A 56,164-nucleotide genomic window follows, 5' to 3' on the forward strand; every position below is an offset into this window, starting at 1 on the left:
GCGGGGCACGCCGCGCGTTGCCGGACGGCTGATGCGGCGCGTGCGCGACTTCGCCCATGTCGCCGGCAGCCAGGTGATCGATCATGCCCTGGCCGACGATGCCCTGACCCGGCTCGAGGTCGATTCGCTGGGGCTCGACGCGCAGGATCGGCGCTATCTGCGGATGATCGCGGGGATCTACAAAGGCGGGCCGGTGGGGGTCGAGACCCTGGCCGCGGGCCTGTCCGAACCGCGCGACACGATCGAGGAAGTGATCGAGCCCTACCTGATCCAGCTGGGCCTCGTCGCGCGCACGGCGCGCGGTCGCTGCCTCAACGATCTGGGCTGGAAGCACCTGGGAATCACCCCGCCGAACGGAAGCCAGACGGGGCTTTTCGATTCTCCCGGTGACGATCAGCCGTAACCATTCGCGCGCGATTTCTTCGGGTTCTGCCGGTGAACAGTTCCGTTTCGGGACAGTCACATAACTATAGCCGCGAATAAGCGGGCATTCTCACTTCGGGACAGGCGAATCACAGTTAACGCCGTTGTCGCATTAATCACTCTCTGCGTTTTTGGTGGCACAGGGTGTGCTGGCTTGGGTGCTTACCAAGGCCGGCGCACGGGGAAACGAAGAGAGCACGCTTATGTCGGTTCGTATGGCCATCGCGAAATTGTCCGCCGCAGTCGCGGGCGGTGCGCTGATCGGAGGCGGGGCGGTTCACGTCGCTGAGCCGCCGGCCAAAAACCCGCAGTACGTCAAGCACGTCAAGCAGCCGAAGGCGCGCCGCGTCGTGCAGCGTCGGCAGCCGCCGGCGCGCCGCGTCGTGCAGCCGCCGCGTACGGCTCGGGTCGAGCCGCCGGCACGCCGCCAGATCGAGCCCCCCGTGGCCATGCCCTATGTTGCGCCGGCACCCCAGGTGGTGGTGACCACGTCGGGCGGCGGTGCGCCGACGATCATCGGCGGCTCGGGCGGCGGCGGCTTCGGCGGCGGTTTCTTCGGCGGCTTCTTCGGCGGCAGCGGCGGCGGTTCGGGTGGCAGCATCGTCATCACCTCGACCAGCACCGGTGGTTCGACCTCGACGTCGAGCGGCGGTTCGGGCGGCAGCTCGACCTCGACCAGCGGCGGTTCGACCTCGACTTCGACCGGCGGCGTGACCAGCACCACGGGCGGCGTCACCAGCACGACCGGCGGCATCACCTCGACGACCACCAGCTCGTCGGGCGGTTCGAGCAGCTCGTCCTCGTCGTCGAGCTCGTCGTCCTCGTCTTCGTCGAGCTCCTCGTCGTCGAGCGGTAGCAGCGGCGGCAAGCCCGATCATCCGCATCACGGTTCGAGCGGCAGCTCGGGCTCGAGCGGTTCGTCGAGCTCTTCGAGCAGCAGCAGCGGCTCTTCGGGTTCGAGCGGTAGCTCGGGTTCGTCGGGTTCCAGCTCGTCGTCCTCGTCGAGCAGCTCTTCGTCGAGCTCGTCGTCGTCGGGCAGCAGCGGCGGTTGCGGCAAGCACTGCGGCGCGACCTCGGGTGGATCGTCGTCGAGCTCGTCCTCGTCGAGCAGCTCCTCGAGCTCCTCGTCGTCGACCGGTTCGACCGGCGGCTCGAGCAGCACCTCGTCGTCCTCGTCGAGCAGCAGCTCTTCGTCGAGCTCCTCTTCGTCGTCGACCGGCAGCACCAGCGGCGGTCACGAAGTGCCGGCTCCGCCGATGCTGATCCTGTTCGGTGCGGCTGCGGCGACCGTGTTCGCACGTCGCAAGCTGGCCAAGCGCGACGACGACGCCGGAACGGGGGCCTGAACGGGCGCCAGTGTTTCATAATCGTACAGAATGAAAGGGGCGGCCGCATCGGCCGCCCTTTTTGTTTGAGATTTCCGCGTGTTCGATCAGGCTTTTATCACGAAACCACCAAAACGGATTCATCCGAGGGGTGCCTAGCGCGGGACGAAGCATACACTTTTCCACAGACCGTCCACAATCGGGCGAGTCGAGGATGGGAAAGGTGATGAGCCAGGGTTTCATCCCTCAGGTTCGAGCGTCTGCCCTGCAGACCTTCATGAACGTGGCGCGCTTCGTACGCCTGGATCCGTACAGCCTGCTGCGCGAGAACAGGATCCGGCCCGAGGATCTCGAAGATCCCGAGACGATGATCGCCGCCAGCGCCCTGGTGAAGCTCTACGAGGACAGCGCCGCGCAGTCGGGCCGGGAGGACTTCGGCCTGCTGATCGCCGGCAGCCGCAGCGTCGGTACGCTCGGGCCGATCAGCCTGCTGCTTCGCTATCAGCCGACCGTGCGATCGATCATCGAGAAGGTGATCGGCAACATGAAGCTGCTCAACGACATCGTCTCCGCCGGGGTCGAGGACGACGGTCATCACGCGATGATCCGCATTGAGCATCTGCCCGGCTTCGCGCAGCGGCAGATCGTCGAATCGACCGTCGCCATCGCGGCAAGGTCCTATCGCGAGCTGATGGCCGGCGCCTGGCAGCCCGAGAGCATCCACTTTCGCCATTCTGCGCCGGCCATGCTCAACACCCATCGTCGCGTGTTCGGCTGCCCCGTGGTGTTCGACAGCGAATTCGACGGCATCGCCTGCAGTTCGGCCTCGCTCGACCTCGCCAATCCCTGGAGCGATCCGGCGATGGCCGCGCACGCCCAGCGCTTCATCGACATGCTGTCGCACCAAAGGCCGACGAGTTCGGTGACCGAACAGGCGCGCCAGGCGATCTTCCTGCTGATCAGCAGCGGCAATGCCACCAAGGAGAAGGTCGCCGAGAATCTGGCGATCCATCCGCGTGCCTTGCAGCGGATGCTGAGCCGCGAGAGCACCAATTTCGGCGAATTGCTCAACGAGGCGCGGCGCGAACTGGCGATGCGCTATCTCAACGGTTCGAAGCAGACCGTGACCGACATCGCGCTCTTGCTCGGCTATTCGACGGTCAGCTCGTTCACCCGCTGGTTCACCGAGGAATTCGGCAAGTCGCCGGCGGCCTGGCGCAAGGCCTCGCCCGAGGAAAACGTCGTCAAGGTAACCGCCAAGGCGGCCTAGGCGGCTTCGTCGCGCAGTGGCGTACGCGCCCACAGCGCCTGTTGCGCGGCGAGCATTTCTTCGCGCGATTGCTCGACCGTCATGTCCTGCACCACGCCGACGATCGCAGCGACCTTGCCCGAAATGCCGAACTCGGCTTCGGCGATCGTGCGCAGCCGCCGTTGCACGCCGGCCGGACCGACTATCGTGAAGGTGTGGTCGATCGGCTCACCGGACCCGATGCAGGTCTCGAACAGGGCCAGAGCCGCGGCGCGCTCGGTGGGCGAGATCGTCTGGATCGCATCGCCCCAGTCGCCGCGATCCTCGGGGCGCAGACGCAGGATCTCGCGCGCCGCTGCGGTATAGGCGAAGAGCTGGGTGCCGGTGTCGAAGCGCCAGCCACCGATCCTGGCGATCCGCGATGCGTGCCGCTCGATATAGCCGAGCTGCCGGTCGGTCGTGCCTTGCGCGGCGCGATCGGTGACGTCGCGGCTGATGACCAAGCGATAGTGACGATCGCCGATGTCGAGGCTGATGCCGCGCAAGGTCAGTTCGAGGATCGACCCGTCGCGGAAATGGTGCTGGAGCACTTCGTCGTCGGCCGGCAGGCGATCGTCGCGGAGCATCCGCAGGCCGGTCAGCAGGGGGGCTACGCCCGGGTGCAGGTCGCGCAGGGTCAGCCCGTCGAAGGCTTCGCGCGACAGGCCATAGCGCGCGATCGCGGCATCGTTGCTGTCGGCGAAGCGCAGCTCCTCGCCCTCGCAGATCCAGCAGGGATTGGCGTGATGGCGGAAGAAGGTCTCGATGATGCTCGTCACTGCGGCGTTTCCCCGGCAGGCTCGGCCCAGCGGCCGCTCGCGGACATCTGCGCCAGTTCATCGAAGTGCGCGCTCGATACGGCCTTGCTGAACAGGTGGCCCTGGCCGTAGCGCACGCCGAAGCGGCGCAGCATGGCGACGTGCTCGGCGCTCTCGATCCCTTCGGCGATGACCTGCAGGCCCATGCGCGTCCCGAGCGTGGACATGGCGACGACGATCGAGTCGTCGGACTCGTTGCCCAGCCCGCCGACGAACGAGCGATCGATCTTGAGCGCCGAGATCGGCAGCTGCTTGACGTTGGTCAGCGAGGCATAGCCCGTGCCGAAATCGTCGAGCGAGACGCGCACGCCGGCATCGGCCAGCTCGACGAGCGCCTGGCGCACGTGATCGCGGCCCGAGCCGAGCGCGACGGTCTCGGTCACCTCGACCTCGATCATCGACGGCGCGATGCCGCGCAGAGCGAGGCGGGCGAGCAGCCGGTCGGCGAAGTCGCCCGTGGCGAAATCGAACGAGGTGGTGTTGATCGCGACATGGCCGACGTCGATGCCGCGGGCCAGCGCGTCGGACAGGTCGGACAGGACCCCTTCGATCATGCAATCGGTGATCGCCACGGCCAACTCGCGGTCGTCGAAGGCGGCGGCGATCGCAGCGGGGAGTTCGACGTTGCCGTCGCGCGTGACGACGCGCAGCAGCGCCTCGTAGCCGATCAGCCGCCCGGTCTCGAGTTCGACCTTGGGCTGGTAGAACGGCAGGATCCGGCCTTCGGCGAGCGCGGTCTCGGCCCGCTCGAGCATCTGGCGCTCGCGATCGTAGGCGCCTGCCAGCGTCGTGCTGAAGGCGCGCGCGCAACCGCGTCCGGCGGCCTTGGCATTGCTCAGCGCGAGGTCGGCCTTGCGGTGGAGCGTGGCGAAGTCGTCGTCCTGGGCCGCGGCATAGCCGATGCTGATGCGGCAGTTGAGGTTCCGGCCTTCGTGGAAGAACGGCAGGTTCACCGCGTGCAACAGGGTGCCGGCGATCTCGGCGGCGTGGTCGATCGAGGCGCATTGGCGCAGCATCACCGCGAATTCGTCGCCGCCGACGCGCGCGGCCAGGGCGTCTTCACCGAGCGTCTCGCGCAGGCGATTGGCCAGTTCGGTCAGCACGAGATCGCCGGCGGTGTGGCCGAAGCCGTCGTTGATCGTCTTGAGATTGTCGACGTCGATCAGCAACAGTGCCGGATCGTGGTCGTAACCGAGCGGGGCGGTCATACGGCGTTCGAACGCGCGGATCAGGTTCGCGCGGTTGGGCAGGCCGGTCAGGCTGTCGTGGTTGGCGGCATGCTCGAGCTTGCGCGAGAGCCGGCGCTCGCGCTCGATCCGCGCTTCCTGGACGGCAATGGCGCGACGCAGTTCGAGCTGCGTCTCCACCTGCTTGCCAAGCACCGCCAGCGCGCGCGCTTGGACCGGGTCGAGCCCGTCGGGCCGGGCCGTATCGTCGAACACGCAGAGCGCGCCGATTGGCACGCCTTCGCGCGAGTGGAGCGGGATTCCCGCGTAGAAGCGCAGATTGGCTTCGCCGCGGACCAGTTCGTTGGCGTGGAAGATCGGATGGCGGGCCGCGTCGGCGACGATGAAGACGCCCGAGCCCTCGATCACATGCGCGCAGATCGCCTGTTCGATCGGTGTCTCGCGAAAGCCGACGCCATGCGCGGCCTTGAACCACTGGCGGTCGTCGCAGACCAGCGAGATCGCGCCCATGCCGGTCTCGCAGATTTGCGTCGCCAGTTCGACGATCGAATCGAACGCGGGTTCTGCGGGCGTGTCGAGGATCGCGTATTCGGCGAGTGCGCGCATGCGCTCGGCCGCTTCATCGGGCCTGGCGCGGCGTCGGGTGACGGAGGCACCGGCCGCGAAGAACTGGGAGAATGGCATTTCGAACATGCCCGCGGGGCCCCAGGACAGGCGCTCGCCGTTGCGACGATGGCGCGAAAACGTGGAGCCGACCCGCCGCATGAGGGATGGGTTTGGCCGATCGGCTCGGGGCTCACCTTATGGAACCCCGGTTCCGCGCGCTCGCCAATCGCCGACAGGGCCTTAGCAGTTGGGGACTCGTCAGGCTTCGGGCGCAGTCTGCCATTCGACCCCGGCGTCGGCCGTGCCGATCACGTCGGCGAGCTCCCAGACGTTGCGGTAGCCGTAGCCGTGGAGATTGACGAAGGTCGGGATGTTGAGCGCCAGCGGCGCGCTCTTGAGCGGCACCGGAGCGCGGTGATCGCGGAAGTTGTTGTTGCAGTAGATGTAGACCGGCCGGTCGCCGTCGGGCCCGAGCGCGGCGCGCAGGCTCTCGGCGGTGAAGTCGGTGAAGGGCAGGTTGATTGCGCCCTTGATGTGGCCGCGCGCGAAGGCTGCGGGGGTGCGCGCGTCGAGCAGCACAGCGCCCTCGGCGCGGGCGCGGCGGGCGAATTCGGGCCAGGCCAGACGATGCGCCTCGCGCACCGGGCCCAGCTCGGCGACGAGCCGGGCGAAGCCGGCATAGTCGACCTGGATTGGTCGGAGCCTGCTCGGCGAGGGCTGGCCTAGCCAGAAGGGTGGGCGCCAGAAGGGCGAGCGCCAGAACCGGAAGCATGCGCTGCATAAAGAAAGTCTCCCGCTCCCTGGGTGGGAACGGGAGACTGATCTTGTCGGCTTTACCCGAAGCTGAACGCTTACGAAGCGAGCTTGCGCAGCACGTAGTGCAGGATGCCGCCGTTGTTGAAGTATTCGATCTCGTTCGCCGTATCGATGCGGCAGAGCGCGGTGAAGGTGAAGGTCGAGCCGTCCTTGCGGGTGACTTCGACGGTCACGTCCTGGCGCGGCTGCAGGCTGGCGACGCCCTTGATCGTGAACTGATCGTCGCCGGTCAGGCCCAGCGAGGCGCGGGTGTCGCCGTCCTTGAACTGCAGCGGCAGCACGCCCATTCCGACGAGGTTCGAGCGGTGGATGCGCTCGAAGCTCTCAACGATGACGACGCGGACGCCGAGCAGGTTGGTGCCCTTGGCCGCCCAGTCGCGCGACGAGCCCGTGCCGTATTCCTTGCCGGCGATGACGATCATCGGCACGCCGTCGGCCTTGTTCTTCATCGCGACGTCGTAGACCGCGCCGACTTCCTCGCCGTAGCGGCTGAAGCCGCCCTCGACGCCGGGGACCATCTCGTTCTTGATGCGGATGTTGGCGAAGGTGCCGCGCATCATGACTTCATGGTGGCCGCGGCGCGCGCCGTAGCTATTGAAGTCGGCCTTGGCGACCTGGTGCTCCTGCAGCCACTGGCCGGCGGGGCTGTCGGCCTTGATGTTGCCGGCGGGGCTGATGTGGTCGGTGGTGATCGAGTCGCCCAGGATGAGGAGCGGCTTGGCCTCGATGATGTCCTGCACCGGGGCCGGGGTCATCGACATGCCCTCGAAGTAGGGCGGGTTGGCGACATAGGTGCTGCCCGCGCGCCACTGGTAGGTTTCCGAACCCGTGACGTTGATTGCCTGCCAGTGCTTGTCGCCCTTGTAGACGTCGGCGTAGCGCGCCTGGAACATCTGGCGGTCGACGGCATTGGCCATCGTCGTCGCGACTTCGGCATTGGTCGGCCAGATGTCTTTGAGGAACACGTCCTGGCCGTTCTTGCCCGTGCCGATCGGCGTGGTGGTGAAGTCGTCGATGACCGTGCCCTTGAGCGCATAGGCGACGACCAGCGGCGGCGAGGCCAGGAAGTTCGCGCGCACGTCGGGGCTGACACGGCCCTCGAAGTTGCGGTTGCCCGAGATCACCGAGGCAGCGACGATGTTGTTCTCGTTGATCGCCTTCGAGATCGGCTCGGCCAGCGGGCCCGAGTTGCCGATGCAGGTGGTGCAGCCATAGCCGACCAGGTTGAAGCCGACGTTGTCGAGGTGCGTCTGCAGACCGGCCTTCTCGAGGTAGTCGGTGACGACCTGCGAGCCCGGTGCGAGCGAGGTCTTGACCCAGGGCTTGGGCTTGAGGCCGAGCTCGTCGGCCTTCTTGGCGACGAGGCCGGCGGCGACGAGCACGCCCGGGTTCGAGGTGTTGGTGCACGAGGTGATTGCGGCGATCACGACGTCGCCGTCGCCGATGTCGTGGTCCTTGCCGGCCACCGGAACGCGCGACTGCTGCTTCTTGTAGACCTCGCCGAGGTCATGGTTGAACACGTCGTCGACGTGGGTCAGCACGACCTTGTCCTGCGGGCGCTTGGGGCCGGCGAGCGAGGGCACGACGGTGCCGAGGTCGAGCTCGAGGCTCGACGAGAAGATCGGCTCGACCGACGGGTCGATCCAGAAGCCCTGCTCCTTGGCATAGGCTTCGACGAGCGCGATCTGGCCTTCCTCGCGGCCGGTGAGGCGCAGGTAGTCGAGCGTCTTGTCGTCGATGCCGAAGAAGCCGCAGGTCGCGCCGTATTCGGGCGCCATGTTGGCCAGGGTCGCGCGGTCGGCGAGGCTCAGCGAGGCGAGGCCCGGGCCGAAGTATTCGACGAAGCGGCCGACGACGCCGTGGGCGCGCAGCATCTGCGTGGCGGTGAGGACGAGGTCGGTGGCGGTGACGCCTTCCTTGAGCTCGCCGGTCAGCTTGAAGCCGACGACCTCGGGGATCAGCATCGACACGGGCTGGCCGAGCATCGCGGCCTCGGCCTCGATGCCGCCGACGCCCCAGCCGAGCACGCCCAGACCGTTGATCATCGTGGTGTGGCTGTCGGTGCCGACGCAGGTGTCGGGATAGGCCACGGTGACACCGTTCTGGTCGGTCGAGGTCCAGACGGCCTGGGCGATGTTCTCGAGGTTGACCTGGTGGCAGATGCCGGTGCCCGGGGGCACGGCGTAGAAGTTGTTGAGCGACTTCGAGCCCCACTTGAGGAAGTCATAGCGCTCGAAATTGCGCTGGTACTCGATCTCGACGTTCTGCTCGAAGGCCTTGGGGTGGCCGAACTCGTCGACCATGACCGAGTGGTCGATCACGAGGTTCACGGGAACCAGCGGGTTGATCTTGCTGGTGTCGCCGCCGAGCGTGGCGATGGCGTCGCGCATCGCCGCGAGGTCGACCACGCAGGGCACGCCGGTGAAGTCCTGCAGCAGCACGCGCGCCGGGCGGTACTGGATCTCGTTCTGCGATTCGGCGGGGTTCTTCTGCCAGTCGACCAGCGCCTGGATGTCGCCGGTGGCGACGGTGAAGCCGCCGTCCTCGAAGCGGAGCAGGTTCTCGAGCAGGACCTTCATCGAGAAGGGCAGGCGGGTGATGTCGCCCAGCTTTTCGCTCGCCTTCTTGAGCGAGTAGTAGGCGATCTCCTTGCCGCCGACGTTCATGGTGCTGCGGGTGCCGAGCGTGTCCTGTCCGACCTGGGTCATGCGCCTATGTTTCCCTCGATGGTTTTTGTCTGTCCGGCCGTCGTCCGCGGCAGCATGCTGCAACGCGGAAAATGACGGATTCGTCGCGCCGCCGATGCGCGTTCCGGGCCGCTAGGTCAAGGGGCGCGGGGGATTTCGGAGCGGGCCTCGGCGTGTCCCAGGCCGCAGGATGCTGGCCACAATTGCAAAGCAATCGTCGCGATCGGGCAAACCTACGCGCGAAATCTCTGCTTTGAGGGCGAAGTGCGGGGTTCTCTCATCCCCCTTCCCCGTATCAATCCATAAAAACTTCTCCATCCCCCTACTCGAACGGGGAGAGCCTCAGGCTCTCCCCGCTCTTTCGTGGCTGCGGCCCGCGTTTCGGGAGCGGCCAGGCTGCGACCTTGGTGGGTTAAATCGGCTTAACCGTCGAATTTGCCCCGGCAGTAACTGGGGTGGGCGCACCAGAGTGGCATGCGCCAGATCGCCTCCCTCCTGCTTCCGCTCATTGCCCTTCTGCCGCAGCCACTGGCCGCGCAGGTGCTGCCCTATGACCTAAACTTCGCCGAAAGCGAGCTTGCCGCGACGGTGCCCGTCGCCGAGCCCGGCAGCGAGCGTGCGGTCGAAATGGCCAAGGCGCCTGTCGCCAAGGGCGAGGCCGTCTACGGTCCGTTCCGCGTGCTCGACGCCAAGCGCGTCGCGCTGGTCGGCATCACCGACAGCGATTCGGTCACGCATTTCGAGACGCTGCTGCGCGACAATCCCGGCATCGCCACGATCGAGATGATCGATTGCCCGGGGACCGAGGACGACCGCGCCAACCTGCGCCTCGGCCGCCTGATCCGCGCCAAGGGCATCGCCACCCACGTTCCGGCCAACGGCTTCGTCGCCTCGGGCGCGGTCGAGCTCTATCTCGCCGGCCAGCGCCGTTCGGCCGAGAACGGCGCCGAATTCGCGGTCCACTCGTGGGAAGACGACGCCGGGCACGAGCCCAGCGACTTCGCCGCCGACGCGCCGCAGAACCGCGCCTACCTCGACTATTACCAGGCCATGGGCATGAGCGACGGCGAGGCCCGCTCGTTCTATGCCATGACCAATTCGGTGCCCTTCTCGAGCGCCAAGTGGCTCTCGGCCAGCGAGATGGACCGCTGGGCCCGCTTCGACGTGCCGGCCGCCGTGCCTGCGGCCGCGCCGGTCCAGACGGTTGCGCCGCAGTATGCTCGCACCGCCCGTCCGGCCGCGCTGGGCTTCCGCTCGCAGACCTATGGTCCCTTCCGCGTCGTCGATGAGACGCGCGCCTCGATGGTCGGCGTGACCAATGCTGCGACCCCGGCCGCCTTCAACGCGATGCTGCGCGATCACCCGGGCATCGCCACGATCGACCTGGTCGAGTGCCCCGGCACCGACGACGATCGCGCCAACCTGCGTCTCGGTCAGATGATCCGCGCCAAGGGCATCGCCACCCACGTTCCCGCCAATGGCTGGGTTGCTTCGGGCGCGGTCGAGCTGTTCCTCGCGGGTGTCCGCAAGTCGGCCGAGCCGAGCGCGCGCTTCGCGGTTCATTCGTGGGAAGACGATACCGGTCGCGGTCCGCAGGACTATTCGATGAACGCGCCGAAGAACCGCGCCTACCTCGACTACTATCGCACCATGGGCATGAGCGACGGCGAGGCCCGCGCCTTCTACGCCATGACCAATTCGGTGCCCTTCTCGCGGGCCCGCTGGCTGAGCGCCGCCGAGCTGGCGCGCTGGACGCGGATCGAACGTGCCAGCCCTGCGCCGCGCGGCCGATTCGCGCAGGTCGCCCTGGGTGATCGCGTCGCCTTCTGAAGGCCGCGAGTCGATACGAATCTGCCGGTCGAACGGTCGGCGCGAGGATCTGATTTCGTCCCCGCGGGGACCGTGTTTTGTGCACTTACGACCAACGTCGCATGGAATCTGCTGATTGGTATCTGGCCTTCGAAGGCAGAGTCTCCGATTGTCAATCCGGTGTCGTTGAAAGCGAAGGGCGTTCGGATCGGGTCGGATAGTCAGACATGGTTAACGGCGAATCGCTGTCGCCGAATCAAATCCTGTGCGGAGTTCTCGGAATGGGCGTTGCAGACTACAAGGTTGCAAAACAGGGAGCAGAAAAGCAGGGCTTCGCTACCGAATTTCATCAGATGTCGCAGGATCTCCGCAATCCGCTGAATTCGATCAGCGGTTTCGCCGAACTTCTTCTTCTCGACGAAGGCCTAAGCCCCGCCAGTGCCGAATATGTCCGCGCTATTCTTTCGGGCAGCCAGGCGCTCACCGACGCCGTCCTAACCTATCTCGACCGCGAGGAAGCGCGCGAGCCGACGCTCGCCATCGCGCCGGCCTGCACGGCGTTCGGCGAGACCAAGGCGGCTTCGCGCCGCGCCATGTTCAAGCGCGCACGCCACTGGAGCGTGCCGCACAAGCTTCGCAGCGTGGAGCGTTGAGAGACCCGGAATGAGTGCCATGGAAGGATCACGTCCGGAATCGGTTGTCGGCCCCATGGGGCTGCCGCTTACGCTTGCCTCGCTTCCGCCCCGCAACACCAAGCGCTGGATCGCGCACCGCAAGGCCGAGCTCGTGGCCGCGGTCGATGGCGGGCTGCTGACGATCGAGGAAGTCTGCGAGCGTTACGGCATCGAACTCGAGGAATTTGTCTCGTGGCAGCGCGGGGTCGAACGGCTCGGCATGCGCGGGCTCTGGGTCACGCGCTCGCAGAAGCATCGCGAGATGTTCGAGCGGCGTCAGCGCTACTGAATAGAAGCGATTCGATTTGGGACGGTGCAAGATTTCGCGCCGCTATCCGCTTGATGCCCCTCGCGACTAGGCATAGTCTCCCCCGAAACAAGTTGGGGTGATGCTTGTACATTCACATAGTCGACGATGAACCCCAACTTCTGGCGTCGCTATCGTTGATCCTGCGCCGCGAAGGCCATGACGTACAGACGTTCCCCACCGGTGAAGCCTTTCTCGCAGAAGCAGCGGACCTGCCCTCGGGCTGTGTCTTGCTCGATCTGCGTCTGCCCGATCTCGACGGGCTCGAAGTGCAGAGCCGGCTGAGCGCGCTCGACACCGATCATGCGGTGGTCCTGCTGACCGGTTTCGGCGAGGTTCCGGATGCGGTTTCGGCGATGCGCGCGGGCGCGATAGACTTTCTCAGCAAGCCCTATCGCCGCGAGAAGTTGCGCGACGCGCTGACCCGCGCGGGCGAGCGCATCGAAGAGAACGAGCGCCTGCGCGCCGAGCGCGAGAAGCTCGGCGCGGTGAATTCGCTGTCGGAGCGTGAACTCGAAGTGCTGCGCGCGCTGGCCACGGGCAAGCAGAGCAAGGTCGTCGCCTACGAGCTCGGCCTCAGTACGCGGACGATCGACATGCATCGCGCGCGCATCATGAAGCGCCTGAACGTCGCCAACATCGGGGCGGCGCTGGTGATGGCCAAGGAAGCGAAGCTGATCTAGCCGCTGTGGCTAGGCGGTCTCGCTGCCGCCGAGCGCCTGGCGTAGGTGCGCGGCCAGTTCCTTCTTGCGATAGGGCTTGCGCAGCAGCAGTGCGTCGATTTCCGCCAGCCGCTGCAGATGTTCCTCGGCGTGGCCCGAGGTGAACAGCACGGGCAGTTCGGGGCGGATGGCGCGCGCGCGATGGACCAGTTCGATCCCGTCCATGCCGCCGTCCATGGCGATGTCGGTGAATAGCAGGTCGACGTGGGTGTCGCTGCCGAGCACCGCGAGCGCGGAATGCCCGTCGAGCACGGCGATCGTCTGATAGCCGAGCGCATCGACCTGCGACGAGACGAACTTGCGCACCATGGCATCGTCCTCGGCGATCAGGACGACCTCGCCCGTGCCGCGGTCGTGCGGCGTGGCTTGCGCGGAAGGGGCATGCGGGCGCGCTTCGGTGGTGGCGGGCAGATAGAGCCGTACCGTCGTGCCCTCGCCGGGCCGCGAGGCGATCTCGACATGGCCGCCCGATTGGCGCGCGAAGCCATAGACCATGCTGAGGCCAAGGCCGCTGCCCTGGCCCGGTCCCTTGGTGGTGAAGAACGGATCGAACGCCTTTTCCAGCGTTTCCTCGGTCATGCCCAGTCCGTCGTCGCTCAGGGCGAGCACGACGTAGGGTCCCGGTTGCAGCTCGATCACCCCGGGCTTCTTGCCGACGAGAATGTTTTCCGACGAGATCTCGATGACGCCGCCGCGCGGCATGGCGTCGCGCGCATTGAGCACGAGATTGAGCAGCGCCATCTCGAGCTGTGCGGGATCGGCGTAGACCGAGCGGGTCGAGAAGCGCGCGGGCAGCTTGAGGTCGATGCCGTCGGGTATCGCCCTGCGGAGCAAGGGCAGCAGTCCGTCGAGCAGGTCGCCGATCTTGATCGCGCTTGGCATCAGCGACTGCTTGCGTGCGAAGGTCAGCAGGCGGCCGGTCAATTCCGCGGCGCGTTCGCCGGTGGTCAGGATCAGGCCCGCAAGTTCACCGAGATCGCCTTCGCCGAGTTCGCAAGCCAGCGCTTCGCTGTTGCCGATGATGACGGTCAGCAGATTGTTGAAGTCGTGCGCGATGCCGCCGGTGAGCTGGCCGAGCGCTTCGAGCCGCTGCCGCTGCGAAAGCTGTTGCTGCAGGTCGATGCGTTCGGTGATGTCCTCGATCATCACTAGATGGCGGGGATTCTCACCGTCGGGCGTGTCGAAGCGGGTGGCGGTGAGGCTGGTCGGAACCACCGATCCGTCGGGCCGAAGATAACCCTTCTCCGAGGAAAAGCTCTGTACCTCGCCGTTGAAGAACGGGGTTACGTCCTCGATGCATTTCTGCAGCTGGTCGGGCGGGGTGATGTCCTGCCAGCTCAGACGCTGCAGGGTGACGAGATCGCGATCGACGATCTCCTGGAACTTGGCATTGGCGTCTAGGATCAGGCCGGTCACCGAATCGACCAGCGCAATGCCCAGAGGCGCGCGTTCGAAGATCGCGCGCGCGCGCCATTCGGACAGGCGAAGGCTGTTGCGGAACCGCGTTGCGGCACGCTCGGCCTCGAGCGCGTCGAGCGCGAGGCCGAATTGCGCGCCCATGTCCTGAAGCAGCGCCTTGGTGGTCTCGTCGAAGAATGCGGGCTCGTCGGTGTAGAGCGTCAGGACGTTGACGATCCGGCCCTTCTGGTAGATCGGAATCGCCGCCGCGCCCTTGAGCCCCGAGCTCGTGGCCCGATCGTGCCAGACCTCGGTGCTGACGTCGGTGACGACGTCGTCGATCCACACGGCGCTGGGGCCACGATAGGCGGTGCCTGTCGGACCACGCCCGAACGGATGGTCCGCGCTCGTCATGATGACGAACTGCTTGATGTCGTGCGCTTCGGGATCGAGGCTGTAGCTGGTTACGGGCTCGATCAGGCGGCCATCGGGGGACGGGCGCCCGACCCAGGCCATGTCGATCTCGCCACGCTCGACCAGGATGCGACAGATGTCGCTCGACAGTTCGTCGATCGACTTGCGGCGGGCGATGGCGAGATTGCAGGCGGCGATGGCCTCGAGCAGCTTGCCGTGCCGGCGGGCCAGGATCGCCGCGCGCTTCGCCGCGTCGATGTCGAGATTGGTGCCGATGATCCGCGTGGGCTGGCCGTCCGCGTCGTGCTCGCAGGCCATGCCGCGGGCGATGACCCACTTGTAGCTGCCGTCGGTGCACTTGATCCGATGTTCGAGCTCGTAGTGCGGGGTCAGGCCGGCGAGATGATCGGCCAGGGTGCTGTCGACGAGCGCATGATCGTCGGGGTGTACCCATTCGCGCCACTGACCGATGGCCGGGCCATCGTCGTCGTCGCCGAGGCCGCGCATCTCTTTCCAGATCTGAGAATAATAGATGCGACCGCCGACGACGTCCCAGTCCCAGACGCCCATACCCGCGGCGTCTAGCGCAGTGCGCCAGCGATCTTCCCCATCCAGCATAAAGCTGCTGCCCCCATGACCCTTGATCATCGTGTAAGCCAAAGAATTCAGCAATATGGCGATTCTACCGTAGCGTGGCCGCCGCGCGCCAGAATCGCGGGTTGGCAGCGCGTCCGATCGCTAATGAAACCGACTCTCATTCAGTTTTCCACAGAAAACCGTTTCTGATCAAGTCGATAGAGAATTGCAACGGATCGAGTGACAAAAACCTTCGCGCAGCAAAGACTTGTCTTGCGATTTTTCCGGTGAAGCGTGCCGCAGATGCGGTAGTTCTCCGATATCGCATATCTTGCGCAGATGCGTATCTGGAACCCCGTCAGGGGGTTTCCGCGTTATGTCGAAGGTCCAGTCGGTCAAGTCTGAGTTCGTGCCACAGGTTCGCGCCGTTTGTCTGGCGAACTATATCGAGGTGGTGAGCCAACTGGGTGTTGATCCCTATGCGCTGCTGCGCAAGGCGCGGATTCGTCCCGAAGATTTGAACGACGCCGATTCGCGGCTGGCGGCCAGCGCCGTCGTTCGCCTGGCCGAAGAGACCGTTCGCGAAAGCCGGTGCGACGCTCTGGCCCTGCTCATGGTCGAGCCGCGCAATTTCGCGGCGCTGGGCCCGATCAGCCTGCTTCTCCAGCATCGCGGCACCCTGCGCGGCGCGGTCGAATCGCTGGTCAAGCATCAGCGTCTACTCGGCGATCTGATGGACTACGCGCTCGACATCGAGGGCGACATGGCGACGATCCGCGGCGACATCCTTCCCGGCTACGGCTCGCGTCAGATCGTCGAGTTCGCGATCGGATTGCTGTTCCAGACCCTGCGCGAACTGTCGAACGGCCGCTGGCAGCCCGAGTGCATCCACTTCCGCCATTCGGCACCGGCCGACATGCGCATTCACAAGCGCTTCTACCAATGCCCCGTGCAGTTCGACAGCGACTTCGACGGCATCATCTGTGCCGCTGAAACGCTGGAGATCGGCAACCGCGCGGCCAACGAAGTGATGGCGCGCCACGCCGAGCAGTGCCTCGAACTCTACGCCGGCCCGCGCCCCGTCGCGACCGTCGCCGAGCAGGTTCGTCGCGTGATCTTCGCCACGCTCAGCCGCGGCAACGTGACGATGGACAGCGTCGCCGACAAGCTGAGCCTGCATCCGCGCATGCTGCAGCGCTTGCTCGAGAAGGAAGGTGCGACCTTCGCCGCGCTGCTCAACGAGATCCGCCGCGAACTCGCAGTGCGCTATCTCGGCACGTCGAGCCATTCGGTCACCGACGTCGGTCTGCTGCTCGGCTATTCGACGCTGAGCTCGTTCTCGCGCTGGTTCACCATCGAATTCGGCAAGTCGCCTGCAGCTTGGCGCTCTGCCGAGCGCGGTCTACCGCTGTTCGAGCGCGACTATCGGCACCCCGCGAAGTTCGACATCCTCGATCCCATCTGCGCCTGAGGCGCTGCTCGCATCGAGATCACAGGAGGGCCTCGTCAAGCTCGACGAGGTCAGCTATTCGCTTGAGTCGATAGTGCATTGGTGACGCAGGCGAGGCAGCGTCCCAAGTTGAAACTGTACAGTCGTCAAGTCACTATTGATCACCTGTACAACAGCGTTAGAAACGAGCTCGTGCAATTCGAGCTCTTGCCTTGAAGTCTGCGCGATCGGGTTTCGCCAGGAAAAAGATTTTATGCCAGACCGTGCCGATTGTTCGGCAAGCCAGATGTCGGCAACGGCAGTTCGTGACGGTCTGAGGGAGCTGACGGCGAACCTTATGCGCATTGCGCGCGGGACGGGGCGACCCGAGCTGGTGCTCGAACAGGCCTTGACGCTCGTGGGCCTGTTCGAGGCCCATCGCCAGGTCGCGGGCGAGGACATGCCTGCCGCTCATGTCGCCGAGGCGCTGCGTCTTGCCGAAATTTCCGAGGACGAAGAGGCCGTGTGGGGTGATTGGGACCGGGCCGTGCGGGCGATGGTCCAAGGTTCGCTCCAGGTCGCGGCCGCCGAACTGATGGCGCAGCACGCGCAGGCCGCGGCCGGCCGCAAGGAACTGTTCGCCGGCTATCGCAACATCGAGAAGCTGCATTCGCGCCAGCTGCGCCGTCTGATCCGGCGCTAGGGCGCGGGCGGCAGGCTTGCGGCCGGCACGGCGGGGGCTTCCTCGCGCGTTGCAATCCAGCAGCCGATGACGATCAGCACGGTGCCCGCGATGGTCGTGGCGGTGACCGCTTCGTCGAACCACAGCCAGCCCATCAGCGCGGCCCAGACGAAGGCGGTATATTCGAGCGGGACCAGCGCCTGCGCCTCGGCGCGGGCATAGCCCCAGGACAGCAGCATCAGCGCGATCGCCGCGAGCACGGCGGCGCCGGTCACGTCGCGCAGCGCCAGCGCGCTCGGCACGACTGCGAACCACGGTGCGGCGAGCACGAGGATCAGGCCGATGAACACGTTCTGGAACAGCGCGACGTCGACGGGCCGGGCGATCTGCGCCTGCTGGCGCTGGAGGATCAGGTTCCAGGCATAGAACACGGCCGAGAGCAGCACGGCCAGGATCCCCGGTCCGGCCGCGCCGAAGCCGCCCCCCTCGCCGAAGCGGGCGGCCGCGATCACCGCCACGCCGGCGAGGCCGAACAGCGAGGCGAGCACCGCGCGCGAGCGGATCGTCTCACCGAGCAGCACGGCGGCGAGATAGAGCGCGACGAGCGGCGAGATGAACGACAGCGCCATGCCCTCGGCCATCGGCAGCCGCACGAGCCCCCAGAAGAACAGCAGCGCCATCGCCGCGACCACGGCCGAACGCAGCGCGTGGACCTTGAGCGCCTGGCGCGAGGGCCAGCGGCCTTTCGCCAGCAGCCAGACCGGGACCATCAGCACGATGCCGATGCCAGCGCGGAACAGCAGCGCGTTGTAGACCCCGGCTTCGATCGAGGCGCTCTTCATCAGCGCGTCCATCGTCGAGAAGGTGGCGATCCCCGCGGTGACCGAGAGGAACGGCATGATGCGATGCGCGCGGGTCATGGCGCGTCGCTTAGAGCATCAGGCGCGCGGGGTGAATCCCCGGCTGGGGATCAATTGCCGGGGATCAATTGCTCTTGGGCACCGAGAACGAGCCCGAGACGCGCCCGCCGCGGCTGGTCGTGCCGCCCACGGCCGAGGACGAACCGCCCGAACGGCCGTCGACGCTCGACACGCCGCTGTTGAGGTCCATCACCAGCCGCCCGCCGTTGAGCGTGTCGGTGCCGCGGCGCAGCGCGACGTTGCCCGCCATGGTGATGATCCGGCGGTTGAAGTCGTAGACCGCGACGTCGCCGCGCGCGCTCTCGTTGCCGCGCGTGACGGTGACCCCGCCGGTCGCGTCGAGCCGCTGGATCTTCAGCGAATCGGTATCGGTATAGGCGACCGTCGAGCGCGAGGCGCGCACGCGCAGATCGCCCTGGGTGATGTCGACATTGCCCGAGAGCACGACGCGCTTGGCCTTGTCCTGCAGCTCGATGCGATCGGCGGCGTAGTTCACCGGGGCATTGCTGTTGTGCCCGGCGATCGCCTGGGCGCCGAGCTGCTGCAGACCGACGATCGCGGCGCCGCTGACGGCGAAGGTCCCGAGCGCGATGCGGAAAGAGCGGCCGAAACGCGACATCACTTGGGCATCCTCATCTTGCCGGGAACCATGTTCAGCCGGGCATTGCCTTCGAGCGTCACGGTCCGCGCGCCGAGATCGCCGACTATCTTGTCCGCGGCGAAAGTGCCAGCCGGAACCAGCCCCGAAACCCCGCCCGCACCGGCGATGCGCCGCGTCTTGAGATCGATCGCGACGTTCTGCGTGATCATGCGATAGCCGTCGGCCGCGGAGAAGTTGACCGGGCCGGGCACGGCGACCTGGCTCGTGTCGAAATTGTAGACCCCGCCGGGCGCGACGAGTTCGGCCGGACCGTCGGTAAGCTGCAGCCGCGCGACGAGGTCGGTCATCTCGAGCTCGCGCGAGGTCGCGGACGGCTGGATCGCGCTGCCCGCGGTCAGCTGGAACGGGCGCCCCTGGTTGTCCTCGCCGCGGTACATCGCCTTGTCGACGTGGATGCGTTCGGGGGTGACCGCCACCTTGTTGCGGTCGAGCAGGAAGCTGATCTCGCCGCGCGGGCTCAGCGGCACCAGGATCATCACCGCCGCCACCAGCCCGATCCCGGCGGGCAATGCGCGCGAAAGGAACTTGACCAGCCGATCGTGCGACCCGCCGGGCTGCGCGAAATGGTGCCGCTTGTCGCGGATGAGGTCCGCTTGCGCCGTCATTCGTGGCTGAAGATGTCGTGCTCTGGCCAGCCCGCCAGGTCGAGCCGGGCGCGCGAGGGCAGGAAGTCGAAGCAGGCCTGGGCCAGCTCGGTGCGGTGTTCGCGCGCCAGCCGCTCGACCAGGATCGCGTGCATCGCGTGGAGGTGACGCACGTCCGAGGCGGCATATTCACGCTGCGCGTCCGAAAGCTCGGCGCCGCCCCAGTCGCTCGACTGCTGCTGCTTGGAGATTTCCTTGCCGAGCAGTTCGCGCACGAGGTCCTTGAGGCCGTGGCGATCGGTATAGGTGCGCACGAGCTTGCTGGCGATCTTGGTGCAGAACACCGGCGCCGCGGTCACGCCCAGATAGTGCTCGATCGCGGCGAGGTCGAACCGCGCGAAGTGAAACAGCTTGAGCCGCGCGGGATCGGCGAGCACGGCCTTGAGATTGGGCGCGGCATAGGCGCTGCCGGGATTGAAGCGGACGAGATGTTCGTCGCCCTTGCCGTCCGATATCTGGACGACGCAGAGCCGGTCACGCGGGGTGATCAGCCCCATGGTCTCGGTATCGACGGCAACGGGCCCCGGTGCGAGCACGCCTTCGGGGAGATCTTCTTCGTGGAAATGGACAGCCATAGGGCAAGCGGCTTAGGCCTATCTGCGCGCGAGTCAAAGGGGTTTGGGGTAAAGTCGATGGCAGCCGAGGCGGTTCCCGAAACGTGGCGGGCGGCGATCGAGCCGGTGCTGGCCCTGCCGGCCTCGCGCAAGCTCGGCGGTTTTCTCCAGGCCGAGGAAGCCGCGGGCAAGCGCATATTCCCGCCGCGCGGGCAGCGGCTGCGTGCACTCGAACTGACGCCGCTCGACCAGGTCAAGGTCGTGATCCTCGGTCAGGATCCCTACCACGGTGCCGGCCAGGCGCATGGCCTTTGCTTCTCGGTGCAGGACGGGGTCAAGGTGCCGCCGAGCCTGGTCAACATCTACAAGGAGATCGCCAGCGATCTCGGGCTCGAGCGACCGTCGCACGGCAATCTCGAGAAATGGGCGCGGCAGGGCGTGCTGCTGCTCAACAATGCGCTGACGGTCGAGGAAGGCAAGGCCGGCTCGCACCAGAACATGGGCTGGGAGGCGATCACCGACGCCGCTGTCGCCGCAGTCGCCGCGCGCGACGTGCCGACCGTGTTCATGCTCTGGGGCAGCCACGCGCGCAACAAGGCGGCGCGCGTGCCCGAGCTCAAGCAGGGCCCGCACCTGGTCCTGACCGCACCGCACCCGAGCCCGCTCTCGGCCCATTCGGGCTGGTTCGGCTCGGGCCATTTCTCCAAGGCTAATGCCTTCCTGGAACAGCACGGCCGCGGCGCGATCGACTGGAGCCTCTAGCGCGGGCGAACTTCGCGAAGGTCACGCGTGTGGCGCGTGGCGAATTTCTCGTGGATTCGCGCGCCGGGGCGGAATTGTCCCGCCCGATCCGATGGTTGCGACGATAAGAAAGAGCGCGCGGAACCTTGCAGCTTCATAGGCTGTAGGACAGCGATTTCGTCCGCTCCGGTGGCATATCGTCTGGTGCCTGCCGCCGCCGGTGATAGGCTGCGCGCGGCCAGGGGATAGGCACAGGAGACCGACGTGAAAGCCAAGACGATGCTGCTAGCGATGGTGGTTCCCTTGGCGGCGTTCGGCAGCGCCGCTTCGGCTGCGGACAAGCCGGCAGAGCCGCGCGCTTGCGCCAACCCGGTCCAGCGCGTGGTGACGCCCGCCGCGCCCGCGAATTTCAAGCCCGGCCAGCAGCCGGCGATGACGATCCGCGCGGTCGAACTGCGCGTGGGCGCCTGCTCGGTCCTGCTCGCGGCCAACGGCACGGTGTTCGAGGTGCCCGCCATGGCCGAAGCGCCGGCGACGATGTCCCGCGCGCGCTGACAGCTATAGCTCTGCGGCGGCGCGTCCGATCAGAAGCCGCCGCCACCGCGCCAGTTGCCCGCGTCGCAGCGGCCTGTGAAATTGGTCGCGGCGCGGATGGAGATCCGCCCGCTGCGCCGATCGATGTCGATGCGCGGCTTGTTGAGGCCGTTCATGCGGTACTGTCCGGTGATCCGATCGGGCGTCACGACGAGGTTCTCGATCGTCCACCAACCGTTGTCTCCGCCCGAATGGATCGGCGAGATCAGCTTGCCTTCGGGGCGGATGCGGCCCCGGCCGTGCCAGATCTCGATCTGCAGGTCGGAGGCGAAGCCTTCGCGGCCCAGGGTCGTCCCGAACTGCGGCTCGAACCGATGCGAGCGCGAATTGTAGGCATAGCCCGACTGGTATTGCGCGGCCGGTGCGCTGCCCCCGCCGAAGCAGATCAGCGTGATCGACGGGCCATAGCGGTCGCCATAGCCCGGGTCGGCCGGAGACGGTCGATTGTCCGGAGAGGCCGGCAAGGTGGCCGCGGTCTGTCGGCAGTTCGCTTCCGGCACGCTCTGGATCGCGTCGTAGCGTCCGTTCGATGTCGCCACCTGCACGCACTGCCGGGTGCGCTCCTTCCACCAGAACGACCACTTCGTGTCGCGCACGGTGTTGGTCGTGACGAAGACGTAGCCGCGCGCTTCGAGCTGCGTCTCGCCGCCCGCAGCGCGGGCGCCGACCAGGTCGGTGAGTTCGGGAACCGATTGCGCAAGTGCGGGACCGGCCAGCGACAGCGCCGCCCCCACGATGGCTAGACGTCTGGCGAGCATGGCGAGGGGCCTCCGGCTTGGCGTTGCGAGCCATCTATATCGGTTGTTCGGCCGCTGCGTCCACAGGCCACGGCAGGGGCAAGCCGCGCTCGTCTAGAAGACGTAGACGTTGCCTGACGAAAGCGTGTCGAGGCCGGCAAGTCCGGTCGTGCCGGCCAGCTTGATAAGAATGTCGTCGGCATCGCTCGCGTTCGTTCGCTCGGCGAAGACATAGCTGTCGCCGAGATAGCGGAAGACTAGCGTCTCGTTGTCGGCGGTGGTGGCGGTGCGGGCTGTTGCCAGGGCCTCGGTGAGGCTTGCGGGAGCCGTGCCGAAGGTTAGCAGACCGTCCTTGACCGCATAGCCCGTCCCTATCCGATCGGCCGCCTGGACGGCGCCGGTCAGGACGATCGTGTCCGCGCCGTCGGGTTGGGCCGCGTCCTCGCCCGCGCCGCGGCGCAGGTTCGAGATCGTGACGCCGTTTGCGGGCGTGAGCACATCGGCGCCATTGCCGAGTGCGACGGAGCCGCCGTCGAAAGCGGTGATCGTGCTCGAGGCCTTGAGCTGCTTGAGGTCGAAGCCGACACCACCCAGGCTTCCCGAGGCATCGAGCAGGCGCAGGCCGGTGGTTTCGGCACCGGCGCTATCGCGGACCGACAGGCTGAGGTCGGTGAGCGTGTTCAGCGTCAGGCGATCGACGCCCTGGCCTGGCGTGACGATGAGCTTGAGCCCTTCAGGCAGCGTATTGGGATTGTTCGGGAAGCCATTGAACTTGCCGGCCACCACCGTCACGCTGTCGAGCAAGCCCGCGGCGGTGGTGCTTTTCACCGTTATGACGCCGTTTGGCTTGATCGCATCGAGTGCAATTGCGGCGGAACGCGAATCGTCGATCGTCGTCACGTTGACGCCGCCGCTGAGGTCGAGGTCGCGGAAACCGGCCGAGACGCCTGCGGCCAAGTTGGTCACGTCTGCTGCAGCCATATTCTGCCAAAGCTGACGGATTCCGTAATACTTGGAGATGTCCGTCAGTCCGGGTGTTGCCGGGCCGGCGTTGCGAATCGTGATGACTTCGAAAATCGCAACCGTCGCATTCTCCGGAAACGTCCGATTTTCCGTTGCCGTCGTGTAGATGACGAACTCGTCGTAGAACTCGCTTCCTAGGAGTTGATCGCCAGCCGTGAAGGTGGTCGCGGGAGCGTCTGCAGAAAGGGACGATGCATAGAGCGCTCCACCACTAGGCCCGAATTTGTCGACACCGGGCGTGAGATATTTTGCCGGGACTGGATAAGATCCACCGACGGTAATTGTCGCGGGCGCCGCGGTCGGCACGGTCACGCCGCCGAGCGTCATGCCTGCTGCGGAGATCTTGGCGCTGTACCAGCCAGGAGGCGTGTCAGTGTCAAAGCCGAGTTCGGTTCCGTCTTCGTCGCCCTGCACCGCGATCCGCGCAACCACCACGGCGCCGGCATAGATGACCAGCTGGTTGCCCTGCTGCTGGAAGGCATATTCGTACGAGTCGGCCAGAAAGCTTACGCGATCGACGTTCTGGTCGATCGTCACCCCGGTCACCGTGGGCATGTAGGTGACCGTTTCCTTGCCACCCGTGCCGAAGACACGGCCACCGAAGGTCACGCGCAGCAGATCGTCGTCTGCCGCAAGATAGATATCCGCCATGTCGCCCCCGCACTGGATCAGGACGGCTCGACAACATGGCGGGCGCGACACCGCAAGCGGAACGACTTCCAAAATGGACTATTCGGCAGGCCGTTCAGCGGCTTGCGGGCGCGGCTCTCCTACTTCTTCACCAGCTCCACGCGCCGGTTCTTCGCGCGGCCGTCTTCGCTGGCGTTGTTGGCGATCGGCTTGGTCTGCCCGTAGCCCTTGGGCGTGAGGCGATTCATCGCGATGCCCTGTGCCATCAGCGCGCCGACTACGGCGGAGGCGCGGCCTTCGGACAGGGTCAGGTTGTGCGCGGGGGTGCCGGCGTTGTCGGTGTGGCCCTGGACCTCGAGCTTGAGACCCGGATTGGTCGTCAGCAGCTTGACGATCTCGCCGACGGTCGCGGCCGAATCCGGTTTCATCGCGGTCTTGTCGGTGTCGAAGTTGATGTAGAGCGCGACGTGGCCGTCCTTGTCGAGCGCGGCCTTCATCTCCTCGGCGGCGAGCAGGCGCGCAGTCATTTCGAGCGGCTTGGTCTCCATCACGGTCAGCCAGTAGCCCTTCGAATCGTCCCAGGGCTGGTAGACCTCGACCCAGATCTGGCGATCGGGTGTGCGCACCATGTAGACGCCCATCTTATCGTACTGGAGCAGGTGCTCGCCGCGATAGCGCTGGTCGGCGAACTTGAGCTTGAGGTTCTCCATCACCTCGCCCGAGCCTTCGAAGACGGTGACGCCGCCGAGGCCCTTGACCAGCGCCTCGTAGGTCTTCTGGATCTGGAACCACGAGGCCGCGGTGCCGAGCCCGCGCGTGACATAGGCGCGACCTTCGACCGGGATCAGCTTCTTGCCATCGAAGAATTCGAAGCGCTCGTACTTGACGTCTTCGAGCCATTTCTTGGATTCGTAGCTCGGGCTGTTCTCCGGGGTCATCCGGGTATAGCCGTCCATCAGGCTGAAATAGGGCCAGGCGCCTGGCGGGTTCTGACCCTGCGGCGCGGCGGCGGGATCGAAGCCGGCGACCGCAGGCGCCGCCGCCGGTGCCGCGGCCGATGGGGCGGCGCTCGGCGTCGCGCTCGCGCTGGCCGCCGCGGCGGCGCTCTCCTCGCCGCCGCCTTTCGAGCAGGCGCCGAGGAGCGTGATGGACACGAGGGCGAAAGCGCTGAGCAGCGGGCGGTCGATCATCATGACCGCGAGGAGTAACGCCTTAATAAGACTTGAGAAGTGTGAAATATCGCCAAGACAAAGTGAGAAAGATCACACTTCCGCGATTCTCGTGCGGAAGGATGGAATCAACCGGTCCTTAACCACAATCCCATAGGGCACGGATATCCATTCGCCGCTGGCGGCCGCGAGAGACCCCGATGCCCGATCCCGCACGCCACGTCGCCTCGATCACCGGTTTGCGGGCGATCGCGGTGCTGGCGGTGATCCTCTACCATCTCGATCCGGCCTGGATGCCGGGCGGCTTCGTCGGGGTCGACTGCTTCTTCGTGATCTCGGGCTTCGTCGTGGCCCATTCGGTGATCGGGAAACCGGCCAACAATGCCCTGGCTTTCGTCGCGGGGTTCTATCGGCGCAGGTTCCTGCGGCTCTATCCGGCGCTGCTCGTCTACATCGTCGTCGCCACTACGGCGAGCATGCTGCTGATCCCGCTGGTCGCGGCGACGGCCGAGTTCGAGAAGTTCGGCGCGGCGGCCGCGCTCGGCCTCAGTCCCTTCCTGCTCAGGGACACCGGCTTCGACTATTTCGCGATCGCCAGCGAATTCAACCCTTTCGCGCACACCTGGTCGCTCGGCGTCGAGGAGCAATACTACGTGCTGTTCTCGCTGTTCGCCTATCCGCTGCTGATCGGCGGCGGCGCGCGCGTGCGGCGCGGGCTATGCGTGCTGCTGGGCGCCGCCGGCCTGGCCTCGCTCGTCTACAGCGCGCGGATGACCGCCAGCGACCCGGTCTTTGCCTTCTACATGCTGCCCACGCGCTTCTGGGAACTGGCGCTCGGGCTCGGCCTGCGACTGGCGATCGAGCATCCGCAGGTGACGGCCTGGGCCGCCACGCGCGCTCGGTTCGGCGAGATCGGGGCCGCCGCAGGGCTCGGCGCGCTGGTTCTCGCCTGCTGGTCGACCGCGCTCGTCGGCTTTCCCTACCCCGGCGCCCTGCTGCCCTGCCTGGCGACCGCGGTGCTGATCGCCGCCTTGTGGCTCTGGCGCGATAGCGGGGTCGCGCGTCGGCTGCAGAGCCCCATGCCGCTGTGGATCGGCCTGGCCAGCTATTCGCTCTATCTCTGGCACTGGGGCGTGATCGTGTTCATGCGCTGGACCGTCGGTGTCGACACGCTCGCGCTCAAGCTGATCGCGCTGGCGGCGACTTTCGCGATCGGCGCGGTCAGCTATCACGGTATCGAGCGCGCGGGACGCCTGCGCGCGGTGGCGGCGGTTTCTTCGAGCAGCTTCTTCCTGCGTTTTGCCGGCATTGTCAGCCTGGTCGTTTCCGCCTGCGTCTGGGCGGTCGCCTTCAAGCCCGAGGTCAGCCTCGCCGCGGCGAGCCAGTTGGAAACGTGGAATCCCTACAGCGCCCCCGCCGAACCGCGCCCCTGCGTCGCGCGGCAGGAGGTCCGCCTCGAAGGCGGCGTCGAAGCGCGCACCTTCGTTGCCCCGTGCCGCAAGCCCGGCGCGCCGCGGCTGTTCGTACTCGGGGACTCGCACGCCTCGGCCTACAGCCGAATGCTGTGGCGCGTCGCCGAGACCGGCGACTGGGAGGTCTGGCTCTATTCGCTACAGGGCTGCGGCGTCGTCAACTTCCGCGTGGCGCAGCGCTTCGAACGCTGCGAGCGCTTCTCCGAGGCCGCGCTGGCCGACATCGGCCGTCGCGCCAGAATCGGCGACTTCGTGTTCCTGCCGGCCTTGCAGACCGAACGGTTCCGCAACAATTGGGGCGATCCCGAGCAGCCGATCTACAGCGACCGCGGTATCGATTCCGCGATCTTCGCGGCCAATCGCGCGCGATTGGCGCGGGTGGCGGCGATGGGACATCCGGTGATCGTCGAAGGGCCCAAGCCGCTGATGCCGATCGCGCTGTTCCGCTGTGCCGACTGGTTCAACCGCGAGCAGACGTATTGCCGCACCGGAAATGCCGTGGCCAAGGACCGGATGCGCGCACGCATGGAGGTACCTGACGAGGGGCTGCGGCGCATCGTCGCGGGTCTCCCGGGCGTATCGATCTGGGAGCCCGCCGGGCTGCTGTGCCCGGGCGCCCGGTGCGACGGCTACGACCGCGGGCTACCGCTATTCGTCGACGTCGATCACCTCAGCGCCCATGGTAACGACGTGCTGTTCCCGGGCTTCCTCAGCGCGCTCGATCGGGCTCAGGCGGCGGCCCGATCGACCTTGGGCAGGAACAGGCAGAGCATTCCCAGCGCCGGCATAAAGGCGACCCACTGATAGACGGCCTCGATGCCGACCTTGTCCGCCGCCCAGCCGAGCGCGGCGGCGCCGATGCCGCCGACGCCGAAGGCGAAGCCGAAGAACAGGCCCGAGACCGTGCCGACGTGGTCGGGCATCAGCTCCTGCGCGAAGACGATGATCGCCGGGAAGGCCGAGGCCAGGATCAGGCCGATGACCATGGCCAGCGGCGTGGTCCAGGCGAGGCTCGCGTGCGGCAGCAGCAGCGCGAAGGGCAGGGCGCCGAGGATCGAGAACCACAGCACGTAGTTACGCCCGAAGCGATCGCCGAGCGGTCCGCCCGCGACCGTTCCGGCGGCGACCGCGGCGAGAAACAGGAACAGCTGGAACTGCGCCTGGGCGACCGAAAGGTGGAACTTCTCGATCAGGTAGAAGGTGTAGAAGCTCGTCAGGCTGGCGAGGTAGATGTACTTCGAGAAGACCAGCCCGAGCAGCACAGCGATGCCCAGCCGCGCCTTGCCCTGCGGCAGCGGCGTGGTCTTGCGCGCCTTGCGTCCGGCCTGGAGCCGCGCGAGGCCGTGGTGCTTGTACCAGCGGCTGACGTTCCACAGGATCGCTGCCGACAGCAGCGAGAGCAGCGCGAAGAAGGCGAGGCTGGTCTGGCCCCAGCGCACGACCACCAGCGCGGCGGCGAGCGGCCCCAGCGCCGAACCGGCATTGCCGCCGACCTGGAACAGCGACTGCGCGAAGCCCGGCCGCGAACCGCTGGCCATGCGCGCCACGCGCGAGCTTTCGGGATGGAAGATCGACGAGCCCATGCCGAGCAGCGCGGCGCCGAGCAGCACCAGCCAGTAGACGTGCGCGACCGACAGCACGGTCAGCCCCGCCATCGAGAACAGGGTGCCGATCGGCAGCGCCAGCGGCGCGGGCTTCTTGTCGGCGACGAGGCCGATGATCGGCTGCAGGATCGAGGCGGTGATCTGGTAGACCAGGGTGATCAGGCCGATCTGGCCGAAGCTCAGCGACAGTTCCCTGGCCAGCCCCGGATAGATCGCCGGCAGCAGCGACTGCATCATGTCGTTGATCAGGTGGCAGGCACTGATCGCTACGATGATGCCGAGCACGGTCTTGGCCGCGTCGGGCGTGGGCGCGGCGGTGGCGGCGGCCTCGCCGGGGGTGGGGGGACTGATCGTGGCCATGCGAAACTCCTGTAACGAAATGTTGCCTAGCAGCTTTCGCTATGTCCCGCTTCCGCCTATCGGTCATTCATACTTGAGTTTGGGACAGCTCGGAACGATGCTCAACGACCCCAATGTCGAAGTCGCGCGCGCCGTCGTCGGTGTCGGCAACGACTATCCGCCCTCGTTCGAGCTGGCGCCGCACACCCACCGGCGCGGGCAGTTCCTTCATGCGACCACGGGCGTCCTCGCCGTATCGACGCCGCAGGGCGCCTGGGTTTCGCCGCCGCAGCGCGCGGTGTGGATTCCGCCGGGAACGCCGCATGCCGTGCGGATGATCGGCCATGTCTCGACGCGCAGCGTGATGATCGATCCGGCGATTGGCCGTTTCGATCCCTGCTGCCGCGTGGTCGGCGTCTCGCCGCTGCTCAGTGCGCTGCTCGCCGAGGCCTGCGAGACCGTGCTCGAATATGACGAGGCCGGGCGCGACGGGCTGGTCATGCGGTTGATCGTCGCCGAGATCGAGCGCGCGCCGGTTATCCCGCTCGCCGTACCGTTCCCTTCGGCACCGGCCCTGGCCGCGCGCTGCCACGCCTTCCTCGAAGCGCCGAGCGTCAAGAGCGGGGTCGACGAATGGGCCGATGCGCTGCACCTCAACCGCCGTAGCTTCACGCGCCTGTTCCGCCGCGAGACAGGGATGAGCTTCGCCGAATGGCGCCAGCAGGCCTGTCTCGCCATGGCGCTGCAGCGGCTGGTCGCGGGGGTTTCGGTGACCGAGATCGCCTTCGATCTCGGCTACGACACGCCGGCGAGCTTCTCGACGATGTTCCGCCGCGTGCTCGGGGTGCCGCCGAGCCGCTACAGCGTTTAATGATGATCCTCCCCCGTCGGGGGAGGTGGCAGCCCGCAGGGCTGACGGAGGGGGCGCAGGCGAGTGCTCGCGCATCCTGCTGCCGCGCCCCCTCCACCCCTCGCTGCGCGAGCGGTCCCCCTCCCCCGGTGGGGGAGGATCTTTGATGTCAGGCCATGCCCTTGCCGACGGTCGCGCGTACGGGGATGCCCTCGGGTTCGAAGTCGTCGAGGCAGAACACGTTCACGCCGACGAAATCGGGCGTCACGCGCTTGCGGTGGAACGGGTAGATGCCGCAGGTCCGGCAGAAGAAGTGCCGCGCGGTGCGGGTGTGGAACTGGTATTCCTGCAGGCTGTCTTCGCCGGCGAGCAGCTCGAACGCGCTTTCGTGGACCTTGACCATCAGCGCGTTCTTGCGCCGGCAGATCGAGCAGTCGCAGGTGGTCAGCTCGGGGAAGTCGGTGGTGATCGCGAAGCGCACCGCGCCGCAGTGGCACGAGCCCTCGTGACGGGCGAGCGGGCGCGAACCGCCGCTGGTCATGCCGGCTCGACCAAGCGCGGCTGCGCGGCGAACCAGGGTTCGAGCCGCGCCAGCGCTTCCTCGACCAGCGCGGTCGAGACCGCGAAGCTGAAGCGGACGAAGCGGTTGCCGCCGAGCGGGTCGAAGTCGATCCCCGGCGCCGTGGCGACGCCGGTCTCCTCGAGCATGCGCCGGCAGAAGCCCAGGCTGTCTTGGGTCAGGTGGCCGACGTCGGCATAGATGTAGAAGGCGCCGTCGGGTGGGGCGATGTGGCTGAGGCCGAGCCGGGCGACGCCTTCGAGCATCAGGTCGCGGTTGCGCGCATAGGTCGCGACATGGCCTTCGAGCTCGTCGCGGCAGTCCATCGCCGCGAGGCCCGCGTGCTGCGCGAGGCTTGGCGGCGTGAGGAACAGGTTGCCCATTCGCGCGCGCGCCGGCTCGAGCAGATGCGGCGGCACGACCAGCCAGCCGAGCCGCCAGCCGGCCATCGAGAAGTATTTCGAGAACGAGTTGATGACGAGCGCCTGCGGCGCGACCGCGAGGGTCGAGCGGACGGGGCCGACGTAGGAAATGCCGTGGTAGATCTCGTCCGAGACGATGGCGATGCCGCGTTCGGCGCAGACCTCGGCGATGCGTGCGAGCTCTTCGGGTTCGATCACCGTGCCCGTGGGGTTGGCCGGGCTGGCGATGATCACGCCGTCTGGTGCGGGCTCGACCGCGGCGAGCGCGGCGGCGGTCAGCTGGAAGCGCTCGGCCTCGCCGCAGTCGAGCTCGACCGGCTCCATGTGCAGCGCCTTCAAGGTGTTGCGGTAGGCGACGTAGCCGGGGCGGGCGAGCGCGACTCTCGCGCCGGGTGCGAACAGGGTCGACAGCGCCAGCACCAGCGCAGGCGAGGCGCCGCAGGTGAGGATCACCTGTTCGGGCGCCACGGTCACGCCGTGCTCCTCGGCATAGAGCCGCGCGATCCGCGCCTTGAGCTGGGGGTTCTCCCAATAGCCCATCGGATCGGCGTCGAGCACCCGATGCGCGATCGCGATCGCCGCGGCCGGCGCGCCGGTCGAGGGCTGGCCATATTCCATGTGGATCACCGATCGGCCCTGGCTCGCGAGTTGGTAGGCGAGCTCGCCGATGGCGATGGCGTGGAACGGGTCGATCGTCGCGGTCATGCTGGGGCGTTTCGCATGCGGCGCCGGGGCGCGCAATCTAGACGAGCGGCGTCATCCGGCTGCCGCGGTGGTGCAGCAGCGCGTCGAGCAGCGACAGCGCGCGGGTCAGGCGTTCTCGGCTGAGGCTGCCGCCGATCGAGACGCGTACCGCGCGTGCGGTGTCGGCGGGATCGGCGACGAAGGCCTCGCCCGAGACCACCGACAGGCCCGAGGGCGCCAGGGCGCTGACCAGTTCGGTCGGCGCGAGCCCTTCGGGCAGCGGGATCCACAGGTGATAGCCTTCGGGCTCGGCGCGAAAGCTGCCCGCGGGCAGCAGTTCGTCGGCGATCGCGCGGCGTGCCACGCATTCGGCGCGGACCTCGTCGACCAGGCTCTGCAGGCTGCCGTCGGTGAGCCAGCGCGTCGCCAGCGCGACGTTGAGCGGCGGCGCCATGACCGTGGTCGCGTGGACGTCGGCCGCGAGCCGCCAGGCGTCGCGCAACGAGGGCGCGCGCAGATAGGCGACGCGCAGCGCGGGCGAGACGATCTTGGACAGGCTGGCGACGTGCCAGGTTCGCTCGGGCGCAAGGCTCGCCAGCGGCGGCAGCGGTTCGGCGGCGAGGCGGCCATAGGCGTCGTCCTCGATGATCTTGAGCTCGTGGCGCCGTGCCACTTCGGCGACCGCGCGGCGGCGTTCGACGCCCATGGTCGCGGTGGTCGGGCTGTCGTTGGTCGGCACCACGTAGAGCGCGCGCACCGGCTGACCTGCAAGCGCCTGGGCCGCGCAGGCGCGGTCGAGCGCCGCGGGATCGATCCCTTCGGCATCGCTGTCGACGGCGAGGACCTGGAGCCCGAGGCGGCGCGCGATCGACAGCCAGCCCGGATAGGCGAAGCGCCCGGTGCAGACCACGTCGCCGGGTTCGAGTGCGGCATGTGCGATCGCGTGGAGCGCGGTCTGGCCGCCGCTGACCACGAGGACATTGTCCTCGTCGGCCGCGATGCCGCGCGTGGCCAGCCAGTCGGCGCCGGCCTGGCGATCGCCGGGCGCGCCGCCGGCGGGCTGGTACTGAAGGCGGTTGGCCGCGGCAGGCCCGGCCAGGATCTCGCGCAGCCCGGCGGCATAGGCTTCGGGCAGGCTCGAACGCAGCGGCAGCGGCGGCAGGTTCATGCCCGTGTCGAACGGTGCGATCTGTTCGGCCGCGAGCGTGCCACCCAGAATGCCATGAGCCTCGCGCACGAAGGAGCCGCGGCGGCCGTCGGCGTCGATCAGGCCCTGGCGGCGCGCCTCGGCATAGGCGCGCGTCACCGTGCCGAGGTCGATCCCCAGCGCTTCGGCGAGGTCGCGCTGTGGTGGCAGGCGGTCACCCGGGCGCAGTCGTCCGGTCTCGATGTCGCGGCCGAGCGCGGCGCTGATCGAGAGGTATTTCGGCCCGGCCGAGCTGGCGATTTCAGGCAGCCACATATTGTATGCCTATATGCGTTGATTTTGTATCCATACAAACTATATGAGCGATACCGACAAGGTGCAAGGGCCGAGTCGGGGGCCATTCGCGGCCCGCTGCAAAAGGTGTGGAATGTCCGAACCGGTTCTCGAAGGTCGCGCCAAGTTCGACTGGATCGTCCACTGCGGCTGGAAGGGGCTCTGCCCGCGCTGCGGCCAGGGCAAGATGTTCCGTCGCTGGCTCAAGCTCGCCGACACCTGTCCGTCCTGCGGGCTCGACTACAAGTTCGCCGCGCCCGACGACGGCCCGGCCTTCTTCTCGCTCTGCATCATCGCCTTCCCGCTGATCTTCTTCGTGGTCTGGCTGCAGGTCGCCTATGATCCGCCGTTCTGGGTCCACCTGCTGACCTCGTTCCCGCTGCTGGCCTTCGGCTGCATCTTCCCACTCCAGCCGATCAAGGGCTGGCTGGTCGCCTCGCAATACGTCAACAAGGCGCAGGAAGCGGGGACAGAGAGCCTGTGGGCGCAGCTCCACGACCGCGCGACCGAGAGCAGGCGCGATGGGCGCGATGACTGATCCGGTCTTCGTCCAGGCGCGCGAATTCGCCGCGGCCTTCCTCGACGGGATGCGCCGCCAGGACCTCGCGCTGATGGTCCGCGCGGGCGAGGGCGACGACTTCCCCGAAGTGATCACCGCTGCCGCGCTGCTCGAAGGCCTCGGCGCGCGCAACGCGCACCAGGAGCAGGCGCTGCGGGCCTATGCCGACGCCGAGTTCTGGGACGAGGACCTGCCCGGCGGCCCGCTCGCGCTGCACGACAAGGGCGCCATGGCGCGCAACGTGCTGGCCGGGCGCGAGCCGCACTACAACTGCGAGTAGCGAGCTAGGCTGCTACAAGCCTCTGTACCGTTCCCCCGTCGCCCCTGCGCAGGCAGGGGCCCAACTGACCGTGCCTCACGCACTTCCCGCTTCAGGACGAGAGCTTGGTTGGGCCCCTGCCTGCGCAGGGGCGACGGATGGATTGGTGGACTTGGCCTAGTCCAACCTTACCCGCAGGTGGTTGACCCCGCGCGCGACCAGGCCGCCGATCATCTTGGTCGGCTCGGGGCTATCGGTGTCGAGCCGCATCTTGGGGAAGCGGTCGAGCAGCGCGTTGATCGCCGCGGTCATCTCCGCGCCGGCGACGAAGCGGCCGAGGCAGGTGTGCGGGCCCGCGGCGAAGCCGACATGGCGCTTGGCCGGACGGTGGAGATCGTAAAGGTCGGGGTTCTCCCAGCGCTCGGGATCGCGGTTGGCGGAACCGAGGCAGCAGTCGATGATCGCGCCTTCGGGAATGTCCATGCCCTCGAGCACGGTGTCGCGCGTCGCCATGCGGTAGAACAGCGGGTCGGTGCAGTTCCAGCGCACCGATTCCTCGATCGCCTGCTCCATCAGCGAGCGGTCGGCGCGCAGGTCCTCGAGCTGGTCGCGGTTGGAGAGCAGCGCGAACAGGGTGATGCCGAGCTGGCGGAAGGTCGTGCCGCCGCCGGCAAGCAGCAGCAGGCGCGAGAACGACAGGATCGCCTCGTCGGGCAGTTGCGAGGCCTTGCCCTCGGCATCGGTGAAAGGCGCGTCGATCATGCGCGAGATCAGGTCGTCGCGGCGCTCCTGGCGGCGCTCGGCGATCGCGCCGAGCAGGACGGTGCGGACCTTCTCGTGCGCGACCTTGCGCGCGGCCTCGGGCAGCATCGGCGCCATCGAGGTCAGCAGGTTGTCGCGGAACTCCAGCGCCTCGTCCGAGGACAGGCCATAGGCGGCGGTGACCGTGTGCATCGGCAGGCGGCCGCAGAGCTGTGGGACGAGGTCGACCGCCTGCTGGCCCTCGATCCCGTCGAGCAGGATCTGGACGAAGGGCTCGATCCACTTCTCGGTCCACCAGCCCATCGCCTGGTCGCGCGTCATCATCGGCTGGACCGCGGCGCGGTGGCGCGCGTGTTCCTGGCCGATCATCGTCAGCACCGTGTGCCCGATGTTGAGCATCACGCTCTCCTGCTCCTGGTAGTGGGCGGAGGAGAACTTGGCGGCGTCGACCAGCGCCTTCGAGCAGGCATCGAACGAGAGCGCGGTGAAATGCTGGCGCTGCGGCGAGGTGTGGTCGGGCTGGCCGGTCAGTTCGAGCGACAGGCTGCCCTTGAACACGGGGCCCTGCGCGCGCAGCCGCGCGAAGTCGGGATAGGGATCCTCGAGCATGACGCCGCCCGAGTGCTCGATCTCCTTCTCGACGTTGAACATCTCCTTGTAGCGCGGATCGTCGCGCGTCAGCGCATTGTCGGTGGCCATTTTCTGCTCTGTCCCTCGCTGGCGCGGGCCACCTTGTCGGCGCTCCGCTGTCTCTCCGTGATATATGATGTATCATAGTCTGATCGCGATACCGACACAACATTCGAAATAAGAACTTGCATTCGCTGTTTGGGGAACAAAATGGGTCCAGATCGGCTGCAAATGCGGACTCAACCATGCAAGATGCTGCTATGATGGGAAAAATCGGCGGGGATTGATCGTGGCGGTAATCGATTTCGAGCGCGCGAAGCGCTTGCGACAGATTCAATCATGTCAGCTCGCGCTCGAAATCGACGCGACGCTCCGTCCGGGCATGGAACTGCCCGAGCCGTTGCTGCTGATGTTCGCGTGGATCGAAGCCCACGGCTGGTTCGAAGGCACCAAGAGCGGCCGGGTCGGCTACCTCTGCCCGCGCGCCGACCTGCGCCAGGGCCTGATCAGCAGCGCCCGCGCAGGCGGGACTTTCATCCATTTCGGTGCCGAGGACAGCGAGGATCTGTCCTACTGGTTCGCTGCCGACGATCCCCAGATCGTCGCGCGGCTCTGCGTCTTTTCGGAGGTCAACGGCGACGGTTCGCGGATCGCGCTGTGGCTGGACGACGACGGCGCGCAGAAGATCGTGCTGATGGGCTCGAACCTGGGCTGCGCGACGATGTGCGTGCTCGCCGACGATCCCGTCGATTTCTTGCGGCTGATCGCGATCGGCTACGACAACATCGATGGCGACGATTTCGAAAAGCTGCCGAACGAGGTCGATCCCGAATATCCGGTCCATCCGAACTTCGCCTTCCGCGCCTGGGTCGAACAGACCTTTGCGGTCACGATCCCCGCGCGCGGCTCGGAGATCGTGCGGCATGCGCACAGCCGGCTGGCGCCGAGCTCGCCCGATCCGTTCTGGCAATGGGCGCGGCGCATGACCGAGACACCGCCGGCGCAGACCGTGACGGCGCGCCCCAGCTAGAGCCCCAAGCTAGAAGGCTCTTGGCCTGCGCGAGAGGGCGCTGGCCGGGCTGCGAGCCACTCGGAATGCTTCCCATTTGGGGATATGCCGCGCGCCGTGCGCGTGCTGTCTGTCGCCAAGCGCTCGCGCCGCCAAGGTCGCGAGTCCAGACCTGTTTGGGAGAGGATTGCCATGGATTTGCAGCTCACGGGCCGACGCGTGCTCGTCACCGGCAGCAGCAGCGGGATCGGCGCCGCCGTCGCGCGGATGCTGGCCGAAGAAGGCGCGCGGGTGGTGATCCACGGCCGTGATCGCGCACGCGCCGAGGCCGTCGCGGCCGAGGTCGGCGCCGCGGGTGTCGCCATCGGCGAGCTCAGCACCGACGAGGCCTGCAGCCGCGTCCACGCCGAGGCCGTCGCGGCGCTCGGCGGCAACATCGAGATCCTGATCAACAACGCCGGCGGCAATTCCGAAGGCAATTCGACCAAGCCGCCGCACCAGATCTCGGGCGAGCACTACCTGTCGAACTTCAACGCCAACGCGTTGGCGGCGATCCGCCTGACCAACCTGTCGATCCCCGACATGGAAGCCGCGCAGTTCGGCCGCGTGATCAACGTGTCGAGCGCGGTCGCGGTCCAGCCCAACAACATGGGCGGCGACTATTCGGCGGCCAAGGCGGCGATGAACAACTTCACCGTCAGCCTGGCCGGTGCGCTCAAGGGCAAGGGCATCACGGTCAACACCGTCTCGCCGGGCATCGTCATGGTCGATGGCCTGCTGCGCATGGGCCGCGATCGCCTGGGCAAGCCCGATGCGACCTTCGAGGAAGTCAGCGACATGCTCGTCGCCGCCGGGGTGTTCACCCTGCCGCCGGCCGGCCGGGTCGGCATCCCGGAGGATCTCGCGATCATCATCTGCACGCTCGCCAGCCCGCGCTCGGGCTATGTCACCGGCGCCAACTACCGCGTCGACGGTGGCCAGATCCGCAGCCTGAACTGAGGGGAGACACCGCCATGTCGCAGAACAAGTATCGCGTCATCCAGTGGGCCACCGGTACGGTCGGCACCGCGGCGCTGCGCCACTTCATCCAGAACCCGGCGATCGAGCTCGTCGGCGTCTACGTCACCAATCCCGACAAGGCGGGCAAGGATGCGGGCGATCTCGCCGGCCTGCCCAAGACCGGGGTCCTCGCCTCCGACGATTTCGAGGCGATGATCGCGCTCGAGGCCGACTGCGTGCTCTATGCGCCGGCGCAGGGCCCCACCCTGATCGACACCGCCTGCCGCCTGCTCGCCTCGGGCAAGAACGTGGTCTCGCCGGCGGGCCCGTTCCTGCCCAACAAGTGGTTCCCCGAAGTGGCCGAGCGGATCGAGGCCGCCTGCCGCGAGGGCGGGAGCTCGTTCCACGGCTGCGGCGTCCATCCGGGCTTCTCGGGCGACATCCTGCCGCTGACCCTGGCGCGGCTGATGGCGCGGGTCGACACGGTCGAGGTCACCGAGATCATCGACAAGGTGCGCAACCCGATGATCTATACCGAGATGGCCGGGTTCGGGCTCGATGCCGACGAACTGCTCGCCAATCCGCGCCGCTCCCCCGAGACCTACAAGGCTTTCTATTCGTCGATGGACATGCTGGCCAAGGGCCTCGGCAAGGAGATCGAGAAGGTCACGGTCAAGTTCGAGGTGGCCAAGGCCAAGCGCGACATCACGCACCTCTATGGCGAGATCAAGCAGGGCACGGTCGGCGGCCAGCACTACGAGTGGACCGCCTGGGCCGATGGCAAGCCGCTGATCGTCTACAACTTCTTCTGGCAGCTCGGCGACAGCGCCGACGATCTCGACCCGCTGTGGGAAGAGGGCGAGTCCTGCTACCGCGTGCGCATGCACGGCGAGCCGCCGATGGAAGTGAAGCTGATGGGCATGCCCGAGGCCGATGGCCGCCGCCCGTTCCACGGCCTGCCCTGGACCGGCATCGTCGGCGCCACCGCGGTCCCCGCAGTCTGCGACGCGGCGCCCGGCGTGGTCAGCCACATCGATCTCGGCGTGGTGCAGATGCCGGGGATCACCGGCTAGCGCGTTCGGCCCAATGCCGTCGCGCCAAGGCCTTTAAGCGGGCTCGAGCGCGGCGAGCAGGTCCTGGAAGTCGTCGGCGCGGATCAGGCGTTCGAACTGGAAGCCGGCGCGTTCGACCGAGGTCCAGACCAGGTGCGCCTCGATCCAGCCGATCACCGGCAGCCGCATCGCCACCCTGTCACCGCGCCGGAGCATCGGCAGGTCGGTGGCCATGAAGCCCGAGGCCGAGATGTTGGCGATCGACAGGCCGATTTCGCCGAGGCGAGGATGCTGCGCGATGACCTTATGATCGAGCGAATGGCGTGTCGCCTTGCGCTCATCGACGGCGGAGAGACATGCCTGCAAAGCCCGAGTTCCTTCTGCGGTATGCTCGCATCTTAGGCGCGACCACCCCGCGGTCTGGTTAAGAGACGGTAGGATAAGGCTCTGCATTCCTTAGACATTGGTCGAGAGAAGGGGGCGACGACGCGCTCGGCGCGACGGCTGAAGCGGTGGGTTTGTCGTGGTGTGCGGACGGGCGGGTTTTGCTCGGAAACGTATGATTTTCACCATACCAAACTCGTCACCCCGGACTTGATCCGGGGTCCCGCTTTCGCCTCTAACCCGTCGGTCAGATGAGGAAGTCGTAGAGATCGTTCCAGTCCGGATTGCCGCGCTCGATCAGAGCGAACTTCCAGGAACGGCGCCACCGCTTCAGGCGCTTTTCGTGGGCTATGCAGTCTTCGATGGTTTCGCCGCGTTCCGCCCAGACCAATCGCCGCAATCCGTAGCGAGCACAGAAATCCGATCCGCTCCCGTCACGATGCGCGAAAATTCGCTGCGGCAGGTCCGCCGTAACCCCGACGTAGATCGTGCCGCGATAGCGATCGGCCATAATATAGACCCAGCCGCCGCGCCGCTCCCTGTCCATGCGTCGAGTTGGAGAAAAGCGGGCCCCCGGGTCAAGCCCGGGGCGACGGGGAGAGGGGGTGAGAAACGTCGGCTATGGAGGCAGTCGGCGATCATGCATTACGACCGCAATGTCCCCACTCGCAGCCGCTCCGAGCGACCGGCAAGCCTAAGGCTTGCTCTCGCCGGCTAGCTTCATCAGTAGCTCCGCCACGCGATGCGGCTCGGTCACCATCATATCGTGTCCAGTGTCGACGCTCCAAACGCGGTCGGCATCGAGACTTCGCTCAAGGCTTTCGCCTTTGCGAAGCCGCAGTGTCGACGGGGCGTTGATGTTGGTCCTGGGCAAGGCCCGCACAGCCGCTCCGTCGGAGAGTTTCAGCGGCTCGATAAAGCACTGCCATGGATGCGGGGTGAGCTTGCTGCGCAGCCATTCTTGATCGGAGGGATCGGTCACCCCGTAGATCATGAACGACGGAGCGTCGGGAAACAGCACCAGTTCGACACCGTCGACGACGCGCATTTCGTTTGCCGCAAGCTGCCTCAGCGCTGGCGACCAATCGACCAATGCCTCGCCGTCAAAGGGGATGGCGGCATCGAGATAGACCATCTCGCTGATGCGCCCGGGCAACTTATCCGCGACACCGGTGATCACCATGCCGCCATAACTGTGGCCCACGAGGATGACATCGGCGAGATCGCCCTGTTCGATAACCTCGACAATATCGGCGATGTGGGTGGCTAGTGTCGTTTCGGGCGAAAGCAGCGACGCCCGCTCGCCGAGCCCTGTCAGCGTCAGCGCATGGACCTCATGACCTGCAGCCGTGAGAATTGGCCTGACACGATCCCAGCACCAGCCACCGTGCGCGCCGCCATGAACCAGGACATAGCAGGCCAACACTTGCTCCTCTCGTCGACGGTAGCCTCTAGCATGTGGACCCGATTGATGTTCTCGATGATTCAAACTACCCGCAATCAACTTTGCCTATGGCCGCGCCGACCGCCATCAAACGGGTTGCTTAAATCGCCTCACGCTCGGCTTCCGCGCCGGCAGATTGCATAGAGGCAGATCGTCAGGTTCTTGAATTGCAATGAATTATCGCCACTCCTTCCATGCGGGCAACAGCGCCGATGTCGTCAAGCACAGCCTGCTGATCGCCCTCGTGCGGGCCTTGCAGCAGAAACAGGGCGCGCTGACCCTGATCGACACCCATGCCGGCTGCGGGCTCTACGACCTCAACGGCGATGAGGCCCAGCGCACCGGCGAGGCCACGCAGGGCGTGATGCGGGCCCTCGCCGACCCGAATCCTTTGCTGGACGACTACCGCGCCGCTGTGAAGGCGGTGAATGTCGAGAGCGAGCCGCGCCTTTACCCCGGTTCGCCGCGGATCCTGGCGCAGCTTCTGCGCCCGCAGGATTTCCTGGTCCTCAACGAAAAACATCCCGAGGACGTCCATGCCCTGCGCGGCGCGATGCGCGACACGCCCGCTGCCGTGCATCAGCGTGACGCCTACGAGCTTTGGCTGGCGATGGTGCCGCCCCGCACCGCGCGCGGCGTGGTGGTGGTCGATCCGCCCTACGAGCAGACGGACGAACGCGCCCGCATCACCGCCACCCTCGCCGCGGCGCACCGCAAATGGGCGCATGGCGTGACGGTGATCTGGTATCCGCTGAAAGAGCGGCCCATGCACGCGCAGTGGAAGCACCAGTTACGCAAGCTCGGCATCCCGAAACTGCTGTGTGTCGACCATTGGCTGTACGATGCCGATCAGCCCGGCATCTACAACGGTGCGGGCCTTTATTTCGTCAATCCGCCTTACGCCTTCACGCAGGCGCTGCCGCCGCTGCTCGAAGCCCTGCGCGCCGCGCTAGCGCCAGAAGGGCATAGGGGCGAGATCACAGCCGATTGGCTGAACGACTAAAACGAACCCTCATCGCCCCCTTCTTCCAAGCGAGGAGCCAGCGATAGGTTCCGATGCCGCGATCTGCCGGCTTCGTCCCCGCCGAAGGTGCGCCATAGAGAACATCGGTGCCGTTGCCTCGTGTCGCAAAGTCACCGCGATGCTGACATAGTCGGCGGCATCGCTTTGACGAACTCGGAGGTCATGGTGCTGCAGCTTTTCGCTGAGGATTTATGGATCGCCGAGGGGCCGATCGTGACCAATTTGGCCTTCGACTTCCCGACGCGCATGATCGTCGTCCGCCTGTCCGATGGTGCGCTCTTCATCTGGTCGCCGATAGCGCTCTCCCAAGAGCTTCGCAGCGCCGTCGATGGCCTCGGCCCCGTGCGTCACGTCGTCGCGCCCAATACCCTGCATCACCTGTTTCTGGAGGCGTGGCATCGCGCTTATCCCGAAGCGACGCTTCATGCCGTGCCGGAACTGCGCGCGAAGCGCTCGGAACTGGAGTGGGGCGACGATCTCGGCGATAGGCCGACCGCGGCGTGGTCGAACGATATCGACCAGGTCGTCATTCGCGAAAATCGCATCACCACCGAGGTCGTCTTCTTCCATCGCCGCAGTCGGACCGCGATTTTCACCGATATGATCCAGCAGTTCGACGCCGGCTGGTTCAAGGGTTGGCGCGGCCTCGTCGCAAAGCTCGATTTGATGACCGCGCCCGCGCCCACCGTCCCGCGAAAGTACCGGATGGCGTTCCGCGATCGGGACATGGCGCGACAGGCTCTGCAGCAGATCCTGGCCTGGCCCACCGAAGGCCTGCTGGCAGCGCATGCCAGGCCGATACGGCATGGCGGCCGCGACGTGATCGCCCGGGCTTTCGACTGGCTGCTGCCAGCCTAGCCAACGAAAAAGGGCGCGCCTTGCGGCACGCCCTCTCTCTTTTCGAAGCTGAAGCGATCAGCGCGGCAGCTGGGTCGCGCCCATCAGCGCCTCGTCGACCGCGCGCGCGGCCTGGCGGCCTTCGCGGATCGCCCAGACGACCAGGCTCTGGCCGCGGCGCATGTCGCCGCAGGCGAAGATCTTGGGATCGCTGGTCTGGTAGTCGGTGACGTTGGCCGCGACGTTGCCGCGGCCGTCGAGCGTGACGCCGGTCTGTTCGACCAGGCCCTGCTTCTTCGGACCGACGAAACCCATGGCGAGCAGGATCAGCTCGGCCTCGAGCACGAACTCGCTGCCTTCGATTTCCTTCATCGCGCCGTCGACCCACTCGACGCGCACGCATTCGAGGCCGCGCACGTCGTTGTCGCCGACGACGCGCTTGGTCAGGATCGCCCAGTCGCGATCGACGCCTTCCTCGTGGCTCGACGAGGTGCGCAGCTTGAGCGGCCAGTTCGGCCAGCTAAGCGCCTTGGCTTCCTTCTCGGGCGGCTTGGGCATGATCTCGATCTGGGTGACGCTCTTGGCGCCCTGGCGGATCGAGGTGCCGACGCAGTCCGAACCCGTGTCGCCGCCGCCGATGACGACGACGTTCTTGCCCGTCGCGAACAGCGAGCCGCGCGGCGCGGCGCGCATCTCGTCGTCGCCGGCATTGCGCTTGTTCTGCTGGGTCAGGAATTCCATCGCCAGTCGCACGCCCGGAAGCTCGGCGCCCGGGATGTCGAGCTTGCGCGCATCCTCGGCACCGCCGGCCAGGACGATCGCGTCGAAGTTCTCCTTGAGCGACGCCACCGAGATGGTCACGCCGACCTCGACCGAGGTGCGGAACTGGACGCCTTCGGCCTCCATCTGCACCGCGCGGCGGTTGATCAGGTGCTTTTCCATCTTGAAGTCGGGGATGCCGTAGCGGAGCAGGCCGCCGATCCGGTCGTTCTTCTCGAAGACGGTGACCGAGTGGCCGGCGCGCGCGAGCTGCTGCGCGGCGGCCATGCCGGCCGGGCCCGAGCCGACGACGGCGACGGTCTTGCCCGTGCGCTGCGCGGGCACCTGCGGGGCGATCCAGCCTTCCTGCCAGCCGCGATCGACGATCGCGCATTCGATCGACTTGATGGTCACGGCCTGGTCGACGATGTTCAAGGTGCAGGCTGCCTCGCACGGGGCGGGGCAGATGCGGCCGGTGAACTCGGGGAAGTTGTTGGTCGAGTGCAGGACCTCGAGCGCGTTCTTCCAGTCACCCTCGTAGGTCAGGTGGTTCCAGTCCGGGATGATGTTGTTCACCGGACAGCCGTTGTGACAGTAGGGAATGCCGCAGTTCATGCAGCGCGAGGCCTGCGCGCGGAGATCGCTCTCCGGCAGCGGCACGACGAATTCCTTGTAGTGCTTGATGCGGTCTTCGACCGGACCATACTTGCGGTCCGAGCGATCAAGCTCGAGGAAGCCGGTTTCCTTGCCCATGTTGCCTAATCTTCCCTGATCTTATTCGGCCGCGACCGAGGCGGCTTCGAGCCGTTCGGCTTCGAGTTGCTTGAGCGCACGCGCATAGTCGCGCGGCATCACCTTGACGAACTGCCCCAGCGCATTGTCCCAGTCGTCGAGCAGCGCGCGGGCGCGCTTCGAACCGGTGTGCAGGTGGTGCCGTTCGAGCAGCACGCGCAGACGCTCGGCGTCGTGACGCAGCATGTCGCCCATGCCGTTGTCGTGAACGCCGTTGGTCCGCTGCTGCGGACGGCCGGCGCCGTCTTCCTCGTCGCGTTCGGGCGAGATCGGCACGACGTCGACCTGGGCCATGTTGCACAGGTCGGCGAACTGGCCGTCGGGGTTGTAGACATAGGCTACGCCGCCCGACATGCCCGCCGCGAAGTTGCGCCCGGTCTTGCCGAGCACGACGACGGTGCCGCCGGTCATGTATTCGCAGCCGTGGTCACCGCAGCCCTCGACCACCGCGATGGCGCCCGAATTGCGCACCGCGAAACGCTCGCCGCCGACGCCGTTGAAATAGGCCTCGCCCGCGATCGCGCCGAACAGCACGGTGTTGCCGACGATGATGTTCTCGGTCGGCTCGCGATCGACATGGCCCGGCTGGCGCACGATCACGCGGCCGCCCGACAGGCCCTTGCCGACATAGTCGTTGCCGTCACCGGTCAGGTCGAGCGTCACGCCATGTGCCAGGAAGGCGGCGAAGCTCTGTCCGGCGACGCCGGTCAGCTTCACGTTGATCGTGTTGTCGGGCAGGCCGGCATGGCCATAGCGCTTGGCGACCTCGCCCGAGAGCATGGCGCCGACCGTGCGGTTGACGTTGATCACCGGGCGCTCGATGCGCACGGCTTCCTTCTTGTCGAGCGCGTCGGCCGCAGCCGCGATCAGGTCGTTGTCGAGCGCGTTCTCGAGCCCGTGGTCCTGCGTCTCGGTCCAGTTCAGCGACGGGCCTTCACCCAGCGGCGCCTGGAAGAGCAGCTTGGTCAGGTCGATGCCCTCGGCCTTCCAGTGCGACACGGCCTTGCGCGCGTCGAGCCGGTCGACGCGGCCGGTCATCTCGGCGATCGTCTTGAAGCCCATCTCGGCCATGATCGAACGCAGCTCTTCGGCGACGAAGAAGAAGTAGTTGATCACGTGCTCGGGCTCGCCGGTGAAGCGCGCACGCAGCACCGGATCCTGGGTGGCGACGCCGACCGGGCAGGTGTTGAGGTGGCACTTGCGCATCATGATGCAGCCCGCGGCGATCAGTGGCGCCGTGGCGAAGCCGATCTCGTCGGCGCCGAGCAGCAGCGCGATGGCGACGTCACGACCGGTGCGGATGCCGCCGTCGGCCTGCACCGCGACGCGGCTGCGCAGGTTGTTGAGCAGCAGGGTCTGCTGGGTCTCGGCCAGGCCGATCTCCCAGGGCGAACCCGCGTGGGTCAACGAGGTCAGCGGCGAAGCGCCGGTGCCGCCCTCGTAGCCCGAGATCGTGATGTGATCCGCCTTGCACTTGCTGACGCCCGCGGCGACCGTGCCGACGCCGACCTCGGAGACGAGCTTGACCGAGACGCGGCTGGTCGGGTTGACGTTCTTCAGGTCGTGGATCAGCTGCGCCAGATCCTCGATCGAGTAGATGTCGTGGTGCGGCGGCGGCGAAATCAGGCCGACACCCGGGGTCGAGTGACGCGTGGCGCCGATGGTCTTGTCGACCTTGTCGCCGGGCAGCTGGCCGCCCTCGCCGGGCTTCGCGCCCTGCGCCATCTTGATCTGGATGTCGTCGGCGTTGACCAGGTATTCGGCGGTGACGCCGAAGCGGCCCGAGGCGACCTGCTTGATCGACGAGCGCATCGAATCGCCGTTGGGCAGCGGCAGGAAGCGCTTGGGATCCTCGCCGCCCTCACCGGTGTTCGACTTGCCGCCGATGCGGTTCATCGCCAGCGCCAGGGTGGTGTGCGCCTCCCACGAGATCGAGCCATAGCTCATCGCGCCGGTGGCGAAGCGCTTGACGATCTCGCTGGCGGGCTCGACCTCGTCGAGGTCGAGTGCCTTGTCGGCTTTCTTGAGGTCCATCAGGCCGCGGATCGTCAGCATGCGCTGCGACTGATCGTTGATCGACTGCGCGAACTCCAGGTACTTCTCGGGCAGGTTGCCGCGGACAGCGTGCTGGAGGTTGGCGATGTTCGACGAGGTCCAGGCGTGTTCCTCGCCGCGCAGGCGCAGGCCGTACATGCCGCCGACGTCGAGCATGTTCTTGTAGATCGGGTTGTCGCCGTAGGCCGCGGCGTGACGGCGCACGGTCTCTTCGGCGACCTCGATCAGGCCGACGCCCTCGATCGTCGTCGCGGTGCCGGTGAAGTAGGCCTCGATGAACGGGGTCGACAGGCCGACCGCGTCGAAGATCTGCGCGCCGCAGTAGGACTGGTAGGTCGAGATGCCCATCTTGGACATGACCTTGAGCACGCCCTTGCCGATGGCCTTGATGTAGTTCTTCTGGACCTGCTTGGCTTCGAGGTGCGGCAGCTTGCGGCTGCGGATGTCCTCGAGCGTCTCGAAGGCGACATAGGGGTTGATCGCTTCGGCGCCATAGCCCGCCAGCGCGCAGAAGTGATGCACTTCGCGCGCTTCACCGGTCTCGACCACGAGGCCGGTCTGCATGCGCAGGCCCTGGCGGACGAGGTGGCTATGCACCGCGGCCGTGGCCAGCAGCGCCGGCATGGCGATGCGGTCGGGGCCCTGGGCACGGTCGGACAGGATCAGGATGTTCTTGTCGGCCAGCACGGCTTCGGTCGCCGACCAGCACATTTCCTTGATCGCCTGCTCGAGACCCGCGGCGCCGGTGTTGGCATCCCAGGTCATGTCGATCGTCTGCGTGCGGAAGGCACCGTCGAGCGCCGCCTCGATCGAGCGGATGCGGGCGATGTCCTCATTCGTCAGGATCGGCTGGTCGATCTCGAGCCGCTTGTGGCTGCCCGCATCGTGGCCGAGCAGGTTCGGACGCGGACCGATCATCGAGACCAGGCTCATGACCAGTTCCTCGCGGATCGGGTCGATCGGCGGGTTGGTGACCTGCGCGAAGTTCTGCTTGAAGTAGTCGTAGAGCAGGCGCGAACGGCTCGACAGCACCGCGATCGGCGTGTCGGTGCCCATCGATCCGATCGGATCGTCGCCGTTGGCGGCCATCGGCTCGAGGAACTTGTTGGTGTCCTCCTGGGTGTAGCCGAAGGCCTGCTGGCGATCGAGCAGGCTCGTCGTCTCGACCGGTAGCGCGGCCAGCTCGGGCTCGACGACCTCAAGGTCCTTGAGCTTGTACTGCGCCGAAGCCAGCCACTCCTCATAGGGCTCGGCGCCCGAGAGCTGGGCCTTGATTTCCTCGTCCTCGATGATGCGACCTTCCTCGAAGTCGATCAGCAGCATCTTGCCGGGCTGGAGGCGCCACTTGCGGACGATGTTGTCTTCCTTGATCGGCAGCACGCCCGATTCCGACGCCATGACGACGAGATCGTCGTCGGTGACGAGGAAGCGCGCCGGGCGTAGACCGTTGCGGTCGAGCGTCGCGCCGATCTGGCGGCCGTCGGTGAAGGCGACGGCGGCGGGCCCGTCCCACGGCTCCATCAGCGCGGCGTGATACTCATAGAAGGCGCGGCGCTTGCTATCCATGATCGGATTGCCGGCCCATGCCTCGGGGATCAGCATCATCATCGCGTGGACGAGGCTGTAGCCGCCCGCGAGCAGCAGCTCGAGCGCGTTGTCGAGGCAGGCGGTGTCCGACTGGCCGTGCGGGATCAGCGGCCACATCTTGTCGAGATCGGGGCCGAGCAGCTCCGATTCCATCGTGCGGCGGCGCGCGTTCATCCAGTTGACGTTGCCGCGCACCGTGTTGATCTCGCCGTTGTGGGCGATGAAGCGGTAAGGGTGTGCGAGCTTCCAGCTGGGGAAGGTGTTGGTCGAGAAGCGCTGGTGCACGAGGCCCAGGGCCGAGACGCAGTCCGGGTTGCGCAGGTCGTCGTAGAACGAGCCGACCTGAGTCGCCAGCAGCAGGCCCTTGTAGACGATCGTGCGGCTCGAGAAGCTCGGCATGTAGAGCTCGGACAGGCCGGGCAGGTCATGCTTGACCTCGAGCGCCGCGAGCGGGTTCTGCGCCTGCTTGCGGATCGCCAGCAGCTTGCGCTCGAAGGCGTCCTGGTCGGCGCAGTTGGCACCGCGCGCGATGAAGCACTGGCGGATCACCGGCATCGAGGCGACGACGGCCTTGCCCAGGCCGTCGAGCGTCGTCGGCACGTCGCGCCAGCCGATCAGCTGCTGGCCTTCCTTGGCGATGAACTCCTCGAAGTGCGAGACCGCGAAGTTCCGCGCGGCTTCGTCCTGCGGCAGGAAGCACATGGCCACGGCATAGTCGCCGGCCGCGGGCAGGGTCAGGCCTTCGCCGTCCGCCCACTTGCGGAACAGCAGATCGGGCATCTGGATCAGGATGCCGGCACCGTCGCCCAACAGCGGGTCGGCGCCGACGGCGCCGCGGTGGTCGATGTTTTTGAGAATCTCCAGCGCCTGGGTAACGATCGCATGGGTTTTGGCGCCCTTGATGTGGGCAACGAAGCCCACGCCGCAAGCGTCGTGTTCATTACGCGAATCGTAGAGCCCTTGGGGCTGAGGAAAACCCATCGATAAACCCATCCTGTCATTGGCCGGCCCACTGTACGCGAACCGGTCGGCAAGCGCGACTCACCCCGCCGGAAACCGGCGTGAGGAGTGCGAGCGCGCCCCATGACAATATGATGGTATTTTTGCAACCGCGAAGAGATTGCCGGGGTTTTCTGCGAGTGTGCCGGTCGTGGACTGGCGCAATAAAACTGCGGAGAGCGCTTCTATCCTTGCGCGTCAGCCGCCGCGGGTGCCGCTCATCCGTTGGAGCTGGGCCAGGGCATGGCGCAGGGCGATCTCGGTCTCCTGCGGCGCCACCAGCGGGGTCGGCGCCGAGGGAGCGGGGCGGACGCTGCGGCGATCGGCGAAATCGGGGAAATGCACGACCGGGCTGGGCTCGGCCGACCGGGCCTCTTCGGCCTCGGACAGGGCTTCGCGGCGCTGGAGCGCGATGGCCAGGCGTTCGATCAGCTCGACGTGCGAGAGTTCGGCGAGATCGGCGGCGGCGATCCGCTCGGCAGCGGTCGGTTCGCGCGATTCGGGTTCGGCGAAGAAGGGCTCGGTGACCAGCGGGGCGATCTCGGCGACCGCGGGCTGGGGTTCGATGATGACCTCGGCGGCCACGACTTCTACCGGCTCGGGGCTGGCTTCGGGCTCGTCCGTCGCCGGAGCGATCAGTTCGGGCAGTTCGGGTTCGGGTGCGACTTCTGGCGCGATTTCTGCCGTGACCGCGGGCGGCACTGCAGCCGCGATCGGCTCCGCAGCGAGGCTGGCGGGATCGAGCACGGGCTTGGGGGCCTTCTTCGCCTTGGGCGGATCGACCTCGGCCACCTTGAACACCTGCGGTGCCGGGCGCGGGGCGGGGTTGGCGACGCGCCTGGCCAGGAACCAGCCGATCGCGGCGCCGAGCAGGCCGAAGGCGAGCGAGACGGCCAGCCGTGCCTTGAGGCCCAGCGGCGGAGCCGCGGCGGCGATCACCGTGTCGATGCCGGTGGCGATGACGAAGCGTTCGAGCAGGCCGGTACTCAGCGAGAGGCTGCCGACGCCGAGCAGGGCGGCGAACCACAGCGCGACGATCGCCGGAAACAGCGGGTGACGCGTGATCGGTTCAGGCTTGGCCGCCTGTTTGCGGTCGCGCGGCGTGCTTTTCGACTCGGCCAAGATCGTCTTGCCCCTGTTCCCTATTCGCTGCCGCTCAGGCGACGTGCAGCTCGGATTGCGGCTGTTTGCCTAGCACGCGATGGTAAACGACTTGATAACGCTCCACATTGCGCGCCCAATCGTGTCGCGTTTCGACATGCGCGCGACCGGCCTCGCGATAGACGTCCCAGCGGTCGCGTTCGGCGAGCAGTTGCGCGAGCGCCTCGGCGCAAGCGGCGGCATCGTCGGGGGTGAACAGCCGGCCGGTCTGGCCGTCGGTGATCAGCTCGCGGTGGCCGCCGACGTCGGAAGCCGCGACGAGCTTGCCCTGGGCCATGGCTTCGAGCGGCTTGAGCGGGGTGACGAGGTCTGTCAGCCGGCTCTTCTTGCGCGGATAGGCCATGACGTCGGTCAGCGCGTAGTAGCGCTCGACCTCGTGATGCGGCACGCGGCCGACGAAGCGGATCGCCTGTGCCGCGGGCGAGGCGAGCGCCTGCGCCTTGAGCATGGTCTCGCTCGGCCCGCCGCCGACGAGCAGCAGGCGCGCATCGGGCTGTTTCGCGATCAGCGCGGGCATCGCCGCGATCAGATCGTCGATGCCTTCGTAATCGTAGAAGCTGCCGATGAAGCCGATCACTGGGCCGTCACCGAGGCCCAGCTCCGCCGCCAGCGCCGGGTCGCGCGCGATCGGCGAGCCGAACAGTTCGAGATCGACGCCATTGGGCATGATGCTGATATGCGTGGCGTCGAAGCCGCGCGCGATCAGGTCGCCGCGCAGGCCTTCGCAGATCGTGACGACCGCATCGGCGTTGGCGACGACGTGGTTCTCGAGCGCGCGCGTCAGCCGGTACTTGGCCGAGCCCTCGCGCCCCGTGCCGTTGCCCACGGCAGCGTCTTCCCAGAAGGCGCGGATCTCGTAAACCACCGGAATGCCGAGCCGCCGGCCCGCGCGCAGCGCCGCTTCGCCGCCCAGCGCGGGCGAATGGGCGTGGAGCAGGTCGGGACGCCATTCGCCACAGAGCCTTTCGATCGCCGCCGATAGCCGGCCGATCTCGCGCCATTCGCGCAGGCCCGGCGGCCCGCCGGCCTCGCCCGGCGTGCGGTGGAACAGCAGGCCGTCGGCCTCTTCGACCGGGCGCTGGTCGATCTCGGCCTCGGGACCGGCCACCGCGCGCAGCTCGGCCGCATGGCGCAGTCCGGTGATGCCGCGGACGTCGAGGCCCATGGCCTGCTGCGCCTTGAGGATCGCGCGCGTGCGGAAGGTATAGCCGCTGTGCAGCGGCAGCGAGTGGTCGAGGACGTGGAGCACCCGGGTCATGCGCGGTTCTCTAGGCCGGGAAGGCTTAACGGCCCGTCAACCGCGCGCTGCTAGGCAGGCGGCGATGATCGACCTGTTCGGCATTATCCTGACGCATGGGCTGCTGGCGCTCGCCGCTTGGCGGCTGCTGTCGCGCGCCGATCTCGATCGTGATCCCGGTACCGAGAAAGAGGCGCGCCCGCGGCCCGGAATGCGCGCGCCGCGTGACTGACTATACCTTCTTCCTGTTCTTCTGCGGATTTGTCGCGCTCGGCTTCAAGCGGCCGTTCCTCTGGGTGCTGTGCTACTGCTACGTCGACATCGTCTCGCCGCAGAAGGCCTCGTGGCACCTTCTGGCCTCGCTGCCCGTCTCGCTGATCGTCTTCGCCGCGGCCTTCGGCGGCTGGCTTCTGGTCGACGACAAGCGCGATTCGCGCTTCACCTATCGCCAGGGCATCCTCTGCGCGCTGCTCGTCTATTGCGGTTATACGACCTTCACCGCCGACTTCCCGGTCGAGGCGCTGGGCAAGTGGGACTGGGTGTGGAAGGCGCTGCTCTGGGCGATCATCCTGCCGCTGACCTTGCGCACGCGGCTGCGGATCGAGGCGACGGCGCTGGTCATTGTGCTGTCGCTGGCCGCGATCATCATTCCCGCCGCGATCAAGACCGTGCTCGGCGGCGGCGGCTATGGCATGTTGCGCCTGCTGGTCGACGACAACACCGGCCTGTTCGAGGGCAGTACGATCGCCATGGCCGCGATCGCGGCGATCCCGCTGATCTGGTGGCTGGTGCGCTTCGGCACGATCTTTCCCAAGCACTGGACCGTCACGCTGTTCGCCGTGGCGCTGACCGGTGCCTGCATGCTGATGCCGATCGGCACACAGGCGCGCACCGGGCTGGTCTGCCTCGCCGTGCTCGGCCTGCTCGTGCTGCGCACGGCCAAGCGCCGCTTCCTCTACATGGCGCTCGGCTCGCTCGCGCTGTTCGCGGCGATACCCTTCCTGCCCAAGAGCTTCACCGATCGCATGAACACGATCGAGAACCACAAGGCGGATCAGTCGGCGAGTACGCGTCTCGCGGTCTGGGCCTGGACCTGGAACTACGCCAAGGACCATCCGGGCGGCGGCGGCTTCGAGGTCTATCGCGCCAACAAGGTGCGCTACCGGCTGAAGACAGAGCCGTCGGCCGACGCGGAGAGCGAGCCGACCTATATCGAGGAAGCCGGCCGCGCCTTCCATTCGAGCTATTTCGAAATGCTGGGCGAGCAGGGCTGGCCGGGCTTGACCCTGTGGCTGTGGCTGCAGGTCTCGGGGCTGTGGCAGATGGAGCGGCTGCGGCGGAAATGGCGCAAGCGCAGCGAGCCCGACGAGCGCTGGGTCGCGCCCTTGGCCAATGCGTTGCAGATGGCACAGGTCGTCTATCTCGTCGGGGCGCTGTTCACCGGCATCGCCTATCAGCCCTTCGTGCTCATGCTCGTCGGTCTGCAGTGCGGGCTTTGGTCCTATCTGAAGCGGATCGAGAAGCCCGTGGCGCGCCGGCTCGATCAGCGGCCGCGGCCGGCGCCGCTGGTCGCTGCTCCCGAACCGGTCCGGAGCGCATGACGCGGCTCGTGCATCGGGTGCGCTTAATCTCTTCGCTTTCTCGGGCAGTTCGGGCTACCGGGATCGCAAGATGACGGGTTGGATCGCACGAAACGGGCTTGATCGGGATGCGCTGCGTCCGTGTCCGACGTGCGTGCGCAAGGGCCTCGCCACCGATGCGCGCCGCTGACGCGTCGTTCCCGGCTGCCGCGTCGCCTGCGCATCTCGATGCGCTGACCGGCATTCGCGGCATCGCGGCCTGGTTGGTCGTGCTCTACCACATCCGCTTCTCGCTGCTCGAACTGTTGCCGATTCCGGTGATCAAGGTGCTGGCGCGGGGCTATCTGGCGGTCGACCTGTTCTTCGTGCTCTCTGGCTTCGTGCTCTGGTACAACTACGCGCCGCGGCTGCGCGCGGGCGGAGCGGGCGCGGCCGGCACCTTCCTATGGCGCCGCATCGCGCGGATCTGGCCGCTGCACCTGGCGGTGCTGTCGGTGCTCGTGGCCTTCGCCCTGACGTTGGTGGTCACGGGGCGCGACGCCTCGTTCTATCCTTTCTCGGAACTGCCGCTGCACCTGTTGCTGATCCAGAACTGGGGCTTCACCGACCATCTGACCTGGAACGATCCCGCCTGGTCGATCAGCACCGAATGGATGGCCTCGCTGCTGTTCCCGCTCGTCGTGCTCGCGGCGAAATGGGAACGCACGCCCACCCCCGTGTTGCTCGCTGTCGCCGGCATCCTGCTGGCGGCGATCCCTTTGTTCTTCTGGGGTGCGGGCAATACCAGCCTCGGTGCTGACATTTCGCACCTCGGCCTCGGGCGCTGCCTGTTCGAATTCTCGCTCGGTAATCTGCTGTGCCTGCTGTGGCTGCGCTGGCGTGACCAGCCGCTGTGCCCCTGGCTGTCGCTGGTGGCCTGCTTGGGGCTTCTCGCGGCGGCCTATGCCTGGGATCTGCCCGAGACGGTCTTTGTGCCCGCCGCCTTCGTCACCGGCCTGATGGCGCTGGCGACGGGGCGCGGCCCCATCGTCGATGTTCTGAGCTCGCGGCCGCTGCGCTATCTGGGCGAGGTCAGCTATGCGACCTATCTCGCGCATACCGTGCTGTTCCTGCTGTTCAAGCTGGCTTTCGTCGACGCTTCGTTGAAGCTCGACTGGCTGCGTTTCGGCGCCTTCCTCGCGCTGGTGCTGGCCGCATCGATATTCTGCTACCACGGTCTCGAGAAGCCCGCGCAGCGCTGGTTCAACCGCCATCCGCCGCGCTGGCCATTGCGCGCAAACGAGGTTCCCGCCGAATAGTATCTTGCGTTGCGCGCTGCCTGCGCCATGCTGCCTGCCGACCTATGGACAGGGAGTGACGCGTGACGCTGGAAGAGATGCAGGCGAAAGTGGGCGAGGCAATCGGCACCTCGGATTGGCTGCTGGTCGACCAGGCGCGTATCGACGCTTTTGCCGACACCACCGAGGATCACCAGTTCATCCACGTCGATCCCGAGGCGGCCAAGGCTACGCCGTTCGGTCAGACCATCGCCCACGGCTTCCTCACCGTCTCGCTGCTGGCGCCGATGATGGCGCGGATGGAAAAGCCGGCGGTGCAGATGAGCGTCAACTACGGCTTCAACAAGCTGCGGTTCCTCACCCCGGTCAAGTCGGGCAAGCGCATCCGCGGGCATTTCAAGCTGCTCGAGCTCATCGAGAAGCGCCCGGGCCAGTGGCTGCAGACGGTCGAGGTGACGGTTGAGATCGAGGACGAGGCCAAGCCCGCGCTGATCGCCGAATGGATGTTCCAGCACTTCGCATAATCGAAAACGGAACCAGAGGAGACCTGACATGCGCGACGCCGTCATCGTAGCCGCAGCCCGCACGCCGATCGGCCGCGCCTACAAGGGGACCTTCAACGCCACCGCCGCGCCGACCCTGGGCGCGCTGTCGATCACCGCGGCGGTCGAGCGCGCCGGGATCGACGGGGCGGAGGTCGAGGACGTGGTCTGGGGCGCCGCGCTCCAGCAGGGCGGCCAGGCGCTCAACATCGGCCGGCTCGCGGCCTTGCGCGCCGGCCTGCCGGTGACCGTCGCGGGGATGAGTGTCGATCGCCAGTGCGGCTCGGGGCTGATCGCGCTGGCGACGGCGGCCAAGCAGGTGGTGATCGACCGCATGGACGTGGTGATCGCGGGCGGCCAGGATTCGATCTCGACGGTCCAGACCAAGGACTTCCGCGTCGAGTTCGACCGCGACCTGATCCGCCTGCGCGAGGCGGCCTACATGCCGATGCTGCAGACCGCCGAAGTCGTCGCCCAGCGCTATGGCATCGCGCGCGAGGCGATGGACGAATATGCGCTGCAGTCGCAGCAGCGCACCGCCGCCGCCCAGGCCGCGGGCGCCTTCGACGCCGAGATCGTGGCGACCACGACGACGATGAGCGTCACCGACAAGGCCACCGGCGAAACTTCCAAGAAGGAGGTCACGCTCACCAAGGACGAGGGCAACCGGCCCGAGACCACGCTCGAGGGACTGGCCGCGCTGAACACGGTGATCCCCGGCGGCACGACCACGGCGGGCAATGCCAGCCAGCTGTCCGACGGCTCTGCCGCACTGGTGGTGATGGAATCGGCGCTCGCCGCAAAGAAGGGGCTCGCGCCGCTCGGCCGCTTCGTCGGCCTGGCCGTTGCCGGCACCGAACCCGACGAGATGGGCATCGGCCCGGTCTTCGCCGTGCCCAAGCTGCTCCAGCGCTTCGACGTGAAGATGGACGACATTGGCCTGTGGGAACTCAACGAGGCCTTTGCGGTGCAGGTGCTCTATTGCCGCGACAAGCTGGGCATCCCCAACGAACTGCTCAACGTCAACGGCGGCTCGATCGCGATCGGCCATCCTTACGGCATGACCGGCGCGCGCTGCGCGATGCATGCGCTGATCGAGGGCAAGCGCCGCGGGGCGAAATACGTAGTCGTGACGATGTGCATCGGCGGCGGCATGGGCGCGGCCGGTCTGCTCGAAGTGCTGTGAAGTGACGGCCGGGCGGGGCGGCGCGTGATGCGCTTTCCCGCAGCCTGATGTCGCCTCGTCGCAAAGAAAGTCGTTACGAGAGACTAAACATTGGCATCGCGTTTACGGCAAATTAACCTTTAATGTTCATAGGTCCTATGGTTAATGGATCACATGGCCCTTCACCCAAGGGTCAGGTTTTATTTTGTCGGGCCAAAACAAGGGGTTTCGCATGCGAGTGCTGCTGATCGAGGACGAGCCCACCACTGCACGGGCGATCGAGCTTATGCTCTCCGCCGAGGGCTTCAACGTCTATTCGACGGACCTGGGCGAGGAAGGCCTCGATCTGGGCAAGCTCTATGACTACGATATCATCCTGCTCGACCTGAACCTGCCCGACATGCACGGGTACGACGTTCTGAAGAAGCTGCGCGTTGCCAAGGTGCAGACGCCGGTTCTCATCCTGTCGGGTATTTCGGAGATGGACTCGAAGGTGCGCAGCTTCGGCTTCGGCGCCGACGACTACGTCACCAAGCCGTTCCACCGCGAAGAGCTCGTCGCCCGCATCCATGCGGTCGTGCGTCGCTCGAAGGGTCACTCGCAGTCGGTCATCCGCACCGGCAAGCTGATCGTCAACCTCGACGCCAAGACCGTCGAAGTCGATGGCGCCCGCGTGCACCTGACCGGCAAGGAATACGCGATGCTCGAGCTGCTCTCGCTGCGCAAGGGCACGACGCTCACCAAGGAAATGTTCCTCAACCACCTCTACGGCGGCATGGACGAGCCCGAGCTCAAGATCATCGACGTGTTCATCTGCAAGCTGCGCAAGAAGCTGGCCCACGCTTGCGGCGGCGCCAACTACATCGAGACCGTCTGGGGCCGCGGCTATGTCCTGCGCGATCCCGACGAGCGCGCCGAAGCGGCCTGACGCTTCACCGAAAACAAGTTTCTCCTCGACTAGCACTCTCTCTCCGGTCGAAGAGCGGCCCGCTGCCCCAGGCAGCGGGCTGTTTTCGTTTTGGCGGGGCTTGTTGGGGAAATTCTGTGTCATCCCAACCCCGCTCACCCTGAGCTTGTCGAAGGGTGCTGGCGCGACTGTTGCGCATGGTGCTTCGACAAGCTCAGCACGAGCGGGTGGGTGTGCGGATTGGCTTGGTCCGCTGTCGTTTGCCCGTTTTCGTTTGACCCATGAACGTGCCATGCAGCGCAGATGGAATTCGATCCCGCCAAGCTGCCACCTGTCGGCCCGCGCCCCTGGTATGCGCATCTCTACGTCCAGGTCCTGATCGCGATCGCGCTGGGCGTGTCGATCGGCCATTTCGCGCCGGCGACGGGCGAGGCGCTCAAGCCGCTCGGCGACATGTTCATCAAGCTGGTGAAGATGGTGATCGCGCCGGTGATCTTCCTGACGATCGTCACCGGCATCGCCGGTATGCGCGATCTCGGCGCGGTCGGGCGCGTGGCGGCCAAGGCCTTCGCCTATTTCCTGACCTTCTCGACCCTGGCGCTGATCGTCGGCCTGGTGGTCGCCAACCTGGTGCGCCCGGGCGAGGGACTCAACATCGATCCCGCCACGCTCGACGCGGGCAAGGTCGCGCAATATTCGGCCAAGGCGCACGAGACGAGCCTGGTCGGCTTCGTCTCGGCGATGATCCCCGACACGCTGGTTTCCGCGCTGACCGGCGACAACGTGCTCCAGGTCCTCGTCGTCGCGATCCTGTTCGGCGTGGCACTGGCTTCGATCGGCGACCGTGGCCAGCGTGTGCTCGATCTGCTCGAGGACGTCTCGCTGGTCGTGTTCAAGCTC

At 66.8% G+C, this 56,164-nt stretch carries 52 protein-coding genes (2 of these 52 cut by a window edge); 26 read left to right on the forward strand and 26 right to left on the reverse strand.

Going from position 1 to position 56,164, the window contains the following annotated elements; genetic code table 11:
- Positions 1 to 403, forward strand: the 3' end of a protein-coding gene (ruvB, locus tag OLX23_RS21940) for a Holliday junction branch migration DNA helicase RuvB (RefSeq protein WP_264447346.1). Its footprint begins 644 nt before the window's first position; 403 of the gene's 1,047 nt are visible here — the last part of the coding sequence; the start codon falls outside the window, past its left edge; it ends in the stop codon at positions 401 to 403.
- 474 nt (positions 404 to 877) lie between these two features.
- On the opposite strand, the gene OLX23_RS21945 is transcribed toward ruvB, so the two are convergent.
- Positions 878 to 1,291 carry a hypothetical protein gene (locus OLX23_RS21945; protein ID WP_264447347.1) on the reverse strand — a complete coding sequence of 138 codons (414 nt, stop codon included), beginning with the start codon at positions 1,289 to 1,291 and terminating at the stop codon, positions 878 to 880.
- Positions 1,292 to 1,306: 15 nt separating this feature from the next.
- On the reverse strand, positions 1,307 to 1,648 hold the full coding sequence (locus OLX23_RS21950) for a hypothetical protein (protein ID WP_264447348.1): 342 nt from the start codon (positions 1,646 to 1,648) through the stop codon (positions 1,307 to 1,309).
- Between the two features lie 326 nt (positions 1,649 to 1,974).
- Between OLX23_RS21950 and OLX23_RS21955 the strand changes: the two genes are divergently transcribed.
- Positions 1,975 to 3,018 (forward strand): AraC family transcriptional regulator, encoded by a 1,044-nt coding sequence (locus OLX23_RS21955; protein ID WP_264447350.1) that lies wholly within the window; start codon positions 1,975 to 1,977, stop codon positions 3,016 to 3,018.
- Here OLX23_RS21955 and OLX23_RS21960 read toward each other — a convergent pair.
- From OLX23_RS21960 to acnA, 4 genes are all read right to left on the reverse strand, one after another.
- Positions 3,015 to 3,815 carry a PAS domain-containing protein gene (locus OLX23_RS21960; RefSeq protein WP_264447351.1) on the reverse strand — a complete coding sequence of 267 codons (801 nt, stop codon included), beginning with the start codon at positions 3,813 to 3,815 and terminating at the stop codon, positions 3,015 to 3,017. The two genes, OLX23_RS21955 and OLX23_RS21960, sit on opposite strands and share 4 nt — an antisense overlap.
- Positions 3,812 to 5,725, reverse strand: a complete 1,914-nt coding sequence (locus tag OLX23_RS21965) for a putative bifunctional diguanylate cyclase/phosphodiesterase (RefSeq protein ID WP_264447352.1) — start codon at positions 5,723 to 5,725, stop codon at positions 3,812 to 3,814. Before OLX23_RS21965 ends, OLX23_RS21960 begins: the two co-directional genes overlap by 4 nt.
- Before the next feature lie 180 nt (positions 5,726 to 5,905).
- Positions 5,906 to 6,289 carry a rhodanese-like domain-containing protein gene (locus OLX23_RS21970; RefSeq protein WP_264447353.1) on the reverse strand — a complete coding sequence of 128 codons (384 nt, stop codon included), beginning with the start codon at positions 6,287 to 6,289 and terminating at the stop codon, positions 5,906 to 5,908.
- Positions 6,290 to 6,498: 209 nt separating this feature from the next.
- Complete coding sequence (acnA, locus tag OLX23_RS21975; protein WP_264447354.1) at positions 6,499 to 9,171, reverse strand: aconitate hydratase AcnA; 2,673 nt, start codon at positions 9,169 to 9,171, stop codon at positions 6,499 to 6,501.
- A 453-nt stretch (positions 9,172 to 9,624) separates the two neighbouring features.
- On the opposite strand from acnA, the gene OLX23_RS25770 reads away from it, so the two are divergent.
- The 4 genes from OLX23_RS25770 to OLX23_RS21995 all read left to right on the forward strand — a co-directional run bounded on the left by OLX23_RS25770 (position 9,625) and on the right by OLX23_RS21995 (position 12,623).
- A complete protein-coding gene (locus OLX23_RS25770) occupies positions 9,625 to 10,980 on the forward strand; it encodes a hypothetical protein (RefSeq protein WP_319641340.1) in 1,356 nt (451 codons plus the stop codon).
- Positions 10,981 to 11,186: 206 nt separating this feature from the next.
- Complete coding sequence (locus tag OLX23_RS21985) at positions 11,187 to 11,612, forward strand: histidine kinase dimerization/phospho-acceptor domain-containing protein (RefSeq protein ID WP_264447355.1); 426 nt, start codon at positions 11,187 to 11,189, stop codon at positions 11,610 to 11,612.
- A 10-nt stretch (positions 11,613 to 11,622) separates the two neighbouring features.
- Complete coding sequence (locus OLX23_RS21990; protein WP_264447356.1) at positions 11,623 to 11,922, forward strand: DUF1153 domain-containing protein; 300 nt, start codon at positions 11,623 to 11,625, stop codon at positions 11,920 to 11,922.
- Positions 11,923 to 12,026: 104 nt separating this feature from the next.
- Positions 12,027 to 12,623: a response regulator transcription factor gene (locus tag OLX23_RS21995; protein ID WP_264447358.1), complete on the forward strand. Its 597-nt coding sequence runs from the start codon at positions 12,027 to 12,029 to the stop codon at positions 12,621 to 12,623.
- Positions 12,624 to 12,632: 9 nt separating this feature from the next.
- Here OLX23_RS21995 and OLX23_RS22000 read toward each other — a convergent pair whose 3' ends face one another.
- Positions 12,633 to 15,092, reverse strand: a complete 2,460-nt coding sequence (locus OLX23_RS22000; RefSeq protein WP_264447359.1) for a PAS domain-containing protein — start codon at positions 15,090 to 15,092, stop codon at positions 12,633 to 12,635.
- A 334-nt stretch (positions 15,093 to 15,426) separates the two neighbouring features.
- On the opposite strand from OLX23_RS22000, the gene OLX23_RS22005 reads away from it, so the two are divergent.
- Together OLX23_RS22005 and OLX23_RS22010 are read left to right on the forward strand one after the other, a co-directional pair.
- On the forward strand, positions 15,427 to 16,521 hold the full coding sequence (locus OLX23_RS22005) for an AraC family transcriptional regulator (protein ID WP_264447360.1): 1,095 nt from the start codon (positions 15,427 to 15,429) through the stop codon (positions 16,519 to 16,521).
- A gap of 316 nt (positions 16,522 to 16,837) precedes the next feature.
- On the forward strand, positions 16,838 to 17,182 hold the full coding sequence (locus OLX23_RS22010) for a hypothetical protein (RefSeq protein ID WP_264447361.1): 345 nt from the start codon (positions 16,838 to 16,840) through the stop codon (positions 17,180 to 17,182).
- Here OLX23_RS22010 and OLX23_RS22015 read toward each other — a convergent pair.
- The 4 genes from OLX23_RS22015 to OLX23_RS22030 form a co-directional block, all read right to left on the reverse strand.
- On the reverse strand, positions 17,179 to 18,081 hold the full coding sequence (locus tag OLX23_RS22015; RefSeq protein ID WP_264447363.1) for a DMT family transporter: 903 nt from the start codon (positions 18,079 to 18,081) through the stop codon (positions 17,179 to 17,181). The genes OLX23_RS22010 and OLX23_RS22015 overlap by 4 nt on opposite strands.
- 64 nt (positions 18,082 to 18,145) lie before the next feature.
- A complete protein-coding gene (locus tag OLX23_RS22020; RefSeq protein WP_264447479.1) occupies positions 18,146 to 18,700 on the reverse strand; it encodes an LptA/OstA family protein in 555 nt (184 codons plus the stop codon).
- On the reverse strand, positions 18,700 to 19,347 hold the full coding sequence (locus OLX23_RS22025; protein ID WP_264447364.1) for an LPS export ABC transporter periplasmic protein LptC: 648 nt from the start codon (positions 19,345 to 19,347) through the stop codon (positions 18,700 to 18,702). Before OLX23_RS22025 ends, OLX23_RS22020 begins: the two co-directional genes overlap by 1 nt.
- A complete protein-coding gene (locus OLX23_RS22030; RefSeq protein WP_264447366.1) occupies positions 19,344 to 19,961 on the reverse strand; it encodes a ribonuclease D in 618 nt (205 codons plus the stop codon). Before OLX23_RS22030 ends, OLX23_RS22025 begins: the two co-directional genes overlap by 4 nt.
- Before the next feature lie 57 nt (positions 19,962 to 20,018).
- Here OLX23_RS22030 and ung point away from each other — a divergent pair, with 57 nt between their 5' ends.
- Complete coding sequence (gene ung, locus OLX23_RS22035) at positions 20,019 to 20,702, forward strand: uracil-DNA glycosylase (RefSeq protein ID WP_264447367.1); 684 nt, start codon at positions 20,019 to 20,021, stop codon at positions 20,700 to 20,702.
- Positions 20,703 to 20,945: 243 nt separating this feature from the next.
- The gene (locus OLX23_RS22040; protein ID WP_264447368.1) at positions 20,946 to 21,236 is read left to right on the forward strand and encodes a hypothetical protein; all 291 of its coding nucleotides are present in this window, start codon (positions 20,946 to 20,948) and stop codon (positions 21,234 to 21,236) included.
- A 29-nt stretch (positions 21,237 to 21,265) separates the two neighbouring features.
- Here the strand turns inward: OLX23_RS22040 and OLX23_RS22045 are convergent, their stop codons facing one another.
- The 3 genes from OLX23_RS22045 to OLX23_RS22055 form a co-directional block, all read right to left on the reverse strand.
- Positions 21,266 to 22,033 carry a hypothetical protein gene (locus OLX23_RS22045; protein ID WP_264447370.1) on the reverse strand — a complete coding sequence of 256 codons (768 nt, stop codon included), beginning with the start codon at positions 22,031 to 22,033 and terminating at the stop codon, positions 21,266 to 21,268.
- A gap of 93 nt (positions 22,034 to 22,126) precedes the next feature.
- Positions 22,127 to 23,686 (reverse strand): hypothetical protein, encoded by a 1,560-nt coding sequence (locus tag OLX23_RS22050; protein WP_264447371.1) that lies wholly within the window; start codon positions 23,684 to 23,686, stop codon positions 22,127 to 22,129.
- Positions 23,687 to 23,805: 119 nt separating this feature from the next.
- Entirely contained in the window at positions 23,806 to 24,858 is a 1,053-nt protein-coding gene (locus OLX23_RS22055) for an OmpA family protein (protein WP_264447373.1), read from the reverse strand.
- A 176-nt stretch (positions 24,859 to 25,034) separates the two neighbouring features.
- On the opposite strand from OLX23_RS22055, the gene OLX23_RS22060 reads away from it, so the two are divergent.
- A complete protein-coding gene (locus tag OLX23_RS22060; RefSeq protein WP_264447374.1) occupies positions 25,035 to 27,110 on the forward strand; it encodes an acyltransferase family protein in 2,076 nt (691 codons plus the stop codon).
- Here OLX23_RS22060 and OLX23_RS22065 read toward each other — a convergent pair.
- On the reverse strand, positions 27,035 to 28,270 hold the full coding sequence (locus OLX23_RS22065) for an MFS transporter (RefSeq protein ID WP_264447375.1): 1,236 nt from the start codon (positions 28,268 to 28,270) through the stop codon (positions 27,035 to 27,037). The two genes, OLX23_RS22060 and OLX23_RS22065, sit on opposite strands and share 76 nt — an antisense overlap.
- Before the next feature lie 97 nt (positions 28,271 to 28,367).
- Here OLX23_RS22065 and OLX23_RS22070 point away from each other — a divergent pair, with 97 nt between their 5' ends.
- The gene (locus OLX23_RS22070) at positions 28,368 to 29,120 is read left to right on the forward strand and encodes an AraC family transcriptional regulator (protein WP_264447376.1); all 753 of its coding nucleotides are present in this window, start codon (positions 28,368 to 28,370) and stop codon (positions 29,118 to 29,120) included.
- A gap of 148 nt (positions 29,121 to 29,268) precedes the next feature.
- Here OLX23_RS22070 and OLX23_RS22075 read toward each other — a convergent pair whose 3' ends face one another.
- The 3 genes from OLX23_RS22075 to OLX23_RS22085 are packed head-to-tail and all read right to left on the reverse strand — an operon-like array spanning position 29,269 to position 32,226.
- Positions 29,269 to 29,640, reverse strand: coding sequence for a GFA family protein (locus tag OLX23_RS22075; protein WP_264447377.1), 372 nt, complete (start codon positions 29,638 to 29,640; stop codon positions 29,269 to 29,271).
- Positions 29,637 to 30,785, reverse strand: a complete 1,149-nt coding sequence (locus OLX23_RS22080; protein ID WP_264447379.1) for an aminotransferase class I/II-fold pyridoxal phosphate-dependent enzyme — start codon at positions 30,783 to 30,785, stop codon at positions 29,637 to 29,639. The genes OLX23_RS22075 and OLX23_RS22080 overlap by 4 nt, the downstream gene beginning before the upstream one ends.
- A 37-nt stretch (positions 30,786 to 30,822) precedes the next feature.
- Complete coding sequence (locus OLX23_RS22085; protein WP_264447380.1) at positions 30,823 to 32,226, reverse strand: PLP-dependent aminotransferase family protein; 1,404 nt, start codon at positions 32,224 to 32,226, stop codon at positions 30,823 to 30,825.
- 112 nt (positions 32,227 to 32,338) lie between these two features.
- On the opposite strand from OLX23_RS22085, the gene OLX23_RS22090 reads away from it, so the two are divergent.
- Both OLX23_RS22090 and OLX23_RS22095 read left to right on the forward strand, forming a co-directional pair.
- The gene (locus tag OLX23_RS22090) at positions 32,339 to 32,782 is read left to right on the forward strand and encodes a DUF983 domain-containing protein (protein WP_264447381.1); all 444 of its coding nucleotides are present in this window, start codon (positions 32,339 to 32,341) and stop codon (positions 32,780 to 32,782) included.
- Entirely contained in the window at positions 32,775 to 33,083 is a 309-nt protein-coding gene (locus tag OLX23_RS22095; protein ID WP_264447382.1) for a hypothetical protein, read from the forward strand. The genes OLX23_RS22090 and OLX23_RS22095 overlap by 8 nt, the downstream gene beginning before the upstream one ends.
- A gap of 156 nt (positions 33,084 to 33,239) precedes the next feature.
- On the opposite strand, the gene OLX23_RS22100 is transcribed toward OLX23_RS22095, so the two are convergent.
- Positions 33,240 to 34,523 carry a cytochrome P450 gene (locus OLX23_RS22100; RefSeq protein WP_264447384.1) on the reverse strand — a complete coding sequence of 428 codons (1,284 nt, stop codon included), beginning with the start codon at positions 34,521 to 34,523 and terminating at the stop codon, positions 33,240 to 33,242.
- A gap of 220 nt (positions 34,524 to 34,743) precedes the next feature.
- Here OLX23_RS22100 and OLX23_RS22105 point away from each other — a divergent pair, with 220 nt between their 5' ends.
- From OLX23_RS22105 to OLX23_RS22115, 3 genes are all read left to right on the forward strand, one after another.
- Positions 34,744 to 35,484 (forward strand): hypothetical protein, encoded by a 741-nt coding sequence (locus tag OLX23_RS22105; RefSeq protein WP_264447385.1) that lies wholly within the window; start codon positions 34,744 to 34,746, stop codon positions 35,482 to 35,484.
- Between the two features lie 171 nt (positions 35,485 to 35,655).
- The gene (locus tag OLX23_RS22110; protein ID WP_264447387.1) at positions 35,656 to 36,462 is read left to right on the forward strand and encodes an SDR family NAD(P)-dependent oxidoreductase; all 807 of its coding nucleotides are present in this window, start codon (positions 35,656 to 35,658) and stop codon (positions 36,460 to 36,462) included.
- A 14-nt stretch (positions 36,463 to 36,476) separates the two neighbouring features.
- Positions 36,477 to 37,535: a hypothetical protein gene (locus OLX23_RS22115; RefSeq protein ID WP_264447388.1), complete on the forward strand. Its 1,059-nt coding sequence runs from the start codon at positions 36,477 to 36,479 to the stop codon at positions 37,533 to 37,535.
- Between the two features lie 33 nt (positions 37,536 to 37,568).
- Here the strand turns inward: OLX23_RS22115 and OLX23_RS22120 are convergent, their stop codons facing one another.
- The 3 genes from OLX23_RS22120 to OLX23_RS22130 form a co-directional block, all read right to left on the reverse strand.
- Positions 37,569 to 37,880 carry a PilZ domain-containing protein gene (locus OLX23_RS22120; protein WP_264447390.1) on the reverse strand — a complete coding sequence of 104 codons (312 nt, stop codon included), beginning with the start codon at positions 37,878 to 37,880 and terminating at the stop codon, positions 37,569 to 37,571.
- 265 nt (positions 37,881 to 38,145) lie between these two features.
- On the reverse strand, positions 38,146 to 38,445 hold the full coding sequence (locus OLX23_RS22125; RefSeq protein ID WP_264447392.1) for a GIY-YIG nuclease family protein: 300 nt from the start codon (positions 38,443 to 38,445) through the stop codon (positions 38,146 to 38,148).
- 147 nt (positions 38,446 to 38,592) lie between these two features.
- Entirely contained in the window at positions 38,593 to 39,321 is a 729-nt protein-coding gene (locus tag OLX23_RS22130) for an alpha/beta fold hydrolase (protein ID WP_264447394.1), read from the reverse strand.
- A 193-nt stretch (positions 39,322 to 39,514) separates the two neighbouring features.
- On the opposite strand from OLX23_RS22130, the gene OLX23_RS22135 reads away from it, so the two are divergent.
- Entirely contained in the window at positions 39,515 to 40,345 is an 831-nt protein-coding gene (locus OLX23_RS22135; RefSeq protein WP_264447395.1) for a 23S rRNA (adenine(2030)-N(6))-methyltransferase RlmJ, read from the forward strand.
- A gap of 183 nt (positions 40,346 to 40,528) precedes the next feature.
- A complete protein-coding gene (locus OLX23_RS22140; RefSeq protein ID WP_264447396.1) occupies positions 40,529 to 41,224 on the forward strand; it encodes a DUF4336 domain-containing protein in 696 nt (231 codons plus the stop codon).
- 57 nt (positions 41,225 to 41,281) lie between these two features.
- On the opposite strand, the gene OLX23_RS22145 is transcribed toward OLX23_RS22140, so the two are convergent.
- The 4 genes from OLX23_RS22145 to OLX23_RS22160 form a co-directional block, all read right to left on the reverse strand.
- Entirely contained in the window at positions 41,282 to 42,715 is a 1,434-nt protein-coding gene (locus tag OLX23_RS22145; RefSeq protein ID WP_264447398.1) for a glutamate synthase subunit beta, read from the reverse strand.
- Between the two features lie 21 nt (positions 42,716 to 42,736).
- The gene (gene gltB, locus OLX23_RS22150; RefSeq protein WP_264447400.1) at positions 42,737 to 47,377 is read right to left on the reverse strand and encodes a glutamate synthase large subunit; all 4,641 of its coding nucleotides are present in this window, start codon (positions 47,375 to 47,377) and stop codon (positions 42,737 to 42,739) included.
- 216 nt (positions 47,378 to 47,593) lie between these two features.
- Entirely contained in the window at positions 47,594 to 48,517 is a 924-nt protein-coding gene (locus tag OLX23_RS22155) for a hypothetical protein (RefSeq protein WP_264447401.1), read from the reverse strand.
- Positions 48,518 to 48,551: 34 nt separating this feature from the next.
- Entirely contained in the window at positions 48,552 to 49,814 is a 1,263-nt protein-coding gene (locus OLX23_RS22160) for a TIGR04063 family PEP-CTERM/XrtA system glycosyltransferase (protein WP_264447402.1), read from the reverse strand.
- 64 nt (positions 49,815 to 49,878) lie between these two features.
- On the opposite strand from OLX23_RS22160, the gene OLX23_RS22165 reads away from it, so the two are divergent.
- From OLX23_RS22165 to OLX23_RS22195, 7 genes are all read left to right on the forward strand, one after another.
- Positions 49,879 to 50,025: a hypothetical protein gene (locus OLX23_RS22165; RefSeq protein ID WP_264447403.1), complete on the forward strand. Its 147-nt coding sequence runs from the start codon at positions 49,879 to 49,881 to the stop codon at positions 50,023 to 50,025.
- Positions 50,018 to 51,394, forward strand: coding sequence for a putative O-glycosylation ligase, exosortase A system-associated (locus OLX23_RS22170; RefSeq protein ID WP_264447404.1), 1,377 nt, complete (start codon positions 50,018 to 50,020; stop codon positions 51,392 to 51,394). The genes OLX23_RS22165 and OLX23_RS22170 overlap by 8 nt, the downstream gene beginning before the upstream one ends.
- 155 nt (positions 51,395 to 51,549) lie before the next feature.
- Positions 51,550 to 52,671 carry an acyltransferase family protein gene (locus tag OLX23_RS22175; protein WP_264447405.1) on the forward strand — a complete coding sequence of 374 codons (1,122 nt, stop codon included), beginning with the start codon at positions 51,550 to 51,552 and terminating at the stop codon, positions 52,669 to 52,671.
- 62 nt (positions 52,672 to 52,733) lie between these two features.
- Positions 52,734 to 53,174 carry a MaoC family dehydratase gene (locus tag OLX23_RS22180; protein ID WP_264447406.1) on the forward strand — a complete coding sequence of 147 codons (441 nt, stop codon included), beginning with the start codon at positions 52,734 to 52,736 and terminating at the stop codon, positions 53,172 to 53,174.
- A 28-nt stretch (positions 53,175 to 53,202) separates the two neighbouring features.
- On the forward strand, positions 53,203 to 54,378 hold the full coding sequence (locus OLX23_RS22185; protein ID WP_264447407.1) for an acetyl-CoA C-acyltransferase: 1,176 nt from the start codon (positions 53,203 to 53,205) through the stop codon (positions 54,376 to 54,378).
- Positions 54,379 to 54,589: 211 nt separating this feature from the next.
- A complete protein-coding gene (gene ctrA, locus OLX23_RS22190; protein ID WP_264447408.1) occupies positions 54,590 to 55,285 on the forward strand; it encodes a response regulator transcription factor CtrA in 696 nt (231 codons plus the stop codon).
- A 282-nt stretch (positions 55,286 to 55,567) separates the two neighbouring features.
- A protein-coding gene (locus OLX23_RS22195; RefSeq protein ID WP_264447409.1) for a dicarboxylate/amino acid:cation symporter crosses the window boundary here: on the forward strand, positions 55,568 to 56,164 show its start. The gene runs 717 nt beyond the window's last position; only the first 597 of its 1,314 coding nucleotides appear in the window; it begins with the start codon at positions 55,568 to 55,570; its stop codon lies beyond the right edge, outside the window.

The sequence above is a fragment of the Novosphingobium sp. JCM 18896 genome (assembly GCF_025938095.1).
In the GTDB taxonomy this organism is placed as follows: domain Bacteria; phylum Pseudomonadota; class Alphaproteobacteria; order Sphingomonadales; family Sphingomonadaceae; genus Novosphingobium.

Excerpts from the sequence above, each read along its gene's own strand:
- OLX23_RS21955 (WP_264447350.1), top strand. The coding sequence starts at position 1,975 with ATGAGCCAGGGTTTCATCCCTCAGGTTCGAGCGTCTGCCCTGCAGACC.
- OLX23_RS21965 (WP_264447352.1), bottom strand. The coding sequence starts at position 5,725 with ATGCCATTCTCCCAGTTCTTCGCGGCCGGTGCCTCCGTCACCCGACGC.
- acnA (WP_264447354.1), bottom strand. The coding sequence starts at position 9,171 with ATGACCCAGGTCGGACAGGACACGCTCGGCACCCGCAGCACCATGAAC.
- OLX23_RS25770 (WP_319641340.1), top strand. The coding sequence starts at position 9,625 with ATGCGCCAGATCGCCTCCCTCCTGCTTCCGCTCATTGCCCTTCTGCCG.
- OLX23_RS21985 (WP_264447355.1), top strand. The coding sequence starts at position 11,187 with ATGGTTAACGGCGAATCGCTGTCGCCGAATCAAATCCTGTGCGGAGTT.
- OLX23_RS21990 (WP_264447356.1), top strand. The coding sequence starts at position 11,623 with ATGAGTGCCATGGAAGGATCACGTCCGGAATCGGTTGTCGGCCCCATG.
- OLX23_RS22000 (WP_264447359.1), bottom strand. The coding sequence starts at position 15,092 with ATGCTGGATGGGGAAGATCGCTGGCGCACTGCGCTAGACGCCGCGGGT.
- OLX23_RS22005 (WP_264447360.1), top strand. The coding sequence starts at position 15,427 with ATGTCGAAGGTCCAGTCGGTCAAGTCTGAGTTCGTGCCACAGGTTCGC.
- OLX23_RS22010 (WP_264447361.1), top strand. The coding sequence starts at position 16,838 with ATGCGCATTGCGCGCGGGACGGGGCGACCCGAGCTGGTGCTCGAACAG.
- OLX23_RS22015 (WP_264447363.1), bottom strand. The coding sequence starts at position 18,081 with ATGACCCGCGCGCATCGCATCATGCCGTTCCTCTCGGTCACCGCGGGG.
- OLX23_RS22020 (WP_264447479.1), bottom strand. The coding sequence starts at position 18,700 with ATGTCGCGTTTCGGCCGCTCTTTCCGCATCGCGCTCGGGACCTTCGCC.
- OLX23_RS22025 (WP_264447364.1), bottom strand. The coding sequence starts at position 19,347 with ATGACGGCGCAAGCGGACCTCATCCGCGACAAGCGGCACCATTTCGCG.
- OLX23_RS22030 (WP_264447366.1), bottom strand. The coding sequence starts at position 19,961 with ATGGCTGTCCATTTCCACGAAGAAGATCTCCCCGAAGGCGTGCTCGCA.
- ung (WP_264447367.1), top strand. The coding sequence starts at position 20,019 with ATGGCAGCCGAGGCGGTTCCCGAAACGTGGCGGGCGGCGATCGAGCCG.
- OLX23_RS22045 (WP_264447370.1), bottom strand. The coding sequence starts at position 22,033 with ATGCTCGCCAGACGTCTAGCCATCGTGGGGGCGGCGCTGTCGCTGGCC.
- OLX23_RS22050 (WP_264447371.1), bottom strand. The coding sequence starts at position 23,686 with ATGGCGGATATCTATCTTGCGGCAGACGACGATCTGCTGCGCGTGACC.
- OLX23_RS22055 (WP_264447373.1), bottom strand. The coding sequence starts at position 24,858 with ATGATGATCGACCGCCCGCTGCTCAGCGCTTTCGCCCTCGTGTCCATC.
- OLX23_RS22060 (WP_264447374.1), top strand. The coding sequence starts at position 25,035 with ATGCCCGATCCCGCACGCCACGTCGCCTCGATCACCGGTTTGCGGGCG.
- OLX23_RS22065 (WP_264447375.1), bottom strand. The coding sequence starts at position 28,270 with ATGGCCACGATCAGTCCCCCCACCCCCGGCGAGGCCGCCGCCACCGCC.
- OLX23_RS22070 (WP_264447376.1), top strand. The coding sequence starts at position 28,368 with ATGCTCAACGACCCCAATGTCGAAGTCGCGCGCGCCGTCGTCGGTGTC.
- OLX23_RS22075 (WP_264447377.1), bottom strand. The coding sequence starts at position 29,640 with ATGACCAGCGGCGGTTCGCGCCCGCTCGCCCGTCACGAGGGCTCGTGC.
- OLX23_RS22080 (WP_264447379.1), bottom strand. The coding sequence starts at position 30,785 with ATGACCGCGACGATCGACCCGTTCCACGCCATCGCCATCGGCGAGCTC.
- OLX23_RS22085 (WP_264447380.1), bottom strand. The coding sequence starts at position 32,226 with ATGTGGCTGCCTGAAATCGCCAGCTCGGCCGGGCCGAAATACCTCTCG.
- OLX23_RS22090 (WP_264447381.1), top strand. The coding sequence starts at position 32,339 with ATGTCCGAACCGGTTCTCGAAGGTCGCGCCAAGTTCGACTGGATCGTC.
- OLX23_RS22095 (WP_264447382.1), top strand. The coding sequence starts at position 32,775 with ATGACTGATCCGGTCTTCGTCCAGGCGCGCGAATTCGCCGCGGCCTTC.
- OLX23_RS22100 (WP_264447384.1), bottom strand. The coding sequence starts at position 34,523 with ATGGCCACCGACAATGCGCTGACGCGCGACGATCCGCGCTACAAGGAG.
- OLX23_RS22110 (WP_264447387.1), top strand. The coding sequence starts at position 35,656 with ATGGATTTGCAGCTCACGGGCCGACGCGTGCTCGTCACCGGCAGCAGC.
- OLX23_RS22115 (WP_264447388.1), top strand. The coding sequence starts at position 36,477 with ATGTCGCAGAACAAGTATCGCGTCATCCAGTGGGCCACCGGTACGGTC.
- OLX23_RS22125 (WP_264447392.1), bottom strand. The coding sequence starts at position 38,445 with ATGGACAGGGAGCGGCGCGGCGGCTGGGTCTATATTATGGCCGATCGC.
- OLX23_RS22135 (WP_264447395.1), top strand. The coding sequence starts at position 39,515 with ATGAATTATCGCCACTCCTTCCATGCGGGCAACAGCGCCGATGTCGTC.
- OLX23_RS22140 (WP_264447396.1), top strand. The coding sequence starts at position 40,529 with ATGGTGCTGCAGCTTTTCGCTGAGGATTTATGGATCGCCGAGGGGCCG.
- OLX23_RS22145 (WP_264447398.1), bottom strand. The coding sequence starts at position 42,715 with ATGGGCAAGGAAACCGGCTTCCTCGAGCTTGATCGCTCGGACCGCAAG.
- gltB (WP_264447400.1), bottom strand. The coding sequence starts at position 47,377 with ATGGGTTTTCCTCAGCCCCAAGGGCTCTACGATTCGCGTAATGAACAC.
- OLX23_RS22160 (WP_264447402.1), bottom strand. The coding sequence starts at position 49,814 with ATGACCCGGGTGCTCCACGTCCTCGACCACTCGCTGCCGCTGCACAGC.
- OLX23_RS22165 (WP_264447403.1), top strand. The coding sequence starts at position 49,879 with ATGATCGACCTGTTCGGCATTATCCTGACGCATGGGCTGCTGGCGCTC.
- OLX23_RS22175 (WP_264447405.1), top strand. The coding sequence starts at position 51,550 with ATGCGCGCCGCTGACGCGTCGTTCCCGGCTGCCGCGTCGCCTGCGCAT.
- OLX23_RS22185 (WP_264447407.1), top strand. The coding sequence starts at position 53,203 with ATGCGCGACGCCGTCATCGTAGCCGCAGCCCGCACGCCGATCGGCCGC.
- ctrA (WP_264447408.1), top strand. The coding sequence starts at position 54,590 with ATGCGAGTGCTGCTGATCGAGGACGAGCCCACCACTGCACGGGCGATC.